This window comes from Novosphingobium subterraneum (assembly GCF_000807925.1).
GTDB classification, from domain to species: Bacteria; Pseudomonadota; Alphaproteobacteria; order Sphingomonadales; family Sphingomonadaceae; genus Novosphingobium; species Novosphingobium subterraneum.
Genome location: NZ_JRVC01000008.1, coordinates 113839 through 171199, shown reverse-complemented (window position 1 = coordinate 171199; position 57361 = coordinate 113839). Strand labels below are relative to the sequence as shown.

The window sequence follows — 57361 nt, the reverse complement described above, 5'->3', positions numbered from 1 at the left end:
GCCAGTTCCTCATGCACCTTGCCCCGGCGCAGGATCAGTCGCGATCCCAGCTTGCAAAGCGCGGCATCCAGGCTGGCCAGGCTGTGATGCAGCCACCAGCGCGAGGCACCGCCCATGCGGCAGTGCCGGGGCGTCTCGTCATCAAGCACGTAGACCGGGATAACGGGCCCGGCCTCGGCGGCTGCCAGAAGCGCCGCCTGATCGGCCAGACGAAGATCGCGGCGGAACCAGACAATCGTCGGTTCGGCCTGCGTCGATGCAGACACCAGTTCCCTTTCTCCTGTTATGCGGCCCTTGCAAGCCGGCATCACAAACCGTTGTTCGGGAACAAGGTTTGCGGCAATCTCGTTCCAAGCAACCGATGGTCCAAGCCGCCCCCGAACGCCACCTGCCCCAAAGGGCGCGCAGCTGGAGAATATCTCCGCGCCATGCCCTGATCGCGTCGGCGCTGTGCTGGATCGGCTTTGTCCTGGTCGCCTCGCTCGTGCTGTCAGGGCACGGCAGCGAGATCGACAGTTCCGGCCTGCTGTTCTGGCGACGCGGGGCAGACCTTGTTCCCGCCGGTCCGCAATGGCTGCTCGAGGCGGTGCGGGATCTGACGGCGCTTGGCGGGGTCCTGCTGCGCAACCTCATCCTGATCGGCGTGCTGGCCGCGCTGCTCTTTCTGCGCCTGAAGCGCGAGGCAGTGCTGCTGACTGCGACAGTCATGGGCGGATGGCTGGTCAACTCGCTGGTCAAGATTGCTGTCGGCCGCCCCCGCCCGATGATCGTGCCGCACCTGACCGAGGCGGGCGGGCAGAGCTTTCCCAGTGGGCACAGTTTCAATTCCGCGGTGATCTACATTGCCATCGCGCTGGCCTTCGCGGCCATGAGCCCGCGCCGCTCGATTCGCTGGACCCTGATCATCAGCGCCATCGCCCTGAGCATTGCCATTGCGATCAGCCGGGTCTGGCTCGGCGTCCATTTTCCGACTGACGTTGCAGCGGGATGGCTTGGCGGCGCAGGCTGGGCGTTCCTCGCCTCGGCGCTGCTGCACAAGCCAGCGAAAGCCGTCGCCGAGCAGGCCGACGACATGCTCGAGACACTGACGCCCGGCGCCTAGCAGGTCGGAAGTTCAACCACCGTGTTGAAGTTTCGCGCCATCGTCGGGCCAGTGAACCGCGCATCCGCGAAAGTCACCCTCGCCATGCAGCCGGAGCGCTGCACTTCCGCAACCGGCATCTGCGACCAAGCGAGGAACTTGACCGCCTCGGGCGTTGCGTTCGCTGCCTTGCGGACGAGCGGATCGCTCATGTTGTCAGCGATCGGAGCGCCGAAGCTAAAAAGACCGTCAAGCCGCCGGAGTGGATCGTATTGGCCGAATGTGATCCTGCCGCGCTCACGCCAGACCACATCGCGCCGCCAGAACATCATCGCCTCGGGCGCGGCAAACACGCGGTCGGGAATGGCATAAGGGGCGTCGCTGCGCGGTGCATGCCAAGCCAGCGCGGATATGCCGACATTGAGCAGGATGAACGCTGCCACCAGTCCCAGGCAAGCCACCGCGATCGCGCCGGAGGCAAAACGCCGCGTTGCCCATATGCCACCACCCAACATCGCGAGAACCCAGGGCGAGACGATAAACAGGCCATCAGAGTGGAACCACCGTTCGCTCCACGGCGACAGCAGCTGGACGGCATAGACAGTCTGCAGATCGAGCAGTGGATGCGTGATCGCACCGAGGTAGCTAAGCAACACCAGCCAGCCCAGGCGCAGCGGCGGCGCCTCCCGCGCGATCTTCCCGCGCGAAGCCTGCCAGCTATCGAACAGCCACAGAAGGCTTACCAGCAACGGCGGCATCAACACCACGCCACCCACCAGCCCATGCGTGAACCCGCGATGCATGGCGAGCGGCGCCCACGGTGCCCAGCCGAAGAACACGTCGATATCCGGCATGTTCGCCGCCAGCACCAGCGCGGCAAGGCCCTTGCGCGACCGGTGCTTCAGACCCGTTTCCGCGAGTGCCCAACCGACAAGGCTGTGCGTCAGGTTGTCCAATCGGTGACCTCAAACAGAAAGGCCGCAAGGGCACGACCCGCGTCGCATCCTTGCGGCCTTGGAAGCCTTTGGGAAACCCGGAAATCAGACCGGATCGGCAGCTGTTCCGCTGACGGTCCAGGTCTGGCCCTTGCCAAGCAGCTTGGCGAGGTTGGCGTCCTTGCCCTTGCGGGCCTGTTCGTCCTGGCCGAGCAGCACGTCCTCATAGGAAGGCCGCGGATCGTCGTAGATCACGCCCAGCGCCATCGGGAACGGGCCGAACGGCATCTCCACGAGCATATGGGCCAGCGCGCGGTTCTTGACATTGTGGACGAGCACTCCCGCCGCCTGCCAGTCGCCATCGGTCACGTCGACGACCTTGAGCGTCAGCGTGTCCATGTCGAGCGCAATGCCCTTCACGCCGCCCGACTTCTCCGAACCGAACAGCATCGGCTCGCCATCGGTCAGCCACAGCTGGTTCTGGTCGGCCACGCCCTTGGCGACGAAGTCGTCGAAGCGGTCCTTGTTGTAGACGATGCAGTTCTGGAAGATTTCCACGAAGGCCGCGCCCTTGTGGGCATGAGCCGCCTTGAGCACGCCGGGCAGGTTCTTCGAGACGTCATAGGCCCGCGCGATGAAGCGCGCGCCCGAACCCAGCGCGAAGGCGCAGGGGAGCGCAGGACGGTCAACCGAGCCGAGCGGCGACGTCGGCGAATTGGTGCCTTCGCGGCTCGTCGGCGAGAACTGGCCCTTGGTCAGGCCGTAGATCTCGTTGTTGAACAGCAGGATCTGCACGTTCACGTTACGACGCAGGATGTGCATCGTGTGATTGCCGCCGATCGACATGCCATCGCCATCGCCCGTCACCAGCCAGACGTCGAGTTCCGGATTGGCGAGCTTGATGCCGGTGGCAAAGGCGGGCGCACGGCCGTGGATCGTGTGGAAGCCATAGCTTTCCACATAGTACGGGAAGCGGCTGGAGCAGCCGATGCCCGAAACGAACACGGTGTTCGAAGGATCGGCGCCGATCTCCGGCAGGGTGCGCTGCACCGCCTTGAGGATCGCGTAATCGCCGCAACCCGGGCACCAGCGCACTTCCTGGTCGGTTTCCCAGTCCTTGAGCGTGGTCTGGACCGCGATCTTGGTCATCTCGTTCATGGATTGTCACTCTTGATGCTGGGCAGCTGCGTCTTGTCGGCATCGACCTCGCCTCCGGCGTGGTCGCCAAGCGCATCCACGATCGCGGCTTCGATTTCCGCGATGGTGAAGGGCTGGCCGCTGGTCTTGTTGAGCGGCTGGGCGTCGATCAGGAACTGGTCGCGCAGCACGGTCTTGAACTGGCCGGTGTTCATCTCGGGCACGAGCACCTTGTCATAGCCGCGCAGCAGATCGCCGAGGTTCGACGGCATCGGCCAGATGTGGCGGACGTGGACGTGGCTGACGTCCAGCCCCTTGCGGCGGGCGCGGCGCACGGCCTGATAGATCGGGCCATAGGTGCTGCCCCAGCCGACGACCACGAGCTTGCCCGAGGTCTCGCCGTGGCTGACTTCCTGCAAGGGGATCGAGTTCGCCACGCCTTCGACCTTGGCCTTGCGTGCGTCGGTCATGATCTGGTGGCTCGCCGGGCTGTAGTCGATGTTGCCGGTGCCGGGGTTCTTCTCGATGCCGCCGATGCGGTGCATCAGGCCCGGAGTGCCGGGCTTGATCCACGGACGCGCGCCCTTTTCGTCGCGCGCGAAGGGCAACAGTTCGCCGTTGGGGCCGTTCTTCTCTTCGAGGAACGTCACCGGGAACGGCTTGAAGCTTTCCGGGTCCGGCACCTTCCACGGCTCGGCCGCGTTGGCGATGTAGCCATCGGTCAAAAGCATTACCGGGGTCATGTATTCCACCGCGATGCGGCAGGCCTCGATGGCGACTTCGAAGCAATCGGAAGCGCTGCGCGCGGCGATCACCGGCATCGGCGCGTCGCCGTTGCGGCCATAGACCGCCTGGTAGAGGTCCGACTGCTCGGTCTTGGTCGGAAGGCCCGTGGACGGGCCGCCGCGCTGCGAGTTGACGATGACCAGCGGCAGCTCGGTCATGATGGCAAGGCCCATCGCCTCGCCCTTGAGCGCAATGCCGGGGCCAGACGACGAGGTCACGCCCAGCTGGCCCGCATAGCTCGCGCCGATGGCCGAGGCGATTGCGGCAATCTCGTCTTCCGCCTGGAAGGTGGTGACGCCGTATTCCTTGAGCCGGGCAAGGTTGTGCAGGATCGCCGAGGCAGGCGTGATCGGATAGCCCCCGAAGAACATGTGCAGATCGGCCAGCTGCGCGCCGGCAACAAGCCCAAGGCTGATCGCTTCGGCGCCGGTGACCGTGCGGTAGAGGCCCGGCTCGCTCTCGACCGGAGCGATGTGGTACTGCTTGAGCGGCCCTGCCAGCTCGGCGGTTTCGCCATAGGCGTGGCCGGCGTTCAGCGCGGCGATGTTGGCCTGGGCCAGAACCGGGTTCTTGGCGAACTTGGCGTTCAACCAGTCGACCAGCGGTTGGCGGTCACGATCGAACATCCACAGGGCAAGGCCCAGCGTCCACATGTTCTTGCAGCGCAGCGCTTCCTTGTTGCCAAGGCCGAAGGGCTTTACCGCTTCGAGCGTCAGCGCCGAGATGTCGAACGCGAGCAGCTGCCACTTCTCGAGGCTGCCGTCCTCAAGCGGGTTGACCTCGTACTTGGCCTTCTCGAGGTTGCGCTTGTTGAACTCGCCGGTGTCGGCAATGATCAGGCCCCCGGCCTTGAGCGCGCCGACGTTAGTCTTGAGCGCTGCCGGGTTCATTGCCACGAGCACGTCGGGCTGGTCGCCCGCGGTGTCGATCTCGGTCGAGCCGAAGTTGATCTGGAAGGCAGAGACGCCGAACAGCGTGCCTTGCGGCGCGCGGATTTCCGCCGGGAAGTCCGGGAAAGTGGCAAGGTCGTTGCCCGCCAGCGCCGTGGAAAGGGTGAACTGACCGCCGGTCAGCTGCATGCCGTCGCCCGAGTCACCAGCAAAGCGCACAACCACCGCCTCGGGGGTCGGTGATTCCTTGCCGCCCGTCAGCGCGTCCGGTCCTTCAACTAGTGTAGCCATATCGTCCTCTGCTGCGCCCGGGAGTTTCACCCAGTGCTGACACGCGCCTATGCCCCTCGTGTTCCGTTCGCAAAGAAGAAAATCTGCGCAGGGCGAAAAATCCTCCTGCGCTCTTGATTCCCGATGCGCTTGCCAGTCAAGTTGCAAAAGCCAACTTACCACGGTGTTTATAACGAATCCTGTTTGCGGGACGAGGAACTGTCATGACCGATCAGAAGACCCACTACGTACGCCCCGACGTTCAAGCCTTCCTGGCTTTCCTCAACAGCACCGATGCCCCGCCGATGAGCCAGATGGGTCTGGAGGCAGCACGCGCCAGTTACATTGCGATGGGTCAACTCGCCGAAGCCGATCCGCGCGAACTGGCGGTGATCCGCGACCTGACCTGCCCCGGCCCCGCAGGAGACATCCCGCTTCGCCTCTATGATCTGCGCGAAACCCGCGAGGCAGGTCCGGCGGTGGTGTTCTTCCACGGCGGCGGCTTCGTGATCGGCGATCTCGAAAGCCATCACAGCCTGTGCACCGAAATCGCCGCGGAACTCGATCTGCCGGTCATCGCGGTGGACTATCGCCTGGCGCCCGAACACCCCTTCCCCGCCGCGCCGGACGACTGCGAGGCCGCGGCACGCTGGATCGCTGCGAACTCGGCCACGCTGGGGCGCGAAATCACTGGCCTTATCCCCATGGGCGACAGCGCAGGCGGCAACCTGACGATCGTCGTGACCCAGGCGCTGGTCGAAAGCCCCGCGGCGGTGCCGGTGGTCATGCAGGTGCCGATCTACCCGCTTTCCGACGACAAGCCCGATCACCAGTCTTTCCTCGATTTCGCCGAGGGTTTCCTCCTCACCTCGGATTCGATGAACTGGTTCGCCAATGCCTATCAGGCGGTTACCGGCCACAAGCGCGCCTATCCGATCTATGGCGACCACTCGACCACGCCTCCGACGGTGCTAGTGACGGCAGGGCTCGATCCGATTCGCGACAGCGGGCGGGTCTATGGGGCGGAACTCATCCGGTCTGGAGCAGAAGTCGTCTTTCTTGAAATGAAAGGGACGATCCACGGGTTTACGCAGGTGCGCAAGGCAATCCCGAGCGCGCAGGCCGACATGCAGTCGATCTTCAAGGCGGTCCGGCTGCTACTGGAAAGGTTGAAATGACAGACGAATTTGCCGGGCTTCCGTACCGTCCCTGTGTCGGGGTCATGCTCGTGAACAGCGCCGGGCGCGTGTTCGTGGGCAAGCGGATCGACAACAAGGAGATGGACGCCTGGCAGATGCCGCAGGGCGGGATCGACGACGGCGAGGATCTCCACGCCGCCGCCCTGCGCGAACTTCAGGAGGAGACCGGCGTCTCCTCCCACCTCGTGCAGATCATCGCGGAAACGCGCGACGAACTGCTTTATGACCTGCCCGATTTCCTGATGGGCAAGATGTGGGGCGGCAAGTTTCGAGGCCAGCGCCAGAAGTGGCTGCTGATGCGCTTTTCAGGCGAGGATACCGACATCGACCTCAACGCCCATGAACATGCCGAGTTCGAGGCATGGCGCTGGGTTGAACCGGAACAGGTTCCGGAACTGATCGTGCCGTTCAAGAAGCGCGTCTACCGGCAGGTGGTCGAGGAATTCCGCGAACTGATCTGACGTTCGCTGGCGTCAGTTCGTCTCGACCTTCTCGGCTGGGATGACAGCTTCGGCCGACACTACCTTTTTGGCAGGTCCGCGCGCAATGGCCGCCGAGAGTTCGGCGGTTTCCGCGCAAGCTTTGCCACACAGGCCTTCGAGCCGTGTCAGGTTCCGGCGGGCCTTCTCAAGAGCGCCCTTCTCGACCATCGCGCCGCCTTCGCCGGAAATGGCGACGACATTATTGGGATCGCGTTCGAGCACTTGGCGGTAATAGTGGATCGCCTTGCCCTGCAGCCCATCGCGCCGGGCGGCATCAGCCAGCGCCAGCAGCGCAGGATTGCTGGCGGGATCAAGGGCGAGCGCCGCTTCGAAACTGTCAGTCGCCGCCGAAACGTCGCCCTTGGCGAGTGATGCACGACCGTCCTTGAGCAAGGCTTCGACGCGCGGGTCGGACGCCGCCGCGTTCTTCGCCACGCCCATGCTGCCGGTCACGCCAACGACAAGTGACAGAGCGAGGGCAATGGGGGCGTAACGCATCAACAGCTCCTTGGTCCGATTACCTTTTGAAGGACCATCATTGAATGAACCCGCGTCCATGACGCTTCAGTTAACACGGCGTACGAGCGTTGCGAAGAAAAACCCGTCGGTGCCATCCCTAAAGGGTGTAAGCCGCCAGCCGCTGCCCCGCGCTTGGCCCGCAGGCAGCGGGGGCAGCGCGACATCCCAGCCGGGATTGGCCGAAAGGAATGCCTCTATCCGGTCTGCACCTTCAGCATCGAGCAGGGAGCAGACCACATAAGTCAGCCGACCGCCCGGCCTTACCAGCGAAGCCCCGATATCGAGCACATTGGCCTGCATCGCGCAGTAGCGCTCGATCGCCTTGGCATCGAGCCGCCAGCGCGCCTCGGGATTGCGGCGCCAGGTGCCTGTGCCCGAACACGGCGCATCGATCATCACCGCGTCGGCCTTGCCCTGCCAGTCGGCCAGCATCTCAGCCTCACGTCCGGGGTTGAGCAGGCGCGCTTCAACCAGGACCCCTGCCCTGCTGGCGCGCTCCGGAAGGCGGGACAGGCGGGGCCGGTCAATGTCGCAGGCGAGGAGCTTGCCGCGATTGCCCATTGCTGCCCCCAGCGAAAGCGTCTTGCCGCCCGCCCCCGCGCACAGATCGACCACCACTTCGCCGGGCTGCACGCCAAGCGCCATGCAGGCGATCTGGCTGCCGGCGTCCTGCACTTCGAACAGCCCCTCGGCGAATTCCGGCCACGATTCGACTGCCGTACCCGATGGCAGCCGCAAGCCCTGCGGGGCGATAGCTAGGTCGGCCTCGACAGGCAGGCGCGAACGCAATTCGTCTCGCGTGGTCTTGAGCGTATTGGCCCGGATATCGAGCGGCGCCCTTCCCAGCAGCGCGGCCTGTTCCTGATCATCGAGACCCGAAGCCGCAAGTCGTTCTGCCAGCCACAAAGGCGCAACGCCACCGGACGCCACCGGCTCACCTGCCTCAATCGGCGCTGGCCCATAGTTCGATCCATCGAACAACCCGGCCAGAGCCGCGTCCGCTTGCGCCAGACGCAGCATCGCGGCGCGCCCGGACACCGGCACCTCGCCGCATGCCCGGATCGCATTCCATACCAGTTCGCGAATGGCGCGACGGTCCTTAGAGCCGACATAGCGCCGCGCCCGGAACCAATCCGCCGCAATCCGGTCTGCCGACGCGCCCTGCCCGTTGGCCGCCGCAATCACTGCATCAAGCAGATCGATCGCGGCCTGAACCCGCGCCGGAGGCGTCATTCAGCCGCCCTCAGCCAACCTTGTAGTTGGGCGCCTCGCGCGTGATCGTCACGTCGTGGACGTGGCTCTCGCGAAGCCCGGCGTTGGTGATGCGGACGAACTGCGCGCGCTTGCGCAGGTCTTCGATCGTGCGGCTGCCAGTGTAGCCCATCGCGGCCTTCACGCCGCCGACGAGCTGGTGGACCACGTCCTTGGCCGGTCCCTTGTAGGGCACCTGGCCTTCGATGCCTTCAGGCACCAGCTTCATCTGGTCCTTGATGTCCTGCTGGAAGTAGCGGTCGGCCGAGCCGCGCGCCATTGCGCCGACCGAACCCATGCCGCGATACGACTTGTAGGCGCGGCCTTGGTACAGGAACGTCTCGCCCGGCGCTTCCTCGGTGCCGGCCAGCATCGAGCCGATCATCACCGAGCTGGCACCGGCGGCAAGCGCCTTGGCAGCGTCGCCCGAGGTGCGCAGGCCGCCGTCGGCAATCACCGGAACGCCCGACTTCTCGGCTTCCTCGGCGCACTCCATAACGGCCGTCAGCTGCGGCACGCCAACACCCGCGACGATGCGCGTGGTGCAGATCGAGCCGGGACCGATGCCGACCTTCACGCCATCGGCGCCGGCATCGATCAGCGAGCGGGTGGCTTCGGCCGTGGCGACGTTGCCGGCGATCACCTGGACCGAATTCGACAGCTTCTTCGCCGCTTCGACAGCGCGGGCGACGTCACGGTTGTGGCCGTGAGCGGTGTCGATGATGACGACGTCGCATTCGGCCTCGACCAGCGCCTGCGTGCGCAGCAGGCCTTTCTCGCCCACTGTGGTGGCGGCAGCAACGCGCAGGCGACCGGCAGCATCCTTGGTAGCGTCCGGGAAGGTCACGGCCTTCTCGATGTCCTTGACCGTGATCAGGCCGATGCAGTGGAATGCATCATCGACCACCAGCAGCTTCTCGATCCGGCGCTGGTGCAGCAGGCGGCGCGCATCATCGCCGCTGGCGCCGAGCTTTACCGTGGCGAGATTTTCGTGCGTCATCAGTTCCCGCACGGGCTGCTGCGGATTGTCGGCAAAGCGGACGTCGCGGTTGGTGAGGATACCGACAAGCTTGCCCGAAGCCTCGACCACCGGGATGCCGCTGATCTTGTGCTGGCGCATCAGGGCCTGTGCCTCGCCCAGCGGCGCATCGGGCGAAATGGTAATCGGATTGACGACCATGCCACTTTCAAAGCGCTTGACGGCCCGCACCGCGGCGCACTGCTCTTCGATCGAAAGGTTGCGGTGGAGCACGCCGATCCCGCCCAACTGCGCCATGACGATTGCCATGTCGGCCTCGGTCACGGTGTCCATCGCCGACGACAGGACCGGAATGTTGAGATTGATACCCCGGGTCAGCCGCGTGCGCGTGTCGGCCATTGAAGGCACGATATCCGACTCGGCAGGACGCAACAGCACGTCGTCGAAGGTAAGGCCGAGAGGGATGTCCATGATGCGCGCCACTTCTGAAGGTCCGGGGAGATTCGTGGCGGCCCATGTAAACAGGAAGGGGCAGTTCCGCTAGAGGGTTTGGTTCCCGAAATCAGGGGCGCTTTGCAGACGGGGCCGAAGCGCGCGCCGGGTAGCGTTTCGGATCGGCAAAGGCGCGGATCAGTTCGACCTGCAGGTTCACGTCGTCGGCCATCCCGGCGTAGTCGATCCACGGCCCTGGCTGGTCGCTGGGACGATGATAGGTATCCTCCATGAACCGCTCGGTCCGCTCCATGTCGCCGTAGGAGTTGCTGACCATCACCGCCGGGACATCGTGCTGCATCAGGATGAAGCTGTCCTGCCGCCGGATATAGGCGTTGGGCGCATCACCCGGCGCGAGCTTGCGCTTCATGCGCTTGACGACATCGGCAATCAGCGGATCGAGCGGCGTCAGCCCCTTGCCGACCACTCCTATCGGCCCGCCCGGCGGGACCAGCCCGGTGCTGTCGACATTGAACGCGGCGACGAACCGATCGAGCGGGATCGGCGGGTTTTCGGCAAAGGCCATCGCGCCGAGCAGGCCGAGTTCCTCCCCCGTAGTCGCAAGGAAATAGACGTCGCGCTCCAGAGGCTTGCCGCGCGAGAGAATGCGCGCGGTTTCGGTCATGACCGCAAGGCCCGATGCATTATCGATCGCGCCGTTGCAGATCAGGTCCTCGGCCGGCGCGCTGCCGCACTCGCCGAAATGGTCCCAGTGCGCCATCATCAGGACGGCCCCTGCCGAAGGATTGCGCCCTTCCAGCTTGCCGATCAGGTTGTGGGTCTTGATCCGCGTTTCGCGGCTAGTTGCCTCGAAAGTGCCGGAAATTCCGAGAAGATAAGGCGAAAAGTCTGCTGCCCGGGCATCTGCCTGAAGCCGGGCCACGGTCGGCCGTGCCGTTCCGGCGAGCAGCGTCTCGGCCGTTGCCGGCGACAGGAATGCCTCGATCTCATTGCCGATTCTTTCGCCTGCGACCGCATAGCCGGCGCGACGCCGGCGGGCGATCACATCTTCCAGGCCCCGCTCATCATCAAGTACGGTGACAACCGCCAGCGCGCCGGCATCCAGCAACCGCCCCGCGCGATCACCTGCCCGATCTCGCGCAAGGCCCTCCGGCAGGCTGTCGAGCATCACGGCAACCCGGCCGGCAAGTTCCGCGCGCGACGTGACGGGTGACGTGGCCTGCCCGACGAACACCAGTGGCGCATCCTGCACAAGGCTGCGCAGGCCAGACGTTACCACGAACACGCTGTCGATCGGCAGGTTCACCCGCTTGCGACCGCGCATGAAGCTGGCACGTGACAGCACCGGCTCGCGCTCGACAAGTTCCACTGGGGCGAACCAGCCATTGCCAGGCATATTGGTCCCGGCAGACAGCCCGATGTCGAACCACTGACGCGCGAGATAGCGCAGCGTCTTGGTTTCACCCTCGGTGCCCGGTTCGCGTCCATCGAAGGCGTCGCTCGCCAGGGTCTCGACGTGGGCCTTGAGCGCGATCTCCACCGGGCCAGGCTTCTTCGGTGCCGGCCGCGCGGAGACGAGGAGCAGCGCGCTGAGGACCAAGCCCCCCCTTATCGCTACTGTCCAGCCCCCGTAACGCTTCATCGCCGACCCCAAACGCCTCGTCGCAGACCCTTGCTCTCAAAAGCGGGAGCGAGGCGCAAGTTCCCAATTGGGGCGTGGATGATGAACAGAACTTTACATAGGAGGTTGGTGGTTGCCCTTTATTGCGCCACCCAGCCACCGTCGACGTTGTAATTCGCCCCGGTAATGTTGCGCGCTTCATGACGGCACAGGAACAACGCGAGCGCCGCGCAATCTTCCGGCTGGACGAATTGCTTGGTGGGTTGCCGCTCCAGCAGGACATCGTTGATGACCTGATCGCGCGTCAGGCCCCTTGCCTTCATCGTATCGGGAATCTGGTTCTCGACCAGCGGCGTCCAGACGTAGCCGGGGCTGATGCAGTTCGCAGTCACGCCGTCGGTTGCCAGCTCCAGGGCAAGCGTCTTGGTCAGCCCGGCAATGCCATGCTTGGCCGCCACATAGGCGGCCTTGTAAGGCGAAGCCGTGAGCGAATGGGCCGAGGCCGTGAACAGGATGCGACCCCATCCCTTGGCCTTCATGCCCGGAATGCACAGGCGGCAGGCGTCGAACGCGGCCGTGAGGTTGAGCGCGATGATCGTGTCCCACTTGTCGACCGGGAATTCCTCGACCGGGGCGACGTGCTGCATTCCGGCGTTGTTGATCAGGATGTCGACCGCGCCAAACTCCGCCAACGCCGTCGCCACCATCGCTTCGGTGCCTTCGCGCTTCGTCAGGTCCCCTGCGGCAAAGATCGCCCGGCCGCCGCTGACGGAGGCAAGTTCTTCGCACAGCGCCTTGATCTGTTCGGCATCACCGAAGCCATTGAGAACAATGTCCGCTCCTTCTGCGGCCAGCGCCCGCGCATAGGCGAGGCCGATGCCCGAGGTGGAGCCGGTGATGAGCGCGCACTTGCCCTTCAGGAACATTCGATTACTCCGGGGTTTCTGGATGGATTGATCGCGCTGGCATCGCGGGCGGCTCGCCGCTTGTCCAGTCGCAAACGCAAAAAAGGGGATTGCCCATGCGGCTCGACGATTTCGACAGTTCCATCAATGTCCAGGATCAACGCGGCGGCGGCGGCTTCCCGTTCGGCGGCGGCGGCAAGGTGGGTTGCGGCTCGATCGTGATCGCATTGATTGCGGCAGTGGTGTTCGGCGTCGACCCGATGCAGATGCTGGGTTCGATGCAGCAGGGCCAGGTTTCGGCACCAGTTGAACAGCAGGGTGGCGCCTCCTTGGCAGAAAGCTGCTCCGTCAACGAATTCAGCAAGGAAAGCTGCAACGCGCTGTCCTCGCTCAACAAGACGTGGGGCCCACTGTTCCAGCAGGCCAATATCCCGTTCGAAGCCCCGACTCTCGTGTTTTACTCGCAGAATGGCCGGTCGGGCTGCGGCGCGGCACAGAGCGCGATGGGGCCGTTCTACTGCCCGAGCGACAGCGGCATCTATATCGACACCGATTTCTACACGGAAATGGACCGTCAGATGGGTGCCGGCGGCGACTTTGCCCGTGTCTATGTGATGGCGCACGAATACGGCCACCATATCCAGAGCCTGCTCGGCACGTCAGCCAAGGTGCGGCAGTTGCAGCAGAGCAGTCCGAGCCAGGCCAACCGCTACTCGGTCGCTCTCGAACTTCAGGCCGACTGTTATGCCGGCGTCTGGGCAGGCCGCAATCGGGATCGCATCGAAGCGGGCGACATCGAGGAAGGCATGCGTGCAGCACACCAGATCGGCGACGATACTTTGATGAAGGCGGCAGGCCGCCGTCCGGTGGAGGATGCGTTCACACACGGCAGCGCCGCGCAGCGGATGCAGTGGCTGCGCAAGGGAATCGAGACAGCGGACGAGGACCAGTGCGACACGTTCGCCGCGCTGTGATGAGTGTTTGTTAACATTAATTCACGGAACCGCGAAGGGCCTGAAGACTTCATCCGTTAAACGGGGAGCAAACAATGAAGTTTACCAAGGCCCTTCGGTTCGCAACGATACTGCCTTGCACGCTTGCCGTTGCCTTCCCTCTCGCCGCACAGACTGCGGTTTCGGAGGAAAAGGTGACGGCGAGTGATGTGGTTACGAAGCCTTTGTCCGACTTGAACATCAAGAAGGACGAAGTGCCGGAAATTCTCGTCGCTGCGCGGCAGAAGCCTTATGATCTTGCCGGCATGCGCAAGTGTCCTGCCATCGCCGCAGAGATCACCAAGCTTGACGCTGTTCTTGGTGACGACATCGACGTGGCACGGGACGATGGCAATTCGACGCTGAAGATGGGCAATATTGCCAAGTCACTCGTTGGCTCACTGATTCCGTTCGGCGGCGTAATCCGCGAAATCAGTGGCGCAAATGCCCAGCAGCGCAAGTGGAACGAGGCGATCTACGCAGGGTCGGTGCGCCGCGCCTATCTCAAGGGCGTCGGCGAACAGCGCGGCTGCAAATACCCGGCGAGCGCGGCAACGCCAAAGGATGTTTCAGCCTTGTGGTCCGCACGCGAAGCAGCAGAGGCCAAGGCGGAACGCGAAAAGAAGGACGACAGCAAGAAGGACGACGACAAGAAGTCCGCAAAATCGAAGCCGGGCAACGCCGATCCGATCCGCTTCGAAAGCAAACCGGTCGTCCAGAAGGCTGACTGAAAGACCTTCTCGGCCAGATACCGCTTATCCCTTCGCCTTGAGCTTGGCCATTTCAGCGTCGAGTTCCTTGAGGACCTGCTTGCGGATGCTGTCTGACAACGATTTGTCGCGGGCGATTTCCTCGCGCGCCTGACGAATGCTTGCGAGCGCTTCGGCCATGGCATGCTTCTCGATGTCTGCCTCGCTGCCGCATGTGCGGATTCGCACGCGAGTGACCTTGCCGTCGTTCTCCTCGGAGGTATCAACGTTGGCATAGGCATTCTTGCCCCGGCAATGCGGCCCGTCCTCGGAAACGATGTCGGTCACGCCTTCGTTCTCGCCGTTGATCACGATCACGCGCTGCATGCGGCGCTCGCCCTTGCCAGCCAGCGGCGGAGCCGGAGGCATGGGCGGCACGGGCGGAATGCCAGCCTCGGCACGGGCGATCTTCGCCTCGACGTCCGCGTCAGACAATGGCTTGTCGCTCTTGAACACGAAGGTCTTGCCATCGCGGGTGACGGTGCGGACGTGCTCTTGCCCATCCTCGCCGCCATGCTTTTCGATGATGACGGTTTGCTGCTCCATGCCTGGCGCAGGCGGTGCGGGAGGTGGCGGAGCAGCCGGAGGTGCGGGCGGCGCGGGCGGAGCAGGTGGCGGCGGCATGTCCGTAATGCCTTGTGCCATGGCCCCCGCTGCGCTGATGACCAGTGCAACCCCTGCCATCAGCGTCAGCTTCGAATGCTTCCAACCGCTCTTCATCGAACTGCCTCCCCGGGCTGCCCGTATCACCGGGCCGAAAATGAGTGATGCCGGAGTAATCCTACCCCGGCATCAGATCATCTCACGTTCGACAAACCGCCAGTCCGCATGGACCAGTGTCGAGGAATTGGCGTCAGGTCAGTACACGCGCTTCTTCGGCTTGATGTACTCGACGTCGTCGGTCAGCGTGTATTCGTGGACCGGGCGATAGTCGAGACGGACTTCGCCGCCCTTGCCGCCCCAGCCGTTGAACCAGGCTGCGGTGTGCTTCATCCATTCGGCATCGTTGCGCTCGGGGAAATCCTCGTGCGCGTGGGCGCCGCGGCTTTCCTTGCGGTTGTAGGCCGAATGCATGGTGACCGAGGCCTGGCTGATCAGGTTGTCGAGTTCGAGCGTCTCGACGAGATCCGAGTTCCAGATCAGCGAACGGTCGGACACATGGATGTCCTCCATGCGCTTGTAGGTGTTGGCGAGCTTGACCTTGCCTTCAGCCATCAGTTCGTCGGTGCGGAACACTGCGGCGTGGGCCGACATCGTGCGCTGCATTTCGACGCGAACCTCGGCCGTGGGCGAGCCGCCCTTGGCGTGGCGGAAGTGATCGAGGCGGGTCAGCGCAAGGTCGGCGCTGTCCTTGGGCAGCGAGTTGTGCGAGGTGCCCGGCTTGATCAGTTCCTTGAGGCGCAGGCCAGTGGCACGACCGAACACGACAAGGTCGATCAGCGAGTTCGAGCCGAGGCGATTGGCGCCGTGGACCGAAACGCAGGCGGCTTCACCCACTGCGAACAGGCCGGGGACGACCGTCTCGGGGTTGCCGTCGGCACCGATGGTGACGACTTCGCCGTGGTAGTTACAGGGGATGCCGCCCATGTTGTAGTGGACGGTCGGCACGACCGGCAGCGGCTGGCGCGTAAGGTCGACGCCTGCGAAGATCTTGCCGCTTTCGGTGATGCCCGGCAGACGTTCAGCCAGGACGCCTGCATCGATGTGATCGAGGTGCAGGTAGATGTGGTCCTTGTGCGGGCCGACGCCGCGCCCTTCGCGGATTTCCATGGCCATCGAACGCGAGACGACGTCACGCGAGGCGAGGTCCTTGGCCGACGGGGCATAGCGCTCCATGAAGCGCTCGCCCTCGGAGTTGGTGAGGTAGCCGCCCTCACCACGTGCACCTTCGGTGATGAGCACGCCGGCGCCGTAGATGCCGGTCGGGTGGAACTGGACGAATTCCATGTCCTGCAGAGGAAGGCCCGCACGCAGGACCATGCCGCCGCCGTCACCGGTGCAGGTGTGGGCCGAGGTGGCCGTGAAGTACGAACGGCCATAGCCGCCAGTGGCCAGCACGACCGCATGGCTGCGGAAGCGGTGGATCGAGCCATCGTCCATGCACAGCGCGATCACGCCCCGGCATTCGCCGTTTTCCATGATCAGGTCGATCGCGAAGTATTCGATGAAGAAGTCCGCGTCGTACTTCAGCGACTGCTGGTACAGCGCGTGAAGCATGGCGTGGCCGGTACGATCAGCCGCGGCGCAGGTGCGCTGCACCGGCGGGCCTTCGCCCATGTTCTGCATGTGGCCGCCGAACGGACGCTGGTAGATCGTGCCTTCGGGATTGCGGCTGAACGGCACGCCGGCGTGCTCGAGTTCATAGACCGCAGCCGGAGCTTCGCGCACCATGTATTCGATGGCGTCCTGGTCACCCAGCCAGTCCGACCCCTTGACGGTGTCGTACATGTGCCAGGTCCAGTGATCGGGCGAATTGTTGCCGAGCGAGGCGGCGATACCGCCCTGCGCTGCCACGGTGTGCGAGCGCGTCGGGAAGACCTTGGTGATGCAGGCGGTGCGCAGGCCGGCCTGGGCAGAACCCATGGTGGCGCGCAGGCCGGAACCGCCGGCACCGACGACGACGGTGTCGTAGGTGTGGTCGATGATCTTGTAGGCAGGCTGAGTCGAAGTCATGTCTTATGCGCCCCCGAGCGCAATGCGCAGAACCGAAAGGATGCCGAAGGCAGCGGCCGCGAAGGGCACTGCATTGACCAGAAGCCAGGCGACAACCTTGCCGCCTTCTTCATGGACATAATCTTCGAGCATGACCTGCACGCCCATACGGGCATGGGTGAAGGTGTTGATCATGATCAGGATGAGCGCGATCGACGGCAGCGGCCGCGCGACCCAGCCGCGCACAGTGGCATAGCTGTAGTCCGGCAGCAGCGCGAGACTGACGATCAGGAACGTGATCAGGACGAGGTTGCCCACCGCCGTGAGGCGCTGCGTGAGCCAGTGATGGGTGCCTTCGTGGCTGGAGCCCAGCCCGCGCACGCGACCGATGGAGGTGCCGTTACCCATGGGAGTAAGCCTTCCTTGCTTGACGGTTCGTGCCGGCGCTCAGCGCAGCAGCACGAAAGCCCAGAATGCGATGGTGAGGAGGACCGAGATGACGATTGTCAGGCTCGACCAGCGGGCATTGGTTTCCAGTTCGTATCCCGCGCCGATATCGAGGATCAGGTGGCGGATGCCCGAAGCGGCGTGCTGGAAGAAGGCCCAGGTCAGGCCGACAAGCACGATCTTGCCAAGGATCGCGGTAACCGTCTGCAGGCCACCGCCAGTGCCGAGCCACACGTAGTCCAGGAACGTCTGATAGGCCCCTGCCCCGCTTGCCAGCGCACCGATCCACCACAGCAGAAGCCCCAGACCTGCAAACGCAAGGCCGTTGCCGGTGATACGGTGCAGGATCGAAACCAGCATGGCCGGGCCCCAGCGCCAGATCTGGAGATGCGGAGAAATCGGCCGTGCCTTGCGCGCCTGCGCCATGAACATACCCCCTCGACTAGGTACAAGGATCGCGGAAAGGACAGCCCCCGCGACGGATTGCGAGTCCTATTAGTCGAAAAGACCGCCTGCGCAAGCGTATGCAGGATGTAAAAAAGGACAGCCGGTTGCGCTTGTCCAGCGCGGTCCCTAGACGACCCTCATGAGCATGACACTCGCCGTCCTGGCCGCAGCGACTGCGGTGACGCCCGCCCCGGCCGATACTGCCGCAGCCCGTGCAATCATTCGCCAGTGCGAGGGCAAGGAGAACTTCTCCGATCCCGCCCCGCCTGCCCGGATCTTCGGCAATGTCTGGTACGTCGGCACCTGCAACGTCTCGGTCCTGCTGATCACCGGCCCGCAGGGGCACATCCTGGTCGATGCAGCGGTGGAAGAGGCAGTGCCGCAAATCCTTGCCAATATCCGCAAGCTGGGATTCAACCCGAAGGACATCGGCCTGATCGTCTCAAGCCATGAGCATTTCGACCACGTTGGCGGTCTCGCCGCGTTGGAGAAGGCAACCGGTGCGCGCTTCGTCGCGACGGCAGAAGCGGCAAAGGTAATACGCAGCGGCAAAGTCAGCCCCGCTGACCCGCAAGCGCAGGAAATTCATGGCAGTCGCCCTGCAAGAGTAGACTTCGCATTGAAGACCGGGGACGTGTTCAGCGTCGGGCCGCTCAAGATCACGGCTTTCCAGACTCCCGGCCACACCGAGGGTTCGACCAGCTGGCATTGGAAATCGTGCGAGGGGACTGACTGCCGCACGATCACATACGTCGACAGCCTGACCGCTCTCCCGCTCGGCACCTATCGTTTTGCCGATCATCCCGAGCGCGTGGCGATGTTCCGCAAGACCTTCGCGCAAGTGGAGGCGCTGGAATGCGGCGTCCTGCTGACGCCGCATCCTTCGGCCAGCGCCATGTTTGAGCGGATGAGTGGATCCGAACCGCTTGCCGACCCCGATGCCTGCAAGGCGCTGGCGGCAGGCGCGCGGGATCGTCTGGAAAAGGCGCTTGAGAAATGAGCTGGAAAGTCACTATCCACGCCCCGCGCGATGTGATTCAGGCCGCCCTGATCGCGCATGAGGATGCCTGGGACTGGGACCACGACATCGTCATTGCCGGCAGCGAAATCGCCGAGGACAAGCCCGAGGACTGGCAGCTCGAAGCCTGGCTTGACCGCAAGCCGACCAAGGCTGATCAGAACGCCATTGCCGATCTGTTCGAAGGGGCGCCGCCCACGCTGCAGATCGAGAAGCTGCCCGATACCGACTGGGTGACGCTGAGCCAGCAAGGCGTCGAACCCATCCGCGAGGGCGTCTTTCATGTTCACACGCCCGAATATCCGCCGCTCCTCGAGCGTGGCGTTCGAGACTTCGTTATCCCTGCAAGCCAGGCGTTCGGCACCGGCCAGCATGCAACTACCGCAGGCTGCCTCGCCATGCTGAGCCACATGAAGCGGCAAGGCGTGACCGTGCGCAACCTGGCTGACATCGGCACCGGCACCGGTCTGCTCGGCTTCGCCGGGCTGCATCTGTGGCCGACCGCCCGGGCCATCGCCAGTGACATCGATGCTGTTTGCGGCCCGGTCGTGGCAGAGAACGCGGCCAACAACGGCATTCCGCTGGGCGATGGCGTTGGACGCATGGCCATGGTCATCGCCGCCGGAATGGACCATCCCCTGCTCCAGGCGGCCGGGCCCTATGACCTGCTGATCGCCAACATCCTTGCCGGGCCGCTGGTCGAACTGGCACCGGAATTCGCCCGCGCCGTTGTGCCGGGTGGCAGCGTGCTGCTGGCCGGACTGCTTGAAACGCAGGAAGCCACTGTCCGGGCAGCCTATCGCAAGGCGGGCCTGAGGCTGGCGGCGCGGATGGTGCGCGGCGACTGGTCGATCCTGTGGTTGCGACGGCGCGCGGCAGGCGGTGTGCGCGCCAGCCGGGTTGGTGCTCTGCCGGAGTGGTCGAAGCGCTGGTAAGGGGCTTGTGCATCGTGCCGACACACTTGATCATTCGATTAAGCCAGGAGACGCACGATGGAATACGAGACCTTCACGATCGAAAAGCGGGATGCCGCAGAGTGGCTGACTCTCAACCGGCCGGAAGTGCTCAACGCTATCTCGCTGCAGATGGTGCGCGAGCTATCCGACTATTTCGGCAGGCTGTTCCACGATCGTGATGCCCGCGTCGTTGTGATGCGCGGCGCGGGCAAGGCCTTCTGCGCGGGGCTGGATATCAAGGAACGCGCCGAGAACCGCGAGGATATCCCGTTTGCGGGCGGGTTCAGCTTTCAGGGCTATCTGGCCGACGTCTATATAAAGATGCGGCGCTGCCCACAGCCGATTGTCAGCCTAGTCCATGGTGCGGCCTGTGGCGGTGGCTTCTCGTTCGTGCTGGCCTCGGACATTCGCATTGCGGGGACAAGCGCGAGGATGAACGCCGCCTACATCAAGCTCGGACTCTCGGCCTGCGACATGGGCTGCAGCTATCTCCTGCCACGTCTGGTCGGCACTTCGGTAGCGAGCGAACTGATGCTGACGGGGCGTTTCATCCACGCCCCTCGCGCCCTGGCGACCGGGCTCGTTTCGGAAGTCGTACCCGACGAGCAACTTGAAGCGGTGGGCCAGACGTATGTCGATGACCTGCTTGCCGCCTCGCCTATGGGTCTGCGGATGACCAAGGAGGGCCTCAACCTTGCCATCGACGCGCCAAGCCTGGAGGCGGCAATGGCGATCGAGAACCGCAATCAGTTGATGACGGCGGCCAGCCCCAATTTCCGCGAAGGAATGCAGGCGTTTCTGGAGAAGCGAAAGCCGAACTACGTGCCGGAGTGAGCGGCCAAGGTATCACGCAACAGGATCAGCGCGTCGCGGGTGAAAGCCTGCATGTTGGCAAGACGGTCGTCACTGTTGGTCATAACCCGCACCGACGCCTCGATCCCGTCCGGCCCGACGACGCCAATCGCGCTGGTGCCGGAAGCGACGCCCAAGGGATGTGAGCTACCGCCGGAAGCGCCGGTTTCGGCGATGGCCCAATCGGAACTGTAGCGCTGGCGCATCAGCCGCGCTTGCGCCAGAGCATAGTCCTCCTGCGCCGAAGTGTAGCCGCGTAGCGAGCCTGGCGGGTGGCCGAGCACCATGCGCCGCCCCTTGAGCGTGTAGATCACCCCGCCGCCAAGGTAAAACGCCGATGCGCCGGGCATGGCGAGCAGGCTCGCAGAGATGAGGCCTCCGGTCGAGCCATCGACGACGGCAATGGTCTGGTTGCGCGCCTTGAGCAGGGTTCCTGCCTCAGCGGCGATGGCGGCCAAGTCCTGGAGCATCAACCAGCGCTTCGGACGATCTCGGCCCAAGCCGCTTCATCTATCACGTCGATGCCAAGCGCGGCTGCTTGCTTCAGTTTGGAACCTGCGCCGGGTCCTGCCACTACGAGATCAGTCTTGGCAGAGACGGAACCGGCCGCGCGCGCGCCCAGGGCTTCAGCCTGGGCCTTGGCCTCGTCACGGCTCATCGTTTCGAGCTTGCCGGTAAAGACGATGGTCTTGCCGGCCACCGCGCTGTCCTTTGTCTCGACCACGTAGGGTGGCGGGGTGACTTCCGAGAGCAGGTCCTCCCACACCGCGATGTTATGCGGTTCGTGGAAGAAGTCGCCCAACGCTTCGACTACCACTGGGCCGACGCCCTCGATGGAGAGGAGGTCTGCAGTCGCATCGCCGCCTTCCCGCGCAGCAATGGCGGCGTCGCGCAAGTGGGGAAGCGTAACGAAGCGCTTCATCAGATCGCGCGCCGTGACAGCACCGACGTGGCGAATCCCCAAGCCGAAGAGCAGGCGCGCCGCGTCGGGCTGGCGCTTGGCCTCGATGGCTGCCAACAGGTTGTCCACAGACTTGTCCTTCCAGCCTTCGCGCCCGACGATGTCGCTGCGGCGCTTTCTCAGGCGGAAAATGTCGGCCGGGCTTTCAAGCCAGCCGAGCTGAAAGAACTCGATGATCGTCTTTTCCCCCAATCCTTCGATGTCGAGCGCGGCGCGGCTGACGAAGTGCTTGAGGCGTTCGACTCGCTGGGCGGGGCAGATGAGGCCACCGGTGCAGCGAACGTCGACCTCCCCCTCCTCCGCCACCGCTTCGGACTGGCACTCGGGGCAATGGTCCGGGAAGTGGTATGATTCGCGCGGCTCGTCGCGCGTGAGGTTCTCGACCACCTGCGGAATCACGTCGCCCGCGCGCTGGAGCACGATGCGATCGCCGACGCGAAGCCCCAACCTCCCGATCTCGTCGCGGTTGTGCAGGGTGACGTTGGTAACGGTGACGCCGCCGACAAGTACCGGCTTGAGACGGCCCACCGGCGTCAGCTTGCCCGTGCGGCCGACCTGGATGTCGATAGCCTCGAGAGTCGTCTCGGCCTTTTCGGCGGGGAACTTGTGGGCGATGCCCCAGCGCGGGGCCTTGGCGACGAAGCCGAGACGCTCCTGCCAGTCGAGCCGGTCAACCTTGTAGACGACGCCGTCGATGTCATAGGGCAGATCGGCGCGCTGTTGGCCGATCGTGCGGTAATGCGCGACCATCTCGGCAGCCGACGAGCACCGCACCAGCAGTGGCGAAACCGGCACACCCCACTGTGCAATCTTGCGCATCATCTCGAATTGCGTGGGCGCGGGCACCTCGCTCGTCGCACCCCAACCGTGGGCGAGAAAGCGCAATGGCCTGGCGGCGGTGACACTCGCATCCTTCTGGCGCAGCGAACCCGCAGCGGCATTGCGCGGGTTGGCGAAGACCTTGTCGCCTGCTTCGGCCTGCCGGGTATTGAGCGCGAGGAAGTCGGCCTTGGCCATGTAGACCTCGCCGCGAATCTCGAAGACTGCGGGCACGTCGAAAAGACCTGCACCCTTCAGCTCCTGCGGGATATCGGCGATATGCGCCACGTTCGCGGTCACGTCCTCGCCGACCTGCCCGTCACCGCGCGTCGCTGCTCGGACCAGCCTGCCGTTCTCGTAGCGCAGCGAGCAGGACAGGCCGTCGATCTTGTCCTCGGCGGTCATAACCACTTCGGCGCTTTCCGGCAGCGCGAGGAAGCGGCGGACGCGGGCGACGAATTCCTCGACTTCCTCATCGGTGAAGGCGTTGTCGAGGCTCATCATGCGAACCTCGTGGGTGACCTTGCCCAGCGGCGAGGCTGCAACTTCGTGCCCGACTTGCGCGCTGGGACTATCGGGCCGGATCAGATGCGGGAATGCGGCTTCAAGCTCGGCATTGCGGCGCACCAGCGCGTCGTACTCGGCGTCGGAAATCTCGGGCGAATCCTCCGCATGGTAAAGGCGGTTATGCTTTGCAATCTGCCGCGCCAGCCGCATGAGTTCGTTGGCGGCTTCGGCTTCGGTTATCTCGATCATCATGCTGGTCCAAGGAGCGTGGCAACCATCGGGCGACGGGCGCGGAAGCCCAGGCTTTCATAAAGGCGGATCGCCGAGACGTTGCTGGCGTAGCTGTGCAGATACGGCACTTCGCCCCGCGCTGCCATGCCGGCCATGACCTTGCGGATCAGACGCGCGGCAAGGCCCCTGCCCCGGAATTCCGGCCAGGTACAGACACCGCTGAGTTCGGCAAGGTGAGCTGCGGGGCGCATGCGTTCGCCTGCCATCGCGGCTAGGCGGCCATCGATGCGGATGCCGTGGAACTGCCCATAGCGCCAAGTCTGCGGCGCCCAAGGTCCGGGCTCGGTGGCGCGAGCCAGGTCTGCCATTTCGGCCGCATCGGCTCTGCCCAGTGCCACAATTTCGGTATCCTCGATCGGAACGATTGGGCCATCTGCGATCATCTGCAAAAGCGGTGCCTCGCGCAAGACCTGCAGGCCCACGGGCGCAGGCAAGGCTTCGGGCTCGACAAGCCAGATCTCACCCCCGTGCAGATGCTGCGCCAGGTCTCCCTCATTGCCGGGATCTGCTGCGGCAAACGGTCCATAAGCAGGATCAAGACGACGCACCGACCCCGTCCCCACGTCGAGTGCGTTCTGTGGCCCGCCAAGCGAGTGCCAGACAGGGCGGTCGAGCGAATTGAGTTGCACCATTTGCGAAATTTCGATCACGCCCGCTCCAGCAGGCGATCGGCTTGTGCCCGAGCTTCGGCAGTAACCTCAGCGCCCGAAAGCATGCGCGCGATTTCCTCCTTGCGCGCCGCTGCATCGAGCAACGCGACCGACGTGCGGGTGACGGTGCCATCCGAGCTTTTGGCGATCATGTAGTGGCGGTCGCCGCGCGCGGCGACCTGCGGGCTGTGCGTGACGGCAAGTAACTGCCCGCCACTGGCGAGACGCGCCAGCCGGTCGCCGATCGCGCTCGCCACCGCACCGCCGACGCCACGGTCAATCTCGTCGAAGATGATCGTTGCCGCGCCGCCCTCTTCAGCAAGCGCGACCTTAAGCGCGAGGATGAAACGCGAAAGTTCGCCGCCCGAGGCGATCTTGCCGAGTGGGGCGAAATCCGCGCCGGGGTTGGTCGAGATCAGGAACTCGACAGCATCGATTCCGCCAGCACCCCAGCGATCATCGGGCAGTCGTAGGACCGCTGTGTGGAACTTTGCGGCATCAAGCTTTAGCGGGGCCAGTTCAGCCGCCACTGCCTTGTCGAGCCTGCGGGCAGCTTCGGCGCGCTGGACCGAGAGCGTCTCGGCCTTCGCCTGATAGTCCAGCGCCGCATCGCGCGCGGTCCGTTCGAGACCTGCGATCTGGGCCTCTCCCCCTTCGATGGCGTCAAGCGCAGCGCGCATCTCGGTCATCTTGTGGGGGAGTTCATCGACGGTGCAGCCGTGCTTGCGGGCAGCCGCGCGCAGGTCGAACAGCCGCGTCTCGATGCGGTCGAGCAGAGCGGGATCGTGGGCCAGGACCTCGGCGGCGCGTGCCAGCTTGTCCTCAGCCTCGCTAGCCTCGATGACCGCCCGGTCAAGCGCTTCGAGCGCTTCGGCCAGCAGCGGGTGCTCGGTGGCGATGCGGTCAAGCCGGCGGGCGGCACTGCGCAGCGTGGCAAGGGCGGAGTCGGAGCCCTCCCACAGGCGCTGCAGCTCGACGAGGTCGCCAGAAAGCCGCTCACCCTTCTGCATATCGGCGCGCTGACCGGCGAGTTCGTCCTCCTCGCCGATGATCGGAGCGAGGGCATTGAGTTCGGCCAAGTGGGCGAGCAGAAGGTCCTGTTCTTCGGCAGCGCGCGAGACTGCGGCACGGGCCGACTGAAGCGCATCCTCTGCCTTGCGCCACTTGATCCATGCGCTGTCCACGCCTGCGACATCGGCCCCGGCATAACGGTCAAGCAGGGCACGATGGCCGCGCGCGTTTACGAGGCCGCGATCATCGTGTTGGCCGTGAAGTTCGACAAGGCTGCGGGCCAGTTCGCGAAGCAGAGCAACGCCGACGGGCTGATCGTTGACGAACGCCTTCGACCCACCATCGGCACGGACGCGGCGCTTGATGATCAACGGCTCACCCGGTTCAACCTCGATTTCGGCCTCGTTAAGCGCAGCGCGGATCGCCGCGGGCATCCGGTCAAACTCGAACGTGGCGGTGACGCTGGCCTGATCTTCGCCGGACCGGACGAGCCCGCTGTCCGCCCGATCGCCCAGAACTAGACCCAGCGCATCGAGCAGGATCGACTTGCCGGCGCCGGTTTCGCCCGTCAGCACGCCAAGCCCGCTGGCAAAGCTGAGATCGAGCGCCTCGATGAGCACGACATTGCGGATCGACAGGCTGGTGAGCATCACGCGATTCTCTAGCCGGTTGTGGCGCGCTCGTCCACGCACGGAGAAGCCTTTCGTTCTCCACTTGTTTCATTCGAGTGACAGCATGCCACACGCCCGCAATGCGAATCCGCCATTGGCGGCTCCAGATGGAGAAAGGTTCGCTCATGGCATCGCATGCGAAACTCGAGGGCTCGAGGCCGTTCAAATCCGCCGCAGATCTGATTTCGTCTGCTCCAGCGTGGCTCGACCTGCCCGAACCGCGCGGCTTTCGACCCAAGCGCCGCCTGCGCACCGTGTGGATTTCCGATGTCCACCTCGGCACGCGCGGCTGCAACGCACCAATGCTCCTCGATTTCCTCGCAGCCATCGAATGCGAGACGCTGTACCTTGTCGGTGACATTGTCGACGGCTGGCGGTTGAGCAAGGGCTGGTACTGGCCCGATGCGCACAACGAAGTGATCCGGCGCATCCTCAAGATGGCGCACCGGGGCACGCGCGTGATCCTGATAGCCGGCAATCACGACGAGATGCTGCGCCCCTATGCCGGCATGAGCTTTGGCGGGGTGGAACTGGCGCTCGAGACCATTCATGAAACCGCCGATGGACGCCGCCTGCTGGTGACCCATGGTGACGGGTTCGATGGCGTGGTGCTCTATGCGCGCTGGCTGGCGTTTCTGGGCGACAAGGCCTATTCGCTGCTGCTGCGCGCCAACGTGCTATTCAACATCGCGCGTCGGCACCTCAAGATGCCTTACTGGTCCCTGTCGGCCTACCTGAAGAAGAAGGTCAAGAACGCAGTCCAGTTCGTCTGCGACTTCGAGGAGGCGGTTGCCCATGCCGCGCGCGACATAGGCGTGGATGGTGTGGTTTGCGGCCATATCCACTGCGCCGAGATCCGCCAGATCGGCGACGTGACCTATTACAACGATGGTGACTGGGTGGAGAGTTGCACGGCGCTTGCCGAAGAGTTCGACGGCAGCATGTCGATCATCGACTGGGCCGAGGACACGCGGCGCGCGGCTGCAGTCAAGGCAGCGCTCAAGCCCATTCCGCAGCTGGAGGAGCAACCGGCATGAGGATCGCGATCTGCACGGATGCCTGGCATCCGCAGGTGAACGGTGTCGTCCGGACCCTTGCGGCAACTGTCGACCGCCTGATCAGGCGAGGTCACGAAATCGAACTGGTCACGCCGAGCCAGTTCCTGACGATGCCGCTGCCTGGCTACAGCGAGATACGCCTCGCCATGCTGCCCCGGTTCGGCACGCGGCGCACCCTGGCAGACTTCGCTCCCGACGTTGTGCACATTGCCACGGAAGGCCCGATCGGATGGAGCGCAAGGAGCTGGTGCAAGGCCAATAACGTGCCGTTCACCAGCGCTTTTCATACCCGTTTTCCCGAGTATGCGGCTGTCCGTACCGGCTTGAAAACCGAGCGCTTCTGGCCAGTCATGCGCCGCTTTCATGGTGCGAGCCGAGCGGTATTGGTGTCGACGCCAACGCTGGCGGGTGAACTGGCGAGCCACGGCGTGACGCAGACGCGGCTCTGGACGCGCGGCATCGACCGGGACCTGTTCCATCCTGATCATGATCCGTTGCCTGAACTGGCAGATCTGCCACGCCCGATCATGCTCAATGTCGGTCGCGTGGCGATCGAGAAGAACTTGATCGCCTTCCTCGATGCAAATGTGCCCGGCACGAAAGTGGTCGTGGGAGACGGCCCCGCTCTGGCAAGACTGCAGACCCAGTATCCCGCGGCGGTCTTCCTGGGCGCGTGCCATGGCGAGCAATTGGCGCGAGCCTATGTTTCGGCCGATGTCTTCGTCTTTCCGAGCAGGACCGACACATTCGGTCTTGTCATGATCGAAGCTCTTGCCTGCGGAGTTCCGGTTGCAGCCTATCCCGTGCCGGGTCCACTCGACATCATCGGGCGTGAGGGGCGCGGCCCGTCCGGTGACCTGCCCATGCAAATCGGCGCCCTGGACGAAGACCTTGGCCTGGCGATCCAGAAGGCCTTGCGCTGTGATCGGATGGGCGCCGCCGTTCAAGGTGCGCGATACAACTGGGATCGCGCGACCGATCAGTTCCTCGAGGCCGTGGGCGACGCCATACGCGAGCCCACTGCACGCGAGTTCGCCTGAAGTCATGTAATCAGACAAAAGGCGGTGGCATCTATCCGGAGTGCCATGCTATGGGCGCGGCCACGGAGACCCGCCCCAATGCTTGCAGATGCCCCGCCCCAACCTGTTGTAATCGCATCGGAAACGAACGAAGCCGCAGCCTCGCGGGAGTTGCCGGCCGGTGTGGCAGATCTGATTGACGCAACACTGGCATCAGGCAATCGCGCCGATGCCGAAGCTGTTATTCGTTCTGCCAAGCTTGCGTTCCCAAATGCCGCAGAAGCGATCGACAAGAGGGTCGCCACACGCAAATCGTCCGGCTTCGCCCTGGTTCCGGCACAAGCGAGGAACGCTAGCGAACCCAAAAGGCCAGAAGCCGCAGGCAAACCCGCGAAAGAACCGAAAGTTACCGGCGAAGGGGAAGCAGGAGCATTTGCCAACACCGGCAATGCCCCGGGCATTGGTCTGGTGGGCGGCTTCAAGCTGCTGGCGGAAGGCGCAAACTGGCGCATCGCCACGACTGCCCGTGCAGATTACCAGGAAACGGCTGACGTGGTCACCCGCGAACAATATCGCTTCTCTGCAGAGCCGAACTACAAGTTCGACAGCCGAGGCTATCTCTACGGTCTCGGGCAGTTCGAGCAGGACCGCTTTCAGGGTTTTGCATCGCGCTACAGCATCTCGGGCGGGTTGGGCTACAGCCTGCTGAAAGCCGATCATGCCAAGCTGAGCGTCAAGGCCGGACCAGCATGGCGCGTGACGAACCCGGTGGATGGCGATCGCGAATCCGTCGTGGCAGGGCTGGCATCGTTGGAAGCTAAGATCAAGCTGACACCGAGCCTGGAATACAGTCAGGATGCCAGCGCCTATTTCGATGCGCAGGGCAGCACGTTCTATACCCTTGCGGCTCTCGATTCACGACTGATCGGCAAGCTGAAGGCCCGGCTTTCGTACATGGTGCAGCACGAAACTGCACCTGAACTCGGCCGACTCGGCACGGATACGACGAGTCGGCTGACGCTGGTCTACGGGTTCTGAAGCGCGTTCAGGCGGCAGTTGTGCCCGGCGCGTACTTGTTCATCAGATCGTAGGAGCGCTCGTACCATTTGCTGCCCGGGTAATTGGTGCCCAGCACTGACGCAGCCTTCTGTGCCTCCTGCGGCAAGCCAAGCGAGAGGTAGCTCTCGACCAGGCGATATAGCGCCTCGGGCGTGTGGCTGGTGCTCTGATACTTTTCGACCACGGTGCGGAAGCGGAGCGTACCGGCCAGCCACTTGCCGCTACGCTGGTACATGCGGCCGATCTCCATTTCCTTGCCGGCAAGGTGATCGTTGATCAGGTCGATCTTGAGCCGTGCGTCGGCAGCATAATCGGTATTGGGATAGCGGCGAACCAGCTCGTTCATCGCGGTCAGCGCCTGCTGCGTGATCTTCTGGTCGCGCGTGACGTCAGAGATCTGCTCGTAATAGCAGAGCGCGACGAGGTAATAAGCGTATGGCGCATCCTTGTTGCCGGGGTGGATCGACAGGAAGCGCTGGGCCGACTGGACCGACTTCGAATAGTCGCGGGCGACATAATAGCTGAATGCGCTCATCAGCTGAGCGCGGCGGGCCCAGGGCGAATAGGGATGCTGACGCTCGACCTCGTCGAACAGTGCGGCGGCCTGCTTCGAATCGCCGCGATCAAGCCGGTCCTTGGCCGCCGTATAGAGCGTATCGACGTCGCGCGCGACGTAGGCCACGTCCTTCTTCTTGTTTCCTCCGCCCGCACAACCGGCAGTCACGCCCATGGCGACGGTAGCGGCGGCGAGGACGGCGAAGCGCAGCGGGCGGCGCATATCGAGGACGGTCATGCCGACCCTATAGCCAGCCGGTTCCTGAACGCCAAGTGAAGTTGCGGTGTTTTACGCCTCGGTGAAAGGAGGCTCGACCGCAATCGGATCGGCCAGGGTCATGCGATCGAGAATGGCGGCCGTTTCATCACGCAATTGCAGCATCAATCCGCGCAAGCGGCACTCCGCCTCGGGCAGGCAGTTGTTGCAGGTTTCATGAGCATTGCGCGCTGCGCAAGGCACCAGCGCAAGGCTTCCGCGTGTCAACCGGATGATGTCACCATAGCGAATATCGACAGGCGGAAGCGCCAGTTCGTATCCGCCGTCCCGCCCCCGGTGCGAGATGACAATCCCTTCCCTCGCCATTTCCGAAAGGATGACGGTGAGAAACTTGCGCGGGATGTTCTGCGCCTCGGCAATCGCATCCAGGCGCACGGGGCCTTGTCCGAATAGGTCGGAGAGATGCTGAAGCGCCCGGATTGTATATCGCGTCTTTTGCGAGAGCATGAGAAAGACATGAACACTCGAACGCGAATGTCAACGCGCTTGGTAGAATTACTGGTGGGGTCTCTTGCACTTTGCCGATAGTCCGGCCCGGTTCCCCGCGGGAACCGGGCCACCTGACTCAAGCCCGCCAATACGTCAGCGCGAAGTTCACTTTGCTTCGGCAGTCCTTTCCACGAAATCGAGCCGGGCGCGGTAGGGGTCCTCGCCATGCTTCGCGCCCCCTTCAGCAATAAGCATGACCCGGGTGTCGTCAGAGGTGGCGACCGGCCACGCCGGCCCCGGAGTTCCGTGCGTTGCGAAATCGATCCACAGCTTGTGCGTGGTGGTTGCGACCGCTTGCTCCCCAGGGACCATCTTCCACTGCGTGCGGGCTGCAACGGTGTCGAAGACATAGGGCAGTTCGCTGGCGTGCGGCGCGCCCCCCATTGCCTTGCGGAAATCCGGATGGGCATAGTCGAATCGATACAGAAAAGCCGCCTGTCCCCGCTTTGCCAGGGCCCTTGCCACGGCAAGTGCCGGTTCGATGAACGTGCGATCGGCGCTGGTCATGACCGCAACCTGCAAAGGTGCACCATCGCCAGTCGGATCATATAGCTTTCGCGCTTCTGCTTCCCGTTCGCCATAGCTGGCAAAGATCTTGGCCTTGTCGGTCCCAAACGGAAGTCCGTCGGCAGAGTTTGCGCCGACCATGATCGGAACCTTGGCATAAAGTCCGGCGGCGATTGCCTCGACCGGGCTGCCGAAAATCGTACGGGCATCGACCATCGGTCCGGAATAGGACGGCTGCGCCATCGTCATCATGGAGAGATCGCCGGTCACCTTCTCCGCCGGCAAGGCGCGCAGCCCTGCTGCGTCGAGACCGGCTGCGAAAGTTTCCCCGGCCTTTGCTGCACCGGCTATGGTTGGCGTCGGCAAGGAGCGTTCGCGCCCGGCACCACTTTCGATGATCACCTTCTGGAACAGCCCACGCGCCTCTGGAGCCTGCAACAGCATGTGCATCGACATGCCGCCCGCGCTTTCCCCGAAGACAGTGACGTTCGCCGGGTCACCGCCAAATCTCTCGGCATTGGCCTTTACCCAGCGGAGCGCCGCGATCTGGTCGAGATAGCCGAAGTTGCCGCCGTACCCCTCTGCCGCCAAGGCCGGATGGGCAAAGAAGCCAAAGCGACCCAGCCGATAGTTGAGGCTGATCAGCACGACGCCATCGCGCGCAAAGTTTTCGCCCGAATAGACCGCAGGGGACGAGCCACCGTTGACGAACCCTCCACCGTGGACCCACACCATCACTGGCAATTTGGCCCCCGGCTTGGCCGATGAGGGTTTCCAGACGTTGACGAAGAGGCAGTCTTCCGATGGCGTGGTGCGGATCGGCGCTGCATCGGGCGGGAATGGGGCTTGAAGGCAATCGGCTCCATACTTGGTGGCATCGCGCACCGAGGTCCATGTCGCCACCGGCTGTGGCTCGCGCCAGCGGTTTTCCCCGACTGGAGACGCGGCATAGGGAATGCCAAGAAAGGCCGAGACGCCGTTTGCCGCCTGAACGCCGCGAACCGGCCCTGAGGCGGTTTCAACGATCACTTCAGTCGTCATGTCTGAAGACCCGGCTCGCGGCTTGGCAGCATGGCCGACACCTGATGACAGGGCCAACATTCCGGCGCCCAAGGCGAGCGTTGTGATGACACGCATCCTCAATCCTTCCACGTCTTGGCCGGCAGCCTGACCTTCACCGGCGCTCCCAGTGTTTCGGCGTCCTTGCCAAGGGCAAAGGTGTATTCGCCAGCCGGCATTGTCCAGCCGCCGTTCTTCCAGTCAGCGAGGATGCGCGGATCGATGGTCAGGCTGACGTTTTGCGATGCGCCTGCGGCGAGGTTCACCCGCTGGAACCCGGCAAGGCGGCGCTTGGCCTGTCCTGCACGGTCGACAAGGTAAAGCTGCGCCACGTCGGCGCCCTCGCGCTTGCCGGTGTTCTTCACTGTGAAGCTGGCGGTCAGGCCCTTCACCTTCAGACTAGCACTCTCGAAGGTCGTGTACGAAAGGCCGTGGCCAAACGGGAACAGCGGCTTCGCTCCTTGCCTCGCGAACCAGCGGTAGCCGACGTCCGAACCCTCAATGTCGTAGTCGGATACCAGCTTGTCGCTGCCCGAGGATGGCCCGCCGGAAAAGTCGGGCTCGACCCAATCGCTGCCATCTAGCTTGGGCCGTGGCAATTGCGCTTCGCTGGCCGGGAAGGTCAGAGGCAGGCGGCCCGAAGGGTTGGTGTCACCGAACAGCACCGATGCGATCGCCGGCCCGCCGCGTGCGCCGGGATACCAGGCCTCGATGACGCCCGCGACCTTGTCCAGCCAAGGCATCTTCACAGGGCCGCCTGTTTCCAGGACAACGATGGTGTTGGGATTGGCGGCTGCAACCGCTGCGATGAGTTCATCCTGACCGTCAGGCAGCGACAGATCGGGGACGTCGAGGCCTTCCGTGGTCCACTGCGTCGCAAAGACGATGGCAACTTCCGACTGCTTGGCCTTCTCCACTGCATCGGCAATGTAGCGCCCGTCACGGAAGGTCACCTTGGCGTCCTTGGCCAGGGCCTGGATCGCGTCCATCGGGCTGGAGCGGTGGTACTGCTGGGCAATGAAACCGGCCCACACACCCTTGCCGCCAATAGGACGGGTCACGGCAGGGCCGCCTTCGCCATGCACCTGGCTCGAACCTGCGCCCGAAAGCACGCCGCCATCGGCATAGCCACCGATGATCGCGATCGACTTTGCCGACTTGGCCAGCGGGAGTGCGCCGTTGTTTTTGAGCAGCACGATACCCTGTTTGGCAACTTCCTCCGCCACCGCGCCATTTGCTGCGAAATCGATCTTGTCGGCGGGCTTGACCGGGCTTCTGTCGAGGCCCGAGGCGTAAATCGCGGTAAGCACGCGGCGGTTCATGTCATCGAGCCGCGCTTTCCACGCGGGGTCTGCCGCCGCCTTGTCCTTGAGCTTGTCACCGAAGAACACGGCCGGATCGAGCTGCTCGCCCAACTGCTGGTCAAGCCCCTTCAGCGCCGCGTCGATGTTCGGCACCGCGCCCCAGTCGGACATCACGAAGCCCTTGTAGCCCCACGACCCTTTCAGCACCTTGTTGAGCAGCCAGTCGTTGGCGCAGGCCTGTTCGCCCCACACGCGGTTGTAGGCGCACATCACGGAGCCGGGCTGGCCCTGTTCGATACCGATCTGGAAGGCGAGCAAGTCGCTCTCGCGCGCGGCGCCTTCGCTGATCTTGACGTCAACATACTTGCGCCCGGTCTCCTGCCCGTTCAGCGCGAAGTGCTTGATCGTCGAGATGATGTTGTTCGACTGGATGCCCCGGATCGCTGCGCCTACCAGAATCCCCGAAAGCAGCGGATCTTCGGCAAGATATTCGAAAGTCCGGCCATTGCGCGGATCGCGCATCAGGTTGACACCGCCGGCCAGCAGCACGTTGAAGCCCTTGGCCCGCGCCTCCGATCCGATCATCGCGCCGCCGCGATACATCAGGTCCGGGTTCCACGAAGCCGCCTGCGCGACGCCAGAGGGCAGCGCCGTCGCCCCGTCCTTGCGGATGCCCATGACGTAGGACACGCCAAGGCTGGCATCGGTTTCCTTCAGCGCCGGCACGCCAAGGCGTTCGATCCCCGGAATATAGCCGGCACCGGCAATCGCATCGGCAGGGATCGGAGGGGTCGGCCCACCCAAGGGCAGCGGCATGATGCCATGCGTCAGCACCACCTTCTCGTCCGCCGTCATCTGCTTCACCGTCGCCGCAGCGCGCGCGTCGGCCGCCTTCATGTCCACGGCTGGCGCCTGCTGGGCCCGGGTGTCCGTTGTGCCAGCAACCACCATCGTGCTCGCCGCCACCAAGAGGCGCCACACCTTCGACATCCATTGTCTCCTGAAATTCACAGCGGATTGACCACTCGATAGCCGTGGACGTGCCAGAGTATTGGCAGCGCTGTCAAGCGGCTCACGTAGAAACCTCGATGCGTAAAATAGGGTCCTTGTGATGCGCACACGCACAGACTAGGTTTCAAATTGAGAATGTTCGCAGAGCGGTTTCCATCCCTCTATTGTCACAAAGAGAAGCATGACCCCCCTGACCTTTCCGGCGAATTCCGCGCGGGCCACCATGGACGATGTGGCACGTCTTTCAGGCGTGTCGTTGAAAAGCGTGTCTCGCGTCATCAATGGCGAGCCTCACGTGTCGGCAAACCTGCGCGCCAAGGTCGAGGCTGCAATTGCAGAACTGAACTATGTCCCTGATGCCGCTGCTCGTTCGCTGGCCGGATCACGCACCTTCATCATTGGCCTGCTGCTGGACAATCCGAGCCCGCACTACACCATGAAAATCCAGAAGGGCGTCTACAACGTCGTACGGTCCCACCAGTATCACCTGCGCATCGACAATGTCGATTCCACCGTACCGGACGAACAATTTTCCGCGCAGTTGGAAGCCCTTATTCGTAACAATCGCTGCGATGGGTTCGTATTGACGCCCCCGCTGTCGGACAATCTGCTTCTCCTGGACTTTCTTGAGGCGCGCAAGATCCGCTATGTCCGGATCGCCCCCGCGCTCGACAATGCTCGTGGCCCTGGAATTGCCATCGACGACGCTGCTGCGGCGGCGGCAATGGCCCAGCATCTGTGGGATCTTGGCCACCGCCGCTTCGCAGTCATGCGGGGCCCCGCATCGCACATGGCCGCTGCCCGGAGACGCGACGGTTTCATCGCGGAACTGGAACGGCTGGGCAGCGCCACCCCGATCATCGACGCCGATGGCGGGTTTTCGTTTGAAGGCGGTATTGCTGCAGGCGAAACCTTGATCGCTCAGAGCCCCAGGCCAACCGCCGTCTTCGCCTGCAATGACGACAGCGCTGCTGGCGTGATGGCCGCATGTTCGAAGGCAGGATTGAAGGTGCCGGACGACATCTCTGTCTGCGGCTTCGACGACAGCTGGATTGCGCGGTCAGTCTGGCCCTATCTGACGACCGTGTATCAGCCGATCGAGGAAATGGGCCAGGCTGCCGCAGCCCTCCTGCTCAGGAGAGATGAGCAGGAAGGCAAGATTTCCCAGCTTGGGTTCCAGCTGGTGATCAGGGATTCGACTGCGCCTCCCCGGCAGACTCAAGGGTAACCGGGCCGATCAGGCCCGAAGGGCGGAGCGCGGTGTCGGCACGATAGGTTGGGAACGACGTCCACGTCACCTTTTCCGCACCGGGTTGCGCATCGCCGATCAGGCGATTGACCCAGAGGTTTGCGACCTTCACCTCCACCGAATTCACGCCCTTCCTCACCACACCTGACAGGTCGACGCGATAGGGCTTGTGCCAGGCATAGCCAACGTGCTTGCCATTGACTGACACCTCAGCGATCTCGCCCACTTCGCCGAGATTAAGCCAAAGTGGCGCGCCAGCGTTCACGCTCTTGGGCAAGGTGAAGCTGCTGGTGTAGGTCGCCATGCCCGAGAAATACCTGACGCCCGGTTCAGCCTGATCGCTCAGCGATGCCAGTTTCGGCAAGGTGATGCCTGCCGGTGCGCCACGGTCGGCCTGGAAAGCGACCTGCCAGGGCCTGTCCAGCGTCGCCACAGCCGTAGGCACCGCCTTCTTGATCATCAGCGAGTTGGCCTTGGCGGGCTTACGGAACACGACGAAGACGGAACTCTCTGCGCCGAGCGTCAGCGGGACGATCGTCTCACCGTTCTCGATGCGGTAGGATACAGGCTCGGAACGCCCGCTATCGGCGTACCACAACTCTGGCTGCTTTCCAGTGACGCGGAAACGCGCCTCTACGCGCTCATCCACCGTCTTGCGGTTGTTCAGGAACCACAGATCCCCGTCGCCCAGATTGCGGTGAACGAACAGTACCTGAGCATCCGCACTTGCTCCGGACATTCTGAAATCGGGCGACACACCTGCCTTCGCCAGCGCAGCGTCGATATCGGCAGAGGCGATGACCTGCCCTGCCCCAAGCCGCGTCACCGGTGCCCCGGACCACAGTTTCGCGACCAGCGCGGCGAAGTCGGCCTTGCCGTCCGCCAGTGCAGGCGAGCTTTCGGGTGCGTGGCCGACGACGGTTGCGCCCGCTTCGACCAGCGTGGCGAGGCGCCGCAAGGTTGCGACGGTCATGCGCCGGGTCGATCCGCCAAGCTGGATCGCCTTGTAACGCGCCCCGCCCTTGGCGACTATTTCTCCATCCTGGACCTCGATCGCATCGAAAAGCGCGTCGCGGTTGATGAAATCATAGGCATGTGCCTTTGGTGCGTCACCGATCGGCTTGCGCCCATAAAGCGCAGTGAGCGGTCCTTCCTCGCCGTAGAAATAGGCGACGTCTGCAACGTTGCGGCCTGCCTGCAACAGCAGAGAAGACCGCGCCATGTAATCAACCCAAGGCCGGGCAAGTTCAGCCCACGCCTCATGGCGGTTGAAGAACTGGCCGAAGAAGGCCAACGAAAGGCCCGGCACCTTGTCGTCAACCGGTTGATGCACCGAGGTGTGCACGACCGGGCGGTTGACGCCGCTGGCGAATTCCAGATCGATGATGCGGCGCAATTCGTTGGGAGCGTAGGCCCAAGGCGCCAAGGCTGACGTCATCGATTCTGCCGCGACGATGTTCTGGCCATAGACATGCGCCACCGAGGCAGCGCCTTTCATGTCGGCAAGGTAGCTGGGGTTGGGCCCGGCCTTGCGGCCGAAGGTCCACAAGGCGGACATCGGCACATCTGCATGACTGCGCATTGCCATGTCGTCGCCAAGCGAAGGACGGTTGTCCTCGAGAGCCTCCCCATAGACCTTCAGGCCATTCTCGTGCGCCACTTGCGCAACTGTTCCGTAGTGTTCCGATGCCATGAGATCGGCGAGAGTCTGGCGGTAATCGCGCAGGAACTTGTCCGACTGCTCGCGCGTGCCGACCAATACGCCGGCAAGCGTCGGCAGGTAAGGCATCGGGTCATAGCCGCGCAGGCGCTTGAACTGCTCGATCATGCGCGGCGTCCAATTGGCCGCCCCCACTTCGATGGAATCCGTCAGCAGAGCGCGAACACCGCGCTTGCCGACGAGATCCTCGCCCGCCGCATCCTTATACGTGCCGATGTAGTGCTCGAGATAGCGACGAACGGCAGCACCGTCGAACTTGTCGACTTCGAGGCCCGTCGCCTCGGGCGGCGCGGGATGATTGGTTGTGCCAAGCAGGCTAGATCCAAGACGGATCACGCGCCATTTCCCCTTGGGCGGTGTCCAATCGAGTGAGCCGTCAGGACGCATCTTGCCTGTCAGGTCGACGATCCTCGAAGGGTCAACGCCAACGGCCGCCCTATCTGGTTCGCCGAGCGCGTCGTAATCCCGTGCGATCGCATAGCCTGCCTTGGCTTCAAACTGATCGATTATGGTTTCGGAGGTCAGGCGGAATTGCTTGATCTCGAGCGGCGCCTTCGCGCTAGCCGCGATCATGTCGACAAAACCGCCAACGACGACACCGGGTGTGGGATCGCCCAAATTGGAGCCATTGAATGGCAGGGGTACGAAAACCAGACGGAAATGCCGCGCGGTTACCGGCTCGAAACTGACGGTGGACGGGGCGCCGGTGACCGGCATGCTTGCAACAGGCTGCCATGTGGTGCCGTCATTGCTGGCCTCGAGGCGAATGTCGAGAGTCGGCCCGGCAAACATGCTTTTCGCACCGGGAATGGCGATCGTCGCAGAGCGTATCGCCTGTGGCTTGGCGTAGCTCGCCACCAGAGTGGTTGGCGCCTCCGCCGGACAGCGCGGCAAGGTCACGCCAGTCTGCAGGCTGGCATCCGCCAGTGCCGCGGCGGAGATCGGCTTGCCATCCGAACTGAAGGAAGGAAGCACATCTTCCGCTGCCGTATCCGGCAGTGCGAGCACTGCAATATCGCTATATAGCTCGGGGGCCTCGAAGCCATGTTCGCCGGTGATCGAAGCCAGCGGATCCGAATCAGGCATGTCAAGGAAGGGGCCGGTCGTGACCGGGGGCATAGGCAACTTGCCCGTGAAACGCTTTCCACCCCTAAGGCGCGTTTGAGCCCAAACGACCTTCTTCAGACCATCTTCAGGCTTTACCCAAGGCCCACCTGTTTCCGACCAGCCGGGCGAGGCTGCAATGGCAAGTTCAAGGCCCAATCGGTCGGCCTCGCTGGCGGCGAAGCGGAAGGCGTCCTTCCATTCCGGCGTCATGTATACGAGACGCTTGCCCACGACCTGTGGGGTCTGGAGTCCTGCATCGAAGTTCTGCAGTCCCCCAATGCCGACGCGCTTCATCCAATCGAGATCCTTGGCGATCCCGTCCTTGGTGACATTGCCGTTCATCCAGTGCCACCATACGCGCGGGCGCGCTTCCATTGGCGGATCCTGGAATTGCTGGGCAAGCGGATCAGGATTCGTTGCCCCCTGCTCGGCCGTAGGCGCCTCGGCAAAGGCAACCGGAGAGAGCAGCGTGCTGCAGGCAAGGATCGCTGCGACTGAAATGCGCCGGCGAATGTTCATCATCTTCTCTCCAGACCTGTTCTTTTTATGGAATAGCAAATCAGACGATGCCGGCGCCCAGCCCCACGGCCTTGCGCTCCTGCGCCTTGCGGCCACGGTACTGGCTGAGGCGATAGGCTTCGAGCACATCGATGGCGCCACCGGCTTCCATCCGCGCCTTTGCCAGGATCGGCGCAACGTCGACATTGTAGGCGCGGCGAAGGGCCTGAAACGCCATCATCGTGTCGTTGGCTTCCTGTGCTGCGTGGAGGGCGGCGCGATCCACCAGCTGCGCCTTTGCGAAGCACTGGGTGATGGTTTCCGCGCTCGACAGCATCGATTCAATCGGATCGGTCACATTGTGCGACTGGTCGATCATGTAGCTGGGGTTGAAGCCGTCACGCGGGTTCAGTTCAGCCTCAACCAGTTCGTTGAAGACCAGAAACAGCTGGTGCGGGTTGATCGAGCCGCTGTCGAGGTCGTCGTCGCCATACTTGCTGTCATTGAAGTGAAATCCGCCGAGTTTGCCGAAGCGGTGCAGACGGGCAACGATCTGTTCGATGTTCACGTTCGGCGCATGATGGCCGAGGTCGACAAGGCACTTTGCCTTCGGGCCCAGTTCCTGCGCGGCAAGGATCGAGGAACCCCAGTCGCTGATCACGGTCGAATAGAATGCCGGCTCGAACATCTTGTGCTCGAGCAGCATCCGCCAGTCATCGGGAAGCGCCGCATAGATCTTCGAGGCGGCTTCCAGATAGCGGTCGAGGCTGCGGCCAAGATCCTGCTGACCGGGGAAGTTGGTGCCGTCACCTACCCACACCGTCAGGTCGGTAGAGCCGAGCTGGCGCCCGATCTCGATGCACTCGATATTGTGATCCACCGCCTGCTGGCGCGTGGCAGCATCCTGCGCGGAGAGCGAGCCGTTGGCGTAAGTGTGCGCCTGCCCCACCTGATCCTGAAAGGTGTTGGAATTCACCGCATCCCAGCCAAGGCCAAGAGCCGCTGCTTCTTCACGGAGCGCCGTGAAATCGCTGACCTTGTCCCATGGAAAGTGCGGGGACACGCGAGGGGTGACGCGGCTGAGCTGCTGGATGACCGCGCAGTCTTCCAGCTTCTCGTGAATGTTGGTCGGTTCACCGGCGATCGGGAACTTGGCAAAGCGCGTGCCGCCTCGGCCAGCACCCCATGACGGCACGGCGACCGAGAAGCCCGCCACGCGGTCCTTGATTGCATCGATGTCGATCCCGGTACGGGAAAGCTTCCGGCCAAGTGCTGCGTAATCCTCCTCCAGCGCCTCGGCGTGAAGGGCATTGCGTTCGGCGATCAGGTCCGCCGAGATGGGCAGTTCGGTCATCTCTTCATCCTCTCCCGGAGACTTAGCGCGTGAAGGCCTGCGCGTTGCCCGCGTCGACATTGATCATGTTGCCGGTGGACTTTGCGCTCATGTCCGAACCGAGGAAATAGACCGCTTCGGCAATGTCTTCAGGCAGCACGTCGCGCTTTAGCATCGAGCGCTGGCGGTAGTGTTCTTCCAGTTCCTTGCCGCTGTCGATGCCGTGGGCCCCTGCGCGCTCCTTGCGCCAGTCGCCGTCCCAGATCTTGCTGCCCTTGATCACAGCGTCCGGGTTCACGGTGTTGACGCGAATGCCGTGAGGCGCACCTTCCAGCGCAAGGCAGCGCGCGAGGTGGTTCGCGGCGGCCTTGGCCGAGGCATAGGCGCTGGCATTTGTCGCCGCAGCAACGCCGTTCTTCGAACCGATGAAGACGACCGACGCACCGCCCTGCTCCTTCATCCGCTTCATCAGCGGCCAGGCCGCCTTGGCGGTAAGGAAGTAGCCCTGCGCCAGCACATCGTAGTTGCGGTTCCACAACTCGATAGTGGTTTCCTCGATCGGTGCGGACGAGGCGATGCCGGCATTGGCGACGAGAATGTCGAGACCACCGAACTCGCGCGCCGCCACATCGATTGCAGCTTTGACCTGCGCTTCATCGGTCACGTCACATACCGCCGCTCGTACGACGTCCTTGCCGAACTGCCTGGCAAAACCGGCGCGCACTTCCTCCACCGCATCGGCCGCGCGATCCGCCAGCACCACGCAGGCACCTTCGCGCAGCAAGCGAGCGGCAGAGGCGGCGCCGATGCCCCCTGCCCCGCCGGTGACCAGCGCGATCTTGCCGACCAGAGGCTTGGGCGCCGGCATGCGCTGCAGCTTGGCTTCCTCGAGAAGCCAGTACTCGATATCGAAGGCTTCCTGCTCATCGAGCGCGATGTAGTCGCCGATCGCCTCGGCGCCGCGCATCACGTTGATGGCATTGCCATAGAATTCACCCGCGAGGCGGGCAGTCGTCTTGTCGGTGGCAAAGGTGATGCGGCCGACGCCGGGCACGAGCACGACAACCGGGTTGGAATCACGCATCGCAGGCGAGTTGGACCGCTTGCAGCGCTCATAATACGCCGCATACATCTCGCGATAGTCGGTGATCTTCTGCGCCAGATAGGCATCGTCCTGCAGGCGCGCCGGATCGAGCGTGAGCGGTGCGATCTTGGTGCGCAGGAAGTGGTCGGGGCACGACGTGCCAAGCGCGGCGAGGCGCTCGAAGTCGACCGAGCCTGTGAACTCCAGCGCCTCGGCGTCGTCCGAAAAGTGGCCGAGCTTCTGGCGCGCACCGGTCATGAAGCCGCGCAGGCGGGGCATGAGGTCGGCGGCAATGGCAGCGCGATCCGGGTTCGGCGCAACCTTCTGGCCGCCGAAAGCAGGTGCGCTGCCAAGCTTGGCGTTCAGATAGTTCGCAGCGTCTGCAATCAGTCGCACGGTATGCTCGTAGCAGGCCTTCGCGCTATCGGCCCAGCAGATGATCCCGTGGCCTGCCAGCATCACGCCTTCGACATGCGGATTGGCCTTCACGTAATCGCGCAGCATCACGCCCAGGGTATAACCGGGCCGCTTCCACGGCAGCCAGCCGATCTTGCCGCCCCAGATTTCCTGTGTAGCTGCTTCGCCGCCCGAAGAAGCGGCCAAGGCAATGATCGCGTCCGGGTGGACGTGATCGACGTGGGCAAACGGCAGCAACGAATGCAACGGCGTGTCGATGCTGGCCGCGCGGCCGTTCAGATTGAAGGTGTAGTGCGGCAGGAAGCCGACCATCTTGTCGTCATCGTCAGGACCAGAATAGTGCGCCTCCAGCCCCAGCAGCTTGGCCTGATAGAGCGTGGCAAAGCCATCGAGCTTCATCGACCCGATATCGCCGCCCGAACCCTTGACCCACAAAACTTCAACCTTCTCGCCCGTAAGCGGATCGACCTCCTCGAGCTTGGCCGAGGTATTCCCGCCGCCGAAGTTCGTCACCGTCAGGTCGCTGCCGAGCAGGTTCGAGCGATAGAGCAGCAGTTCGGCAGGGCTGAGCTTCGAAGCGACCGCATCGTCCCAACGGCTGGCAGGCACGGCGAATGGAAGGGCGGCGGTAATCTGGGTGTGGGCGTTCATGGCATCCTGCAGACTGTTGCGCGATCTCGCGGTCGGCGACTCAGTAGCACTTTGCGCAAAAACGATCAAGAATGATCATTTATGATTGTTTTAATGCTGGGCACAAAAAAGCCCCGCACCGATGAGTGCGAGGCTCTTTGCGGTTAAGTTGCAATCAGCGCGCTGACTGCTCCAGGAATTCGATGAGATCGGCGCGGTCCTGCGCATTTGCCAGCGGAGGAAAGGCCATTCGGTTGCCCGGTGCGAACTTCGCCGGACCAGCCAGAAACGCGTCCAGCGACTGCGCATTCCAGACGACGGCCTTGTCCTTGAGGGCCTGCGAATAATTGAAGTTCGGCATGGTGCCAGACGTGCGACCCACCACGCCCTTGAGCGACGGTCCAAGACGCGTCGCACCGGTGTTCAGGTCATGACATGCGGCGCAACGGGCGTACACGGTCTTGCCCCTGGCCGGATCCCCAGATGCCTGCTGTGCCAACGCGCTGCCGGCAATGGCGAACGAAGCGGCGGCGATTAGTGCGATTGGCTTCATGAAGCGGAATCCTTTGGTCATCACGGCATCATGCCTGCCAAGGCATGTCCCGCTGCTGAACGATCAATCCTTGGCCGGCGCCGTCAGATACAGCTTCATCAATATCCGGAAAAGCTCGGACTTTTCACGCGCTGTGAGCTTCGAGGTCAGTTCCATCTCGTGCTCGGCAATGGCCAGACGCGAACGGGCAAGCACCTCGCGACCTTCATCGGTCAACCACAGGCCTCCGGCTCTTCTGTCCAGCTTCGAAGGCTCGTTCACCACAAAGCCGTTCTTGATCAACTGGCGCACGAACTGATGCACGGTGGGGCGTTCGATCTGGAAGAACTTTGAAAGATCGGTCTGCTTCAAACCGGGATTGGCATTGACCAGCCAAAGGATGGCCACCTGCTTCGGCGTCACGCTCATCGTGTCCAGCCGCTTTTCCAGCCGCGTGACGAATAGCGTGTTTACGGTGCCGATGTGCAGACCGAGAACGGAGTCGAGATCGTCGAGATCCAGTTCAGGTACGACGGATTGTCGGTTGATCACTGCCGTAGCCACGGATATTCCTTCCAACGCTGGCGCACAAAGCCCCTGTAAAGGGCCGAATTGCAGGCAGAGATCGCGCTGCGTCCGGCTCCTTCCATTAGTAACACAAACAAATTCTGCAATGCCTTTTGTGCAATGCACATTGCGGCATGGCGCCCAATTGGAGGATGACAATCGCATAAAATGCGACCAACAACAATTACGGCGATTGCACATGACTGGAGCGATGGTGGTGTCCCGAAAAACCTTTCTCGCAAGCATGGCTGCACTCTTTGCGAATCCGGCCGCTTACGCCGATGCGGGGCCCAGCGCCCCTGCCCCGACTCTCGCGTACGCGTTCACTGTTCAGGCCTCCCTCGCTCCTCCGGTTGAGCAAGGTGAAATCGATACCGGGCGCAAGCGCTTCATCCCGATAACCGGCGGCACGGTGAGTGGGCCGGCGCTTGCCGGGCAGGTACTGCCTGGCGGTGGAGATTGGCAGGAAATCCTCCCTGGCGGTCTCACTTCGATAGAGGCGCGCTATTTTCTGAAGGCTACGGACGGAACGGTAATCGAAGTGACCAATCCGGGAGTCCGTACGGCAGCGCCGGAGATTATCGAAAAGCTCGCCAACGGAGAAAAGGTCGATCCTTCCGCCTACTATTTCCGCACAACGCCGCGCTTCTCCGTGCGCTCAGGTCCGCACGAATGGATGCGACGCAAGGTGTTCGTCGCTCGCGGCATTCGCAAGCCTGATGGCGTTGTGATCGACTTTTACACGGTGGAATAGCGAAAGACGGCAGCGCCTCAGGCTTCGACCGGCGCCGTGGTCATTCCCAATGCGGGGATGCCGACCGAGCGCCTGCCCCCGTAATCGGTCCGGACGACGATCAGATTGCCCTTTTCAAGATGCTCCAACAGGCGCCGTATGCGCCCGGAAGAGCGTGTTCCGTAGATTTCAGCGAGTCTTTCATCATCGGGGCAAGGCGCCCCCTCCATCGCTGCACGGGCCAATGTCAGGAAGGGGGCCAGCAAGTCATCGGGCACATCCTTGCCTATCCGGAGCAGATCCTGCCACTGCGCCGCCTTGTCGTCATGGATCCCTGCAACCGCCATCGCGAACCGGCGCCGGAACACGCCGAGGTCCATGCCTGGCAATATCCGCAACATGCGGCAGCGGACGGTGAAGTCCTGATAGAGCTGCGACGCCGGCTGGAACGTGCAATCTGGTTCGGCCGCCATCTCGGCAAGGATCGAGGCGATACTCGCGGCAGTTTCCTCCGCCTCGAACAGGCTTGGCGCCGCGGGCGGCTCAACTTGCTCTGAAGCGGGCACAAAGCCTGCGATCTGCTCGAGCAGTTCGCCGCTCTCAGGCGCTGGCGCTTCCGGTTCGGGCGTACGGGGCGGCGCTTCCATCGCCAGAGGTTCGGACAGCAAGATCGATTCCATCTCAGCACCGGCCGCATTGGGCAGCGGCATCAGGCCCTGCACCACGTTGCGCGCGCGAGTCTGAACATCGGCAATGCGGACGCTGACCGGACGGCGGGCAATGGCTGGCCCAAGACCAAGGAAATGTCCCCGTTCCAGATCGCGGATCTTCTCGGCCTCGCGCCGCTCCATGCCGAGCAGGTCGGCCGCACGCGCCATGTCGATATCCAGGAAAGTGCGGCCCATCAGGAAGTTCGATGCTTCGGCCGCGACATTTTTGGCCAGTTTAGCGAGGCGCTGGGTGGCGATAACCCCCGCGAGTCCGCGCTTGCGCCCGCGACACATCAGGTTGGTCATTGCCGAAAGGCTGAGGCGGCGCACTTCGTCGGTCACATCCCCGGCAGCGGCCGGTGCAAACATCTGCGCCTCGTCGACCACCACCAGTGCCGGGTACCACTCGTCGCGCGGAGCATCGAACAGAGTGTTCAGGAAAACCGCCGCGCACCGCATCTGCGCTTCGAGCTCGAGTCCATCGAGGGCGAGGATCACCGAAGCCCGGTGCTTGCGAATGCGCGCTGCAAGCTTGGCAATTTCCGGGCCATCGTAGGCCGCACCATCAACGACGACGTGGCCGAACGGTTCGGCCAGCGTGACGAAATCACCCTCCGGGTCGATTACCACCTGCTGCACGATGCTCGCGCTCTCTTCCAGCAAGCGGCGCAGCAGATGCGACTTGCCCGACCCGCTGTTGCCCTGCACGAGCAGGCGGGTTGCAAGAAGTTCCTCGACGTCGATCCTGACAGACGCGCCGGACCGGTCGGCGCCGATGACGATTGATGCGCTCACGCCTGTCGCTCTGGCGAAGGCGGGGAGAGTCGGCAAGGCCGTGGCCTTGTGATTTCCCCCGCCTTCAACGCCTTTTACGGCAGGATGATGCCATCACCGCGCTTGTACAGCGGCGCGGTACTATCATCGGGCCGCCCGGGATGCTGCTCTTCGACCGCCTTTGCCGATGAGGGCAGTTCGAACGGCAGACGCCCCTGCGACTTTGCCTTGCCGGTCACGAGATCGACGAGCACAGCATCGCTGGCTCCGAACAGACCGTAGAGTGCTGCGGCCTTGGCCTGGAATGCGGTCAGAACGGCAGGACGATCAAGGTCCACCGCCACGATCGTGGGCACTTTGGCAGACGCCATCGCAACCACCTTCGTTGCTTCGTCGTCAGCACGGAAATCGAGCCTGCCCTCGTGCTGACGCGAGCCGAAGAAGTGGTGGGGGTGAAGCACCTCGAACGGCGTGGCGACACGCACCAGAGCGACATCGGCCTGATCCAGCGTATCCACAACCGTCAGCCCTCCGGCGCGCGCCGCTTCAGTACCCACCCCTGACAGCCAGACCTTCCGGCCCGGCGCCAAGGGGAGCAGTGCATTCCTGTTCTCAAGCAGGACCTGCGCGGCGCGCTGCGCCTTGTCGGCTTCGGCCTGGGTTGCCGGATCGCCAATCACCTTCCCGGCTTGGGCCACATCTACATAGGGATTGTCAAACAGGCCGAGGTCGAACTTGAGCTTGAGCACGCGCCGCGCCGCTTCGTCGACCCGGGCGAGGCTGACCTTGCCGTGCTTGACTGCAGCAAGCAGCGGCGCTGGATCATCGACGCCGCCGAACTGGTCGATCCCGGCATTGGCGCCCATCGCATAGCGGTCTTCCTCGGAAAGATCCTCAACGCCCCAAGGCATCGCGATGTTATAGCCCTGCGGCTTTTCCGCCGTGGGCGCCTTGCACGGTTCGAGGCAGGTGTTGGTGATCGCCCAGTCGGAAATCACGATGCCACCGAACTTCTTGGTCTTGCGCAGCAGGCCGTCGATCAGCGGCTTGCTGAAACCCGCGCCGACCTGTGGCAGGGGCTTGCCTTCTATACTGACGCCATTGGCGACAACGTAGGTCGGCATCACGCCTGCGGAGTTCGCGGAAAGCGCGCCTTCAAATGCTGCCACGTGCTGGGCAAAGCTCTCGTTATCTAGGCGGGCGATGCGGCCGTAGTAGTTGTGCCCGTCGAAGCCTTCCGGCTCGGCGCCATAACCGACCCAGTGCTTGACCACGGTGGCGACGCCAGAACGGACGAGACCCGTAGGGCTGCCCTGAAAACCGCGCACATAAGCCCCTGCAAGCCGGGACACCGTCGCAGCGTCCGAACCAAAGGTCGCCACGCCGCGAGGCCAGCGTGGCTCGGTGTAAAGATCGGCCTGCGGGCTCAGAGCCATATGGATGCCGACTGCCCGGTATTCGGCGGCGACGAGCCGGCCAAATCGCTCGATCAGCTTCTCGTCCCCGATTGCCGCCATTCCCAGCGTCTCGGGCCATTGCGAGAAGCCACCGGATGCCGAACTGACGCCTACTGTCACCTGGAAGTGGTTGCGCGGATCCGTGCTGATCGTGACAGGGATGCCGAGGCGCGTGGCTTCTGCCAATCGCTGGATGGCATTGTTCTCTTCCGCAAAAGTCCTGGCATCGGGCGATAGGCGGGTGATCGCACTGTTCACGCCCCGAGCGAGTTGCGCCTGCGCTGCCGATTTGTCGTAGGACGCCCCTACCCCGATGGCCGACCCTTTCTCAGCCGCCAGCGTGCCATGGAGCATGAGCGCGACCTTCTCCTCAAGCGTCATCTGCCGCAGCAGATCCTCTACGCGACGAGCCGTCGGGGCTGCCGGGTTCTCGTAGATGTCCTGTCGACCGTTGTGATTGAGATCGCGATAAGTTCCGCCTGCGCTGGCTGGCTGGTGGACAAGCATGGCCGCCCCGAGGGCCGGCAAGATTACGGAACCCGCAAGAAGCGACGTCAACGAACGCGACATGAATCTCTCCCGCCTGCGAATTGACAGCGCAGGACATGGGGACGTTAGTCAAAGGATGCGGATCGGGCAACGCCTCAAGACAGAAAAAGCGGCGACGCAATGCTCGCGCCGCCGCCTCTGCGACCCGTCGGGCTAAAAGGGGAAAGCCCTTCGGAAACCGAGTGTTATTCTTAGCCCTGTCGGATCAGGTAGTCGAAGGCAGAAAGCGCAGCTTTGGAACCTTCGCCCATGGCGATGATGATCTGCTTGTAGGGCACAGTGGTGGCGTCACCCGCCGCAAAGATGCCCGGAACGCTGGTTGCACCACGGGCATCGACCTCGATTTCGCCTCGAGCCGAAAGATCGATCGCGCCCTTGATCCATTCCGTATTAGGCACAAGACCGATCTGCACGAAGATGCCTTCAAGCTCGATCGTATGCAGTTCCTCGCTCGTACGGTCCTGGTAGACCAGTCCGGTTACCTTTGCACCGTCGCCCAGTACCTCGGTGGTCAGAGCCGAGGTCACAATCGTGACGTTGGGCAGCGAACGCAGCTTGGCCTGCAGCACCGCGTCAGCTCGAAGCTGGCTGTCGAACTCGATAAGCGTCACATGCGCAACGATGCCGGCAAGGTCGATCGCCGCTTCGACGCCGGAGTTGCCGCCGCCGATCACTGCCGTGCGCTTGCCCTTGAACAGCGGACCATCGCAGTGCGGGCAATAGGCCACACCCTTGTTGCGGTACTCGTCCTCGCCGGGAACACCCATCTGCCGCCAACGCGCGCCGGTCGAGAGGATCAGCGTCTTCGCCTTGAGGCTTGCGCCATTCTCGAGCTGGACCTCATGCAATGCGCCTTCGCTGCCGGGCAACAGCGCCGTCGCCTTCTGCAGGTTCATCACGTCGACCTCGTATTCCTTGACGTGGCTTTCCAGCTGGGCGGCAAGCTTCGGCCCTTCGGTGTGCTGGACCGAGATGAAGTTCTCGATCCCCATGGTGTCGAGCACCTGCCCGCCGAAACGCTCTGCCACCACGCCGGTCCGGATGCCCTTGCGTGCGGCATAGATCGCAGCAGCTGCACCGGCAGGACCACCGCCGACGACGAGCACGTCGAACGGCTCCTTGGCGGCAATCTTTTCGGCGGCGCGGGCAGAAGCATTGGTATCCAGCTTGGCGACGATCTGCGCCAGGTCCATGCGGCCCGAGCCGAAGGGCTGTCCGTTTAGGAACACGGTCGGCACGGCCATGATCTGGCGCCGCTCGACCTCTTCCTTGAACAGCGCGCCGTCGATGGCGACGTGAGTCACGTTAGGGTTGAGCGCTGCCATGATGTTGAGCGCCTGCACCACGTCGGGGCAGTTCTGGCAGGTCAGCGAGAAGAACGTCTCGAAGTGTAGCGGACCGTCAAGGTCGCGCACCTGGTCGAGAAGCTCGGCGTCTTCCTTCGGCGGGTGCCCGCCAACGTGGAGCAGCGCTAGGATCAGAGAGGTGAACTCATGCCCCATCGGCAGACCGGCGAACACGGCTTCCGCCCTGCCCTCGTCTGACCGGATGGCGAAGCTGGGCGCCCGCTCGTCCGTTCCGTCGAAGCGGGCGCTGACCTTGTCCGACTGCGCAGCAATTTCCTCGACAAGCGACCGCATCTCGGCGGACTTGGCGCTATCGTCCAGAGTTGCAACCAGCTCGATCGGACGGCGCAGGTTGCCGAGATAGGACTTGAGCTGGGCAGTGGTGGCGGCGTCAAGAACGGGCATGGTCATTTCCTTTGGACATTACAGACCGCGCGTCACCGAATGGTCGGCGCACGGGGGATCAGTTCGAATTTGATCGAGATCGTGGAGCCGGCGGGCCGCCCACAAGCGGCACGGCCCGTCCGGTGGCTATGGCAGGACGTTCAACCCCACGCGGTGAGCGCCCTGCCAGAACAATCAGATCTTGCCGACGAGGTCGATCGACGGAGCCAGCGTTTCGGCGCCTTCTTCCCACTTGGCCGGGCAGACCTGGCCGGGATTTTCGCGCCAGTACTTGGCAGCCTTGATCTTGCGCAGCAGTTCCGCAGCGTTGCGGCCCACGCCCTCGGGGGTGATCTCGACCAGCTGGATGGTGCCGTCCGGATCGGTCACGAAAGTGCCACGGTCAGCAAGGCCGACGCCTTCGCGCAAGATGCCGAAGTTGTTCGAGATCGTGTGGTTCTGGTCGCCGAGCATGTAGTAGTTGATCTTGCCGACAGCCGGCGAGGTTTCATGCCATGCCTTGTGGCTGAAGTGCGTATCGGTCGAAACCGAGTAGACTTCGACGCCGAGGCCCTGGAGTTCGCCATAGATGTCGGCAAGGTCTTCCAGTTCGGTTGGGCAGACGAAAGTGAAGTCGGCCGGGTAGAAGAAGAACACGCCCCACTTGCCGAGTACGTCCGCATCGCTGACGTCGACGAACTTGCCCTGGTGGAAAGCGGTTGCCTGGAATGGCTTCAGCTTGCTTCCGACGATCGACATAGACTCAAATCCTTCTCGTTGTGGATTGGTGAACCGGGATACGAATGGTGAGGTAGGGCATGAGCAGTCGAATTTCCAATGAGCAAATTCGCCTTGTTTGATTGATTGGATCGATCAATAGCGGAAATTATATTGCACTTTCCGGATGTCTATGAAGCCGTGACCTAAAGTGCAGGTCCTGATGAATCCCAGGAACGCCGCAATGGCGAGAGCGTTGCGCCGTGCGCGTGCACTTTTTGCACTGCCTGCCGCAATTTCAGCACTTGAAATCCTTTCGCGCCTGAACCAAGTGGCATTTCGCAACGGAACGATTTCGTTCAATTACTGCCGAATGGATCAAAAATGGCCGCCTCGACCGACACGACACCTGCAGCTGATTCCCATCATACCGGCGAGGGCCGCAAGAAGCTGATCGGTCGTATCGCGCTCGGCGCTCTGGCAGCCGGTGCCTTATACGGTGCCTATGCGTTGTATGAATACGAGACTGTCGGCAAGTTCATGCAGGATACGGAAGACGCCTATGTGAAAGCAGACGGCGTCACCATCAGTTCCAAGCTTGGCGGTTACGTGCGCCGTGTTGCAGTGAGCGACAATCAGGCGGTCGATCAGGGTACTCTGCTGGTCCAGATCGATCCGACCGATTACAACACCCGCCTCGCGCAGAGCAGCGCACAGGTCGACGTCGCCCGGGCCACGGAGACGGCCGCCGTTGCAGCCATTCAGGAAGCACAGTCCGCAGTGGGTCAGGCCCGCGCAGCGCTGCAGGCGTCCCAGCGCGAACTCGCTTACCTGAACGGCGAAGTGGCCCGGATGCGTCCCCTGGTGGCTAGCGGTGCCGAACCGAAGCAGGCGTTCGACCAGCTCGTCGCCAACCGCGACAAGGCTGCGGCAGACGTTGCTGCGAAACAGGCCGGGCTGTCGGCCGCAAGCGATCGCGTGACAAGCGCGCGTGCCCAGGCCGGCCAGAGCGCGGCGCAAATCAAGGCAGCACAAGCCCAGCGCGAGGCTGCCAGCACGGATCTGGAGACGACCCGCATTGCGGCCCCGATCGGGGGCAAGATCGGCAACTCCACCGTGCGCGTCGGCCAGTTCGTGCAGCCCGGCCAGCGACTGATGACGATCGTGCCGACCGAAGCGATCTACGTCGAAGCCAATTTCAAGGAAACGCAGATTGGCCTCATGCGTCCGGGGCAGCCGGTAACTGTCCACGTCGACGCGCTGCCCGACGTCGACTTCCACGGCACGGTGGAAAGCATCACGCCGGGCACCGGCGCCAATTTCTCGCTGATCCCGCCACAGAATGCGACCGGCAACTTCACCAAGATCGTCCAGCGAGTCCCAGTCCGCATCCGCATCAATGCCGGGCCGGAATCACGCAAGGTGCTGGTTCCCGGCCTTTCGCTCTCGGTCGAAGTCGACACGCGTTCGGCAAAGTCGGCAATTGAGACGATCCGTAACGAGCAGGATCGGGTTGCGTCGAAGTGAGCCAGTCGGCAGCCATGGATGAGGCGGCAATGCCGCCGGCCGCCGCAAGCGGCGAAAAGGCCGACATCACCGCCTGGCTGGCGGTGGCTGCGGGCGCCATCGGCTCGCTGATGGCGACGCTCGACATTTCCATCGTCAACGCATCGTTGCCGACGATCCAAGGTGAGATCGGCGCTTCGTCGAGCGAAGGCACCTGGATCGCCACCGCCTATCTCGTCGCCGAAATCATCATCATTCCGCTTACGGGCTGGCTCGAACGTGTGTTCGGCCTGCGCCGCTTCCTGCTGATCGCGGCGATCCTGTTCACCGGCTTTTCGGTGATGTGCGGGCTGTCCTCTTCGCTGACAATGATGATCCTCGGTCGTGTCGGCCAGGGCTTCACCGCCGGTGCGATGATCCCGACGGCCTTGACCATCATTGCCACCCGCCTGCCGCCCAACCAGCAGCCGGTGGGAACGGCCCTGTTCGGCCTGACCGTTATCATGGGCCCGGTCCTGGGCCCCTTGGTAGGCGGCTGGCTGACAGAGACGTTCAGCTGGCACTATGCCTTCTTCGTCAACGTGCCGATCAGCCTGATCCTGATCACGCTGTTGCTGGTTGGTCTGCCCAAGGGGAAGATGCAGTTGGGCGAGCTGGTGAACGCTGACTGGTTCGGCGTGATCGGCTTGATCCTTGGCCTGGGCGGCATCACCGTAGTGCTCGAGGAAGGCCATCGCGAGCAGTGGTTCGAATCCGCCCTGATCTGGAAACTCAGCGCAGTCACGCTGCTGGGCTTCATCTTCATCGCCATTGGCCAGTTCAAGGCAACGCGCCCGGTAATCAAGCTAGCCCTGCTTCGCAACAGATCCTTCGCGGCGGTGTTCGTGCTGGCTTTCGTGCTCGGCGCCGTGATGTTTGGCACTGCTTACGTCATCCCGCAGTTCCTGGCGGCGATTGCCGACTACAACGCCATGCAGGCAGGGCGCATCGTTTTCATATCCGGCATTCCCGCAATGATGATGATGCCGCTGTTTCCGATCCTGATTTCGCGCGTCGATCTGCGCGTGATCGTCGGCACCGGGATCGCTCTGCTGGCGATGTCCTGCTACCTCGACGTCACGCTCACTGCGCAATCGCGCGGCGGCGATTTCGTCGAGACGCAGTTGATGCGTGGCCTTGGCACCGTGTTCTGCATGATGTTTTTGAACCAGGCGGCAATCAGTTCCGTTTCCCGCGAGGACGCCGGTGACGCAGCGGGCCTGTTCAATGCAGCGCGCAACCTCGGTGGTTCGGTCGGCCTTGCCCTTCTCGCCACGCTGCAAGATCAGCGCTGGGAGTTCCATCGCTGGACCCTGCACAGTGCGCTCGGCGCGAACGACCTCAACGTTCAGGACTGGGTCGGCCAGCAGGCGATGACCTACGGCGGCGGCCCCGATGGAATGGCGGCCGCACTCCGTTCGCTCGACGGGATGATCCTGCGCGATGCACTCGTCATGGCCTTCAACGATGATTTCATGGCGCTGACGCTGGGTATTCTGCTCGTGTCCCCGCTCGTTCTTCTTCTGCGCCCGCTTCCCAAGGGCTATCACGCAAAGGCTGCGCACTGATGACTGCCTCGCTATCCCTTCGCCGCATCGGCAGCGCCACGATCCTCGCCGCGTTACTGGCAGGCTGCACGACTGTCGGCCCGAACTACAATGGCGCTCCCGAAGCCGCCCCCGTCGCCGCTTCGCGCGGCAAGTTCGTCCGCGCCGGAGAGGCCATGCAACAGACAACGCCTTCATCAAGGTGGTGGGAGAGCCTGGGCGATCCGGTCCTGAACCAGCTGGTCGTCTCCGCTCTTGAAGACAGTCCGGGAATCGCCGTGGCCAATGCCCGCATCGCCCAATCACGCGCGGCTCTTGCTGCCAACCGAACTGCCGCACTGCCGACGGTGAACACATCGTTTGCCGCCCCGTACCTCAACGTTCCGGGCAACATTGCCGGAAACGGTGGCGGGAGGGACGAGATCAACGCCTACAACCTCGGCTTCGATGCCTCATGGGAAATTGATCTCTTCGGCGGCACGCGCCGAAAGGTGGAAGCCGCGCTGGCGCGCGCAGAGGCCGCAGAGGCAGCCTCGGCAGACGCGCGGGTGACACTATCCGCCGAAATCGCCCGTGCCTATGTCGGCCTGCGCGCGCGGCAGGCGATGTTGGCGCTCCAAGATCGGCAGGTGGGCATCGATCGGGAACTGGTCGCGCTGGCGCAACAGCGCTACGCCGCCGGGACGATCCCGCAACAGCCCGTCAACGCAGCCGAGGCTCAGGCGTTCGCCAGCGAGGCGGACGTTGCCAAGTCTCGCGCCGAAATCGCCGTGCTGATGGACCAGATTGCAGTGCTGACAGGCAAGGAGCCTGGAGCACTCGACGCTCTTCTGCAAACTCCGGCACCGGTGCCCCTGCCGCCTGCCGAAGTATCCATCGGCGACCCGGCCAGCCTGTTGCGCAGCCGCCCCGACATTCGCATGGCAGAGCGCCAACTCGCTGCGGCCAATGCCGATGTCGGTGTGAAGATTGCCGACAAGTTCCCCAAAATATCATTCCTCGGGCTGCTGGGTCTTGGCGGCCAAAACATCGGCGACATCTTCGACCCTGCGAACATCGTCGGCATTGCCCTGCCGCAGATCAAGTGGAACCTTTTCGATGGCGGGCGCGCTGACCGCCAGGTCGAAGCCGCCAAGGGTGCCTATGCCGAAGCCGAAGCGAATTACCGTAGGACAGTGCTGACCGCGCTACAGGATGCCGAAGGCTCGCTCGCGCGCTTTGGCGCGCAGCGCGTCGCTTTCGGCAAGGCGCTTGATGCGGAAGGGCGGGCTCGCAAGAACGTCGATCTGCAGCAGCAACGCGTGCAGGCAGGGACCATCGGCAAGCCCGACCGTCTTGATGCAGAGCGGCAAGCGCTGCAGTTGGCGATGGCAACCGCGGCCGCTCGAGCAGAGCTTACGACAGGGTTTATTGCGGTAGAAAAGGCACTTGGCCTTGGCTGGACCGCCGATGCAGCGGCGTCAGGGGCCAATAAATGAAACGAATTCGCCCATTTTATAGTATATTGACTCCAGCCATGCCTGAGGCACTCTATCCACCAGAAACGCCGCAAAGGCGAGAAAGTGGGAAAGATGCGCTGGATTACCGATGCGGGCCTCCGCTTCTGGCAGGCCTATCGCGAAGGACTCGAAATGTCCTGCCCGGTTCACAACCGGATCGCCGAAGCTCTGGCCGACCGGCTGTGCGACCGGGATCAGCCGCATGACACTGCCGCCCTCGCCGCAATCGCCGAGCAGCAAATCACCGTCCACTGATCTTTCAGGCAGTAAGACGGCCACCAAGCGCGGCCGTCCTTCGCTGGAGGAAGCGCAACGTCTCCCTGCGCGAATCCTTGAAGCCGGTTGGGAAGTCCTGCGGGACCACGGCTTCGAAGCCTTCACCTTTGATCGCGTCGCGCGCCATGCGCACATTGGCAAGGCAACGATCTACACGCGCTTTGCCGGCAAACGCGAATTTCTCGAAGCGCTCCTGGCTCACAAGACTATCGAGCGTCGGCTCGAGATCATGAAGCTCGGCGTCGGCCTGCCCATCGTCGAAGCGTTCTGCATCCGCGCCGCCGCCGTGATACGGGTGCTTCATTCGGCCGAAGGCCGGATGATGGAGCGGCTGGTCGACTGGTGCGACCAGGAATTCGGGACTGACGAAGTGAACTACCGCCAGGCGATGTACGCCGATGCCCTTGTCAGTATCTCGGAGGAAATCCGCGAAGCCGCACGAGTGCAGAACCTCGAACTGGTCGATCCTGCACTGGCTGCGGGTTTCTGGTTGGAAGGCCTGCTAGGCCACGCGCGCTTCACAGGCTCGATCAAGGAAATCGACGACAGTGCCAACGAGAAGTGGGCTCGAGCCTATTCCGAATTTTTCTTTGGCGGCCTGCGCCACACTGGCGCGATCAAGGGGCCTGCCGCGTAGCCTTGATATTGAAGTTGACGCCGACTGCATCCTTCAGTTGATCGGTCGCGGACCATTCTGCTTCACCGACTCCGAAGGATAGCCGCTGCAGGGTTGCATTGCCGGTGGCGGTTGCCTTGTCGCCGCTGATCTTGAGGGCAAACCGCAACGCCATCGGCTTGCGCTGTCCATGCAGCGAAAGCGTTCCATTGGCGACGTAGCGGCCTTGGCCCGCCTCCTTAATGCTGGTCGAGACGAACTGCGCCTTGGGATGTGCGCCGACAGCGAAGAAGCTGTCACTGCGCAGCATATCATCGCGCTGGCTGTCGCCGCTGTCGACCGAGGCGAGATCGATTGTCGCACGGATGGATGAGCCCGGCAGGTCTTCGGGATCGAAGACGATCGTCGCATCCCAGCGCGAGAACGATCCATTGATGGCCTCTCCGCTGTATTCTGCCGCAAAGCCCAAGCGTCCGCCCTTCTCCAGTTTCCACGGGCTCGCCTTGGCAGCTGTTGCTGCCGCGCTCTCGGCAACGGCGGGTTCGGAACTCGCGGATGCTGAGGGCTCTTCGATCGGCACATCGGCAGCACTTCCAGAAGCCACTTCGCCTGGCGGCTTAGCACCCGGACTCTTGTTCCCGGAAAACGAAAGGAACAGGCCGCAGATCAGCGCCCCGGCCCCAAGAGCAATTGCTGCAAATCCGGCAATACCTATCGCGCCGTGCGAGCGGATCGCCGCAGGCAGCATCCGGCCAATCACGTCCTCGCGCTTGAAGTGGTGATACAAGGCGCCAGCGACGTGCAGCACGATCAGTGCCATGCCGACGGTTCCCAAGGCTCCGTGCAGAACTTCGGCAGGCTCATGGAAGGCCTGGCCAACCGGCAGGTCAGGCCATGGCACCTTGCCGAACAACATCGTCTGCAACCGCACCTTGGCCGTCGAAACAATGATCCACCCGGTCAGTGGCCCGAGGATCATCACCGCATACAGCAGGACGTGCACAGCAGAAGCGAGCAACATCTGCGCCTTGCCATCCTGCACGGGTGCAGGACGCGCCTTGAACAGTCGCACCACCAGCCGCGCAAGGCTCAGCAGCAGGATCGCGATGCCCACCGACTTGTGGAACTGGTAGCCCGAAAACTGCACCGCGCCCTTGGGAAGGTCTTCCAGCGCCCAGCCCAGCCCGATCTGGAACAGCAGCAACAAGGCGATCGCCCAGTGCAGGATGATGGCAAGCGCAGAATACCGTTCGGGCCGCAGCGTCGTCATTGTCAAAATACCCCTCGATCCGACAAGCGTCATAACAGCGCCGACGAAGACATGATATGCCCTCTCGTATCGGCGTAGTGGATTGCTACATCTATGCACATCAATCCTTGGGAGACCTCAATGTCCAACAGTCCGTGGGCCCATCACCGTAGCGCAAGCATTGCTGACGACATCGATTTCGAGATCAAGGGGCAGGAACTCCAGTTTCTCGAGATCGAGCTCGATCCCGGCGAAAGCGCGGTCGCCGAAGCTGGTGCCCTCGTCTGGAAGGACGGCTCAGTCGGGATGACCACCGTATTCGGCGATGGCAGTGCCGATCAGCAGGGCGGCTTCATGGGCAAGCTGCTCGGTGCGGGCAAGAGGCTCGTGACCGGCGAAAGCCTGTTCACCACCGTTTTTACGCACAATGGTTCGGGCAAGGCGCGCGTGGCCTTCGCCTCGCCCACTCCTGGCGCGATCCTTCCGATCAAGCTGTCGGAAGTGGGCGGCACGCTGATCTGTCAGAAGGACAGCTTCCTCGCCGCCGCGCGCGGCGTCTCCATCGGCGTTGCCTTCCAGCGCCGCGTGATGACCGGCCTGTTCGGGGGCGAGGGCTTCATCATGCAGAAGCTCGACGGGGATGGCTGGGTCTTCGTGCAGATGGGCGGCACGCTGGTGGAGAAGGAACTGCGCCCCGGCGAGGAACTCCACGTCGATACCGGCTGCCTTGCCGCCTACACGCCTGGCATCGATTTCGACCTCGTTACCGCAGGCGGCGTGAAATCTGTCCTGTTCGGCGGAGAAGGCCTGTTCTTCGCCCGCCTTCGCGGTCCCGGCAAGGTCTGGATCCAGTCCCTGCCCTTCTCCCGCCTGGCCGGCCGGATGCTCGCCGCAGCCGGTTCGCGTGGTGGACAGAACCGGGGCGAAGGTTCGATTCTGGGCGAACTGGGCGA

General features: G+C 63.3%; 50 protein-coding genes (2 of these 50 running past the window's edge). 19 read left to right on the top strand and 31 right to left on the bottom strand.

Translation table 11 applies throughout. The features are described from left to right. Positions 1-308 carry the 5' end (the start) of a cryptochrome/photolyase family protein gene (locus NJ75_RS10115; RefSeq protein WP_082013344.1) on the bottom strand. It extends 1114 nt beyond the left edge of the window, so 308 of the gene's 1422 nt are visible here — the first part of the coding sequence; its start codon is at positions 306-308; the stop codon falls past the left edge of the window. 53 nt (positions 309-361) lie between these two features. Between NJ75_RS10115 and NJ75_RS10110 the strand changes: the two genes are divergently transcribed. Further along, positions 362-1102: a phosphatase PAP2 family protein gene (locus NJ75_RS10110; RefSeq protein WP_052242296.1), complete on the top strand. Its 741-nt coding sequence runs from the start codon at positions 362-364 to the stop codon at positions 1100-1102. Here NJ75_RS10110 and NJ75_RS10105 read toward each other — a convergent pair. The 3 genes from NJ75_RS10105 to NJ75_RS10095 form a co-directional block, all read right to left on the bottom strand. Beyond that, entirely contained in the window at positions 1099-2037 is a 939-nt protein-coding gene (locus tag NJ75_RS10105; RefSeq protein ID WP_039334020.1) for a metal-dependent hydrolase, read from the bottom strand. The two genes, NJ75_RS10110 and NJ75_RS10105, sit on opposite strands and share 4 nt — an antisense overlap. A gap of 84 nt (positions 2038-2121) precedes the next feature. Further along, positions 2122-3174: a 2-oxoacid:ferredoxin oxidoreductase subunit beta gene (locus NJ75_RS10100; protein ID WP_039334018.1), complete on the bottom strand. Its 1053-nt coding sequence runs from the start codon at positions 3172-3174 to the stop codon at positions 2122-2124. Then, positions 3171-5120, bottom strand: coding sequence for a 2-oxoacid:acceptor oxidoreductase subunit alpha (locus NJ75_RS10095; protein ID WP_039334010.1), 1950 nt, complete (start codon positions 5118-5120; stop codon positions 3171-3173). Before NJ75_RS10095 ends, NJ75_RS10100 begins: the two co-directional genes overlap by 4 nt. 203 nt (positions 5121-5323) lie before the next feature. On the opposite strand from NJ75_RS10095, the gene NJ75_RS10090 reads away from it, so the two are divergent. Together NJ75_RS10090 and NJ75_RS10085 are read left to right on the top strand one after the other, a co-directional pair. After that, positions 5324-6277: an alpha/beta hydrolase gene (locus NJ75_RS10090; RefSeq protein WP_039334003.1), complete on the top strand. Its 954-nt coding sequence runs from the start codon at positions 5324-5326 to the stop codon at positions 6275-6277. Further along, positions 6274-6759, top strand: coding sequence for an RNA pyrophosphohydrolase (locus tag NJ75_RS10085; protein WP_039334001.1), 486 nt, complete (start codon positions 6274-6276; stop codon positions 6757-6759). Before NJ75_RS10090 ends, NJ75_RS10085 begins: the two co-directional genes overlap by 4 nt. 12 nt (positions 6760-6771) lie before the next feature. Here the strand turns inward: NJ75_RS10085 and NJ75_RS10080 are convergent, their stop codons facing one another. From NJ75_RS10080 to NJ75_RS10060, 5 genes are all read right to left on the bottom strand, one after another. Then, entirely contained in the window at positions 6772-7278 is a 507-nt protein-coding gene (locus tag NJ75_RS10080; RefSeq protein WP_236727118.1) for a tetratricopeptide repeat protein, read from the bottom strand. 66 nt (positions 7279-7344) lie between these two features. After that, positions 7345-8532: an RsmB/NOP family class I SAM-dependent RNA methyltransferase gene (locus NJ75_RS10075; RefSeq protein WP_039333998.1), complete on the bottom strand. Its 1188-nt coding sequence runs from the start codon at positions 8530-8532 to the stop codon at positions 7345-7347. 10 nt (positions 8533-8542) lie between these two features. Next, on the bottom strand, positions 8543-10000 hold the full coding sequence (gene guaB / locus NJ75_RS10070; protein WP_039334097.1) for an IMP dehydrogenase: 1458 nt from the start codon (positions 9998-10000) through the stop codon (positions 8543-8545). A gap of 91 nt (positions 10001-10091) precedes the next feature. Beyond that, a complete protein-coding gene (locus NJ75_RS10065) occupies positions 10092-11624 on the bottom strand; it encodes a M28 family peptidase (protein ID WP_052242294.1) in 1533 nt (510 codons plus the stop codon). A gap of 119 nt (positions 11625-11743) precedes the next feature. Beyond that, complete coding sequence (locus tag NJ75_RS10060) at positions 11744-12529, bottom strand: 3-hydroxybutyrate dehydrogenase (RefSeq protein ID WP_039333997.1); 786 nt, start codon at positions 12527-12529, stop codon at positions 11744-11746. Between the two features lie 95 nt (positions 12530-12624). Here NJ75_RS10060 and ypfJ point away from each other — a divergent pair, with 95 nt between their 5' ends. Continuing rightward, positions 12625-13482, top strand: a complete 858-nt coding sequence (gene ypfJ, locus NJ75_RS10055) for a KPN_02809 family neutral zinc metallopeptidase (RefSeq protein ID WP_039333996.1) — start codon at positions 12625-12627, stop codon at positions 13480-13482. A 74-nt stretch (positions 13483-13556) separates the two neighbouring features. Continuing rightward, positions 13557-14231 (top strand): hypothetical protein, encoded by a 675-nt coding sequence (locus NJ75_RS10050; RefSeq protein ID WP_174544572.1) that lies wholly within the window; start codon positions 13557-13559, stop codon positions 14229-14231. Between the two features lie 24 nt (positions 14232-14255). Here the strand turns inward: NJ75_RS10050 and NJ75_RS10045 are convergent, their stop codons facing one another. The 4 genes from NJ75_RS10045 to sdhC all read right to left on the bottom strand — a co-directional run bounded on the left by NJ75_RS10045 (position 14256) and on the right by sdhC (position 17774). Then, positions 14256-14969, bottom strand: coding sequence for a hypothetical protein (locus NJ75_RS10045; RefSeq protein ID WP_039333995.1), 714 nt, complete (start codon positions 14967-14969; stop codon positions 14256-14258). A 138-nt stretch (positions 14970-15107) separates the two neighbouring features. After that, a complete protein-coding gene (gene sdhA / locus NJ75_RS10040; protein WP_039333993.1) occupies positions 15108-16922 on the bottom strand; it encodes a succinate dehydrogenase flavoprotein subunit in 1815 nt (604 codons plus the stop codon). A 3-nt stretch (positions 16923-16925) separates the two neighbouring features. After that, entirely contained in the window at positions 16926-17309 is a 384-nt protein-coding gene (gene sdhD, locus NJ75_RS10035) for a succinate dehydrogenase, hydrophobic membrane anchor protein (RefSeq protein ID WP_039333991.1), read from the bottom strand. A 39-nt stretch (positions 17310-17348) separates the two neighbouring features. Continuing rightward, a complete protein-coding gene (gene sdhC, locus NJ75_RS10030) occupies positions 17349-17774 on the bottom strand; it encodes a succinate dehydrogenase, cytochrome b556 subunit (RefSeq protein ID WP_039334091.1) in 426 nt (141 codons plus the stop codon). 160 nt (positions 17775-17934) lie between these two features. Here sdhC and bla point away from each other — a divergent pair, with 160 nt between their 5' ends. The 3 genes from bla to NJ75_RS10015 are packed head-to-tail and all read left to right on the top strand — an operon-like array spanning position 17935 to position 20603. Then, a complete protein-coding gene (bla, locus tag NJ75_RS10025) occupies positions 17935-18795 on the top strand; it encodes a subclass B3 metallo-beta-lactamase (RefSeq protein ID WP_039333985.1) in 861 nt (286 codons plus the stop codon). Then, entirely contained in the window at positions 18792-19748 is a 957-nt protein-coding gene (locus tag NJ75_RS10020) for a 50S ribosomal protein L11 methyltransferase (RefSeq protein WP_039333983.1), read from the top strand. Before bla ends, NJ75_RS10020 begins: the two co-directional genes overlap by 4 nt. A 57-nt stretch (positions 19749-19805) precedes the next feature. Further along, a complete protein-coding gene (locus NJ75_RS10015; RefSeq protein WP_039333981.1) occupies positions 19806-20603 on the top strand; it encodes an enoyl-CoA hydratase/isomerase family protein in 798 nt (265 codons plus the stop codon). Here NJ75_RS10015 and NJ75_RS10010 read toward each other — a convergent pair. Genes NJ75_RS10010 through recN form a run of 4 tightly spaced genes read right to left on the bottom strand, consistent with a single transcriptional unit; the run spans position 20588 to position 25510 of the window. Further along, entirely contained in the window at positions 20588-21091 is a 504-nt protein-coding gene (locus tag NJ75_RS10010; protein WP_039333979.1) for a CinA family protein, read from the bottom strand. The two genes, NJ75_RS10015 and NJ75_RS10010, sit on opposite strands and share 16 nt — an antisense overlap. Beyond that, positions 21091-23157: an NAD-dependent DNA ligase LigA gene (ligA, locus tag NJ75_RS10005; RefSeq protein ID WP_407668267.1), complete on the bottom strand. Its 2067-nt coding sequence runs from the start codon at positions 23155-23157 to the stop codon at positions 21091-21093. Before ligA ends, NJ75_RS10010 begins: the two co-directional genes overlap by 1 nt. Beyond that, positions 23157-23849 carry a GNAT family N-acetyltransferase gene (locus NJ75_RS10000; RefSeq protein ID WP_322788205.1) on the bottom strand — a complete coding sequence of 231 codons (693 nt, stop codon included), beginning with the start codon at positions 23847-23849 and terminating at the stop codon, positions 23157-23159. Before NJ75_RS10000 ends, ligA begins: the two co-directional genes overlap by 1 nt. After that, complete coding sequence (gene recN, locus NJ75_RS09995; RefSeq protein WP_039333974.1) at positions 23846-25510, bottom strand: DNA repair protein RecN; 1665 nt, start codon at positions 25508-25510, stop codon at positions 23846-23848. The genes NJ75_RS10000 and recN overlap by 4 nt, the downstream gene beginning before the upstream one ends. A 146-nt stretch (positions 25511-25656) precedes the next feature. Between recN and NJ75_RS09990 the strand changes: the two genes are divergently transcribed. From NJ75_RS09990 to NJ75_RS09980, 3 genes are all read left to right on the top strand, one after another. After that, a complete protein-coding gene (locus tag NJ75_RS09990; protein WP_082013349.1) occupies positions 25657-26568 on the top strand; it encodes a UDP-2,3-diacylglucosamine diphosphatase in 912 nt (303 codons plus the stop codon). Further along, positions 26565-27629, top strand: coding sequence for a glycosyltransferase family 4 protein (locus tag NJ75_RS09985; protein WP_039333972.1), 1065 nt, complete (start codon positions 26565-26567; stop codon positions 27627-27629). The genes NJ75_RS09990 and NJ75_RS09985 overlap by 4 nt, the downstream gene beginning before the upstream one ends. A gap of 162 nt (positions 27630-27791) precedes the next feature. Next, positions 27792-28646 carry a DUF481 domain-containing protein gene (locus NJ75_RS09980; protein ID WP_236727117.1) on the top strand — a complete coding sequence of 285 codons (855 nt, stop codon included), beginning with the start codon at positions 27792-27794 and terminating at the stop codon, positions 28644-28646. Positions 28647-28653: 7 nt separating this feature from the next. Here the strand turns inward: NJ75_RS09980 and NJ75_RS09975 are convergent, their stop codons facing one another. From NJ75_RS09975 to NJ75_RS09960, 4 genes are all read right to left on the bottom strand, one after another. Beyond that, positions 28654-29460 carry an outer membrane protein assembly factor BamD gene (locus NJ75_RS09975; RefSeq protein WP_039333970.1) on the bottom strand — a complete coding sequence of 269 codons (807 nt, stop codon included), beginning with the start codon at positions 29458-29460 and terminating at the stop codon, positions 28654-28656. A gap of 51 nt (positions 29461-29511) precedes the next feature. Further along, positions 29512-29946, bottom strand: a complete 435-nt coding sequence (locus NJ75_RS09970) for an RrF2 family transcriptional regulator (RefSeq protein WP_039333968.1) — start codon at positions 29944-29946, stop codon at positions 29512-29514. 147 nt (positions 29947-30093) lie between these two features. Beyond that, a complete protein-coding gene (locus tag NJ75_RS09965; RefSeq protein WP_039333967.1) occupies positions 30094-31632 on the bottom strand; it encodes a carboxylesterase/lipase family protein in 1539 nt (512 codons plus the stop codon). 2 nt (positions 31633-31634) lie between these two features. Next, positions 31635-33848, bottom strand: a complete 2214-nt coding sequence (locus NJ75_RS09960; protein WP_039333964.1) for a beta-glucosidase family protein — start codon at positions 33846-33848, stop codon at positions 31635-31637. A 202-nt stretch (positions 33849-34050) separates the two neighbouring features. Here NJ75_RS09960 and NJ75_RS09955 point away from each other — a divergent pair, with 202 nt between their 5' ends. Then, positions 34051-35097, top strand: coding sequence for a LacI family DNA-binding transcriptional regulator (locus tag NJ75_RS09955; protein ID WP_039333962.1), 1047 nt, complete (start codon positions 34051-34053; stop codon positions 35095-35097). Here NJ75_RS09955 and NJ75_RS09950 read toward each other — a convergent pair. The 5 genes from NJ75_RS09950 to NJ75_RS23745 form a co-directional block, all read right to left on the bottom strand. Next, a complete protein-coding gene (locus tag NJ75_RS09950; RefSeq protein ID WP_407668268.1) occupies positions 35057-38467 on the bottom strand; it encodes a glycosyl hydrolase in 3411 nt (1136 codons plus the stop codon). The genes NJ75_RS09955 and NJ75_RS09950 overlap by 41 nt on opposite strands. A 37-nt stretch (positions 38468-38504) precedes the next feature. Then, a complete protein-coding gene (gene rhaI / locus NJ75_RS09945) occupies positions 38505-39797 on the bottom strand; it encodes an L-rhamnose catabolism isomerase (protein WP_039333959.1) in 1293 nt (430 codons plus the stop codon). Positions 39798-39819: 22 nt separating this feature from the next. Next, entirely contained in the window at positions 39820-41928 is a 2109-nt protein-coding gene (locus tag NJ75_RS09940) for a bifunctional rhamnulose-1-phosphate aldolase/short-chain dehydrogenase (protein WP_039334084.1), read from the bottom strand. Positions 41929-42082: 154 nt separating this feature from the next. Continuing rightward, positions 42083-42460 carry a c-type cytochrome gene (locus NJ75_RS09935; protein ID WP_039334083.1) on the bottom strand — a complete coding sequence of 126 codons (378 nt, stop codon included), beginning with the start codon at positions 42458-42460 and terminating at the stop codon, positions 42083-42085. Positions 42461-42523: 63 nt separating this feature from the next. Next, positions 42524-43003, bottom strand: a complete 480-nt coding sequence (locus NJ75_RS23745) for a MarR family winged helix-turn-helix transcriptional regulator (protein WP_062780402.1) — start codon at positions 43001-43003, stop codon at positions 42524-42526. A 247-nt stretch (positions 43004-43250) separates the two neighbouring features. On the opposite strand from NJ75_RS23745, the gene NJ75_RS09925 reads away from it, so the two are divergent. Continuing rightward, the gene (locus tag NJ75_RS09925; protein ID WP_156135757.1) at positions 43251-43760 is read left to right on the top strand and encodes a DUF3237 domain-containing protein; all 510 of its coding nucleotides are present in this window, start codon (positions 43251-43253) and stop codon (positions 43758-43760) included. 17 nt (positions 43761-43777) lie between these two features. Here the strand turns inward: NJ75_RS09925 and NJ75_RS09920 are convergent, their stop codons facing one another. The 4 genes from NJ75_RS09920 to ahpC form a co-directional block, all read right to left on the bottom strand. Then, on the bottom strand, positions 43778-45244 hold the full coding sequence (locus tag NJ75_RS09920) for a helicase HerA domain-containing protein (protein WP_039333955.1): 1467 nt from the start codon (positions 45242-45244) through the stop codon (positions 43778-43780). A gap of 74 nt (positions 45245-45318) precedes the next feature. Further along, positions 45319-47250, bottom strand: a complete 1932-nt coding sequence (locus tag NJ75_RS09915) for a glycoside hydrolase family 3 protein (protein ID WP_039333952.1) — start codon at positions 47248-47250, stop codon at positions 45319-45321. Positions 47251-47420: 170 nt separating this feature from the next. Then, positions 47421-48980, bottom strand: a complete 1560-nt coding sequence (gene ahpF / locus NJ75_RS09910) for an alkyl hydroperoxide reductase subunit F (RefSeq protein ID WP_039334081.1) — start codon at positions 48978-48980, stop codon at positions 47421-47423. A gap of 174 nt (positions 48981-49154) precedes the next feature. Next, positions 49155-49718 carry an alkyl hydroperoxide reductase subunit C gene (ahpC, locus tag NJ75_RS09905; RefSeq protein ID WP_039333951.1) on the bottom strand — a complete coding sequence of 188 codons (564 nt, stop codon included), beginning with the start codon at positions 49716-49718 and terminating at the stop codon, positions 49155-49157. 342 nt (positions 49719-50060) lie between these two features. Here ahpC and NJ75_RS09900 point away from each other — a divergent pair, with 342 nt between their 5' ends. The 5 genes from NJ75_RS09900 to NJ75_RS09880 all read left to right on the top strand — a co-directional run bounded on the left by NJ75_RS09900 (position 50061) and on the right by NJ75_RS09880 (position 55180). Further along, positions 50061-51203 carry an HlyD family secretion protein gene (locus NJ75_RS09900; RefSeq protein ID WP_039333950.1) on the top strand — a complete coding sequence of 381 codons (1143 nt, stop codon included), beginning with the start codon at positions 50061-50063 and terminating at the stop codon, positions 51201-51203. A gap of 14 nt (positions 51204-51217) precedes the next feature. Beyond that, entirely contained in the window at positions 51218-52789 is a 1572-nt protein-coding gene (locus NJ75_RS09895; protein ID WP_039333948.1) for a DHA2 family efflux MFS transporter permease subunit, read from the top strand. After that, the gene (locus tag NJ75_RS09890; protein WP_039333940.1) at positions 52789-54246 is read left to right on the top strand and encodes an efflux transporter outer membrane subunit; all 1458 of its coding nucleotides are present in this window, start codon (positions 52789-52791) and stop codon (positions 54244-54246) included. Before NJ75_RS09895 ends, NJ75_RS09890 begins: the two co-directional genes overlap by 1 nt. Positions 54247-54330: 84 nt before the next feature. Beyond that, complete coding sequence (locus NJ75_RS24725) at positions 54331-54522, top strand: hypothetical protein (protein WP_156451853.1); 192 nt, start codon at positions 54331-54333, stop codon at positions 54520-54522. Next, positions 54470-55180 carry a TetR/AcrR family transcriptional regulator gene (locus NJ75_RS09880; protein WP_082013343.1) on the top strand — a complete coding sequence of 237 codons (711 nt, stop codon included), beginning with the start codon at positions 54470-54472 and terminating at the stop codon, positions 55178-55180. Before NJ75_RS24725 ends, NJ75_RS09880 begins: the two co-directional genes overlap by 53 nt. On the opposite strand, the gene NJ75_RS09875 is transcribed toward NJ75_RS09880, so the two are convergent. Beyond that, on the bottom strand, positions 55161-56429 hold the full coding sequence (locus NJ75_RS09875) for a YceI family protein (protein WP_039333936.1): 1269 nt from the start codon (positions 56427-56429) through the stop codon (positions 55161-55163). The genes NJ75_RS09880 and NJ75_RS09875 overlap by 20 nt on opposite strands. Before the next feature lie 120 nt (positions 56430-56549). Between NJ75_RS09875 and NJ75_RS09870 the strand changes: the two genes are divergently transcribed. Beyond that, positions 56550-57361, top strand: partial view of a TIGR00266 family protein gene (locus NJ75_RS09870; protein WP_039334072.1) — the 5' portion only. Its footprint extends 22 nt past the window's final position; 812 of the gene's 834 nt are visible here — the first part of the coding sequence; it begins with the start codon at positions 56550-56552; its stop codon lies off the right edge, out of view.

Bases quoted from the DNA above. Each gene is read 5' to 3' on its own strand.
- NJ75_RS09990 (WP_082013349.1), top strand. From the start codon at position 25,657: ATGGCATCGCATGCGAAACTCGAGGGCTCGAGGCCGTTCAAATCCGCC.
- NJ75_RS10010 (WP_039333979.1), bottom strand. From the start codon at position 21,091: ATGCTCCAGGACTTGGCCGCCATCGCCGCTGAGGCAGGAACCCTGCTC.
- NJ75_RS09880 (WP_082013343.1), top strand. From the start codon at position 54,470: ATGACACTGCCGCCCTCGCCGCAATCGCCGAGCAGCAAATCACCGTCC.
- ahpC (WP_039333951.1), bottom strand. From the start codon at position 49,718: ATGTCGATCGTCGGAAGCAAGCTGAAGCCATTCCAGGCAACCGCTTTC.
- NJ75_RS10060 (WP_039333997.1), bottom strand. From the start codon at position 12,529: ATGTTCCTGAAGGGCAAGTGCGCGCTCATCACCGGCTCCACCTCGGGC.
- NJ75_RS09985 (WP_039333972.1), top strand. From the start codon at position 26,565: ATGAGGATCGCGATCTGCACGGATGCCTGGCATCCGCAGGTGAACGGT.
- NJ75_RS09950 (WP_407668268.1), bottom strand. From the start codon at position 38,467: ATGATGAACATTCGCCGGCGCATTTCAGTCGCAGCGATCCTTGCCTGC.
- NJ75_RS10100 (WP_039334018.1), bottom strand. From the start codon at position 3,174: ATGAACGAGATGACCAAGATCGCGGTCCAGACCACGCTCAAGGACTGG.
- NJ75_RS09935 (WP_039334083.1), bottom strand. From the start codon at position 42,460: ATGAAGCCAATCGCACTAATCGCCGCCGCTTCGTTCGCCATTGCCGGC.
- NJ75_RS09955 (WP_039333962.1), top strand. From the start codon at position 34,051: ATGACCCCCCTGACCTTTCCGGCGAATTCCGCGCGGGCCACCATGGAC.
- guaB (WP_039334097.1), bottom strand. From the start codon at position 10,000: ATGGACATCCCTCTCGGCCTTACCTTCGACGACGTGCTGTTGCGTCCT.
- NJ75_RS09890 (WP_039333940.1), top strand. From the start codon at position 52,789: ATGACTGCCTCGCTATCCCTTCGCCGCATCGGCAGCGCCACGATCCTC.
- NJ75_RS10065 (WP_052242294.1), bottom strand. From the start codon at position 11,624: ATGAAGCGTTACGGGGGCTGGACAGTAGCGATAAGGGGGGGCTTGGTC.
- NJ75_RS10090 (WP_039334003.1), top strand. From the start codon at position 5,324: ATGACCGATCAGAAGACCCACTACGTACGCCCCGACGTTCAAGCCTTC.
- NJ75_RS09970 (WP_039333968.1), bottom strand. From the start codon at position 29,946: ATGCTCTCGCAAAAGACGCGATATACAATCCGGGCGCTTCAGCATCTC.
- sdhD (WP_039333991.1), bottom strand. From the start codon at position 17,309: ATGGGTAACGGCACCTCCATCGGTCGCGTGCGCGGGCTGGGCTCCAGC.
- NJ75_RS10020 (WP_039333983.1), top strand. From the start codon at position 18,792: ATGAGCTGGAAAGTCACTATCCACGCCCCGCGCGATGTGATTCAGGCC.
- rhaI (WP_039333959.1), bottom strand. From the start codon at position 39,797: ATGACCGAACTGCCCATCTCGGCGGACCTGATCGCCGAACGCAATGCC.
- NJ75_RS09915 (WP_039333952.1), bottom strand. From the start codon at position 47,250: ATGTCGCGTTCGTTGACGTCGCTTCTTGCGGGTTCCGTAATCTTGCCG.
- NJ75_RS10045 (WP_039333995.1), bottom strand. From the start codon at position 14,969: ATGAAGAGCGGTTGGAAGCATTCGAAGCTGACGCTGATGGCAGGGGTT.
- ahpF (WP_039334081.1), bottom strand. From the start codon at position 48,980: ATGCCCGTTCTTGACGCCGCCACCACTGCCCAGCTCAAGTCCTATCTC.
- NJ75_RS10080 (WP_236727118.1), bottom strand. From the start codon at position 7,278: ATGCGTTACGCCCCCATTGCCCTCGCTCTGTCACTTGTCGTTGGCGTG.
- recN (WP_039333974.1), bottom strand. From the start codon at position 25,510: ATGCTCACCAGCCTGTCGATCCGCAATGTCGTGCTCATCGAGGCGCTC.
- bla (WP_039333985.1), top strand. From the start codon at position 17,935: ATGAGCATGACACTCGCCGTCCTGGCCGCAGCGACTGCGGTGACGCCC.
- NJ75_RS09875 (WP_039333936.1), bottom strand. From the start codon at position 56,429: ATGACGACGCTGCGGCCCGAACGGTATTCTGCGCTTGCCATCATCCTG.
- NJ75_RS10075 (WP_039333998.1), bottom strand. From the start codon at position 8,532: ATGACGCCTCCGGCGCGGGTTCAGGCCGCGATCGATCTGCTTGATGCA.
- NJ75_RS09895 (WP_039333948.1), top strand. From the start codon at position 51,218: ATGGATGAGGCGGCAATGCCGCCGGCCGCCGCAAGCGGCGAAAAGGCC.
- NJ75_RS10015 (WP_039333981.1), top strand. From the start codon at position 19,806: ATGGAATACGAGACCTTCACGATCGAAAAGCGGGATGCCGCAGAGTGG.
- NJ75_RS09965 (WP_039333967.1), bottom strand. From the start codon at position 31,632: ATGCGTGTCATCACAACGCTCGCCTTGGGCGCCGGAATGTTGGCCCTG.
- ligA (WP_407668267.1), bottom strand. From the start codon at position 23,157: ATGATCGAGATAACCGAAGCCGAAGCCGCCAACGAACTCATGCGGCTG.
- NJ75_RS10110 (WP_052242296.1), top strand. From the start codon at position 362: ATGGTCCAAGCCGCCCCCGAACGCCACCTGCCCCAAAGGGCGCGCAGC.
- NJ75_RS10085 (WP_039334001.1), top strand. From the start codon at position 6,274: ATGACAGACGAATTTGCCGGGCTTCCGTACCGTCCCTGTGTCGGGGTC.
- NJ75_RS09975 (WP_039333970.1), bottom strand. From the start codon at position 29,460: ATGACCGTCCTCGATATGCGCCGCCCGCTGCGCTTCGCCGTCCTCGCC.
- NJ75_RS09940 (WP_039334084.1), bottom strand. From the start codon at position 41,928: ATGAACGCCCACACCCAGATTACCGCCGCCCTTCCATTCGCCGTGCCT.
- NJ75_RS09960 (WP_039333964.1), bottom strand. From the start codon at position 33,848: ATGTCGAAGGTGTGGCGCCTCTTGGTGGCGGCGAGCACGATGGTGGTT.
- NJ75_RS09925 (WP_156135757.1), top strand. From the start codon at position 43,251: ATGGCTGCACTCTTTGCGAATCCGGCCGCTTACGCCGATGCGGGGCCC.
- sdhA (WP_039333993.1), bottom strand. From the start codon at position 16,922: ATGACTTCGACTCAGCCTGCCTACAAGATCATCGACCACACCTACGAC.
- NJ75_RS10095 (WP_039334010.1), bottom strand. From the start codon at position 5,120: ATGGCTACACTAGTTGAAGGACCGGACGCGCTGACGGGCGGCAAGGAA.
- NJ75_RS10050 (WP_174544572.1), top strand. From the start codon at position 13,557: ATGAAGTTTACCAAGGCCCTTCGGTTCGCAACGATACTGCCTTGCACG.
- NJ75_RS09900 (WP_039333950.1), top strand. From the start codon at position 50,061: ATGGCCGCCTCGACCGACACGACACCTGCAGCTGATTCCCATCATACC.
- ypfJ (WP_039333996.1), top strand. From the start codon at position 12,625: ATGCGGCTCGACGATTTCGACAGTTCCATCAATGTCCAGGATCAACGC.
- sdhC (WP_039334091.1), bottom strand. From the start codon at position 17,774: ATGGCGCAGGCGCGCAAGGCACGGCCGATTTCTCCGCATCTCCAGATC.